We start from the raw sequence: 57,671 nt of genomic DNA, 5'->3' as shown, positions 1-57,671 counted from the left end.
CCAGCGACATACCAGCGCTATCAAAGCGCGGCAGCAGTTCTTCTACCGGCTCAACTTCATCCAGTGCCAGCGGCGTTTCAGCAGGCTTGAGCTTGAGCAAATCACGGATGGTAGCTACCGGGCGCTCATTCACCAGTTGTGCGAACTTCTTCCACTTGGTGTAGCTACCTTCCTGAACCGCCGCCTGCAGCGACATCACCACATCGGGGTTATAGGCGTGGTACTCGTGGCCGTGCACGTACTTGAACATGCCGCCCTGGGAGATGCCTTTGCGGGGAATCCAGGCATCTTTAGCGGCCAGCGCCTGCTGCATTTGCAACTCAGCGAAGCCGGTGCCCTGGATGCGCGACGCCATGCCCACAAAGCACATATCCATCACTTCGTCCGCCAGACCCACGGCTTCGAACAGCATCGAGCCACGGTAGGAGGCCAGCGTCGAGATGCCCATTTTGGATAGGATCTTGAACAAGCCTTTCTGTAGGCCTTTGCGATAGTTCTCACGGCCATCAGCCGGGTTGCCGGTCAATTCGCCGGTGCGGTGCATATCCGCCATGACCTGATAGGCCAGCCACGGATAAACCGCCGTAGCACCTACACCAAATAGTACCGCCATTTGATGCGCATCCCGCGCGTAGCCGGTTTCCACCACAATATTGGCATTGGGACGTAGCGCCAAACGGCCTAAGTGAGAGTGCACGGCTCCCACTGCCAGGGCGGCCTGAATAGGAATAAGCCCTTTCGCCAGCTCGGCATCGGTCAAAACCAAAATGACTTTACCGGCGCGCACCTGTGCTTCGGCCTCTTCACACAGCGCTTTGAGCGCCTGGTGCAGACTCTGTTGCTCAGGATCGTAGCCCAGCGACAGCGTATGGCTGGCAAATGCCGGGTCGTCCTGACTCACCAGCGCGGTAAATTTGCGCGGCGACAATACCGGCGTGGTCAAAATCAAACGGTGAGCGTGCTCAGGCGTGGCTTTAAAAACATTCAGCTCCGCGCCGCAGCAGGTTTCCAGGGACATTACGATCGCTTCGCGCAGCGGGTCAATCGCCGGGTTGGTAACCTGGGCGAATTTCTGGCGGAAGTAGTCGGTCAACAGACGCGGACGGCTCGACAGCACCGCCATGGGCGTATCGTCGCCCATTGAGCCAACGGCTTCCTGGCCGCTCTCTGCCAGCGGGCGTAGTACCTGGTCACGCTCTTCAAAGCTGACCTGGAACAGCTTCTGCTGAGCGTTAAGCGCATCGGTATCCATGGTTTGGAAACGCGCAAGCTCGGTCAACGCCGACTCCAAATAGCTCGCTTCCTGCTTCAACCAACGCTTATAGGGGTAGGCAGATTTCAGCCGCTCATCGATATCGGTAGTGTGCAGTACTTCACCGGTTTGGGTATCCACGGCGAGCATTTGACCTGGACCAACGCGGCCTTTGGCGACCACATCTTCAGGCTTATAGCCGTAGGTGCCGATTTCTGATGCCAGGGTGATATAGCCGTTTTTGGTAATCACCCAGCGCGCCGGACGCAGGCCGTTACGGTCAAGCATACATACCGCTTGGCGGCCATCGGTCATGACTACGCCCGCGGGGCCATCCCATGGCTCCATATGCATGGAGTTGTATTCGTAGAAGGCACGCAGCTCGGCGTCCATGGTTTCGACGTTCTGCCAGGCGGGCGGCACCATCATGCGCACCGCGCGGTGCAACTCCATCCCACCGGTGAGCAGCACTTCCAGCATGTTATCCATGCTGGAGGAGTCGGAACCGGTGGTGTTGACGATCTCGTCCAGCTCGGCGATATCCGGCAGGCGCTCGTTGACGAAATTCGCCTTACGCGAGTTCGCCCAGCCACGGTTGGCTTCAATGGTGTTGATCTCACCATTGTGTGCCAGCAGTCGGAACGGCTGCGCCAGCGGCCAACGGGGAGCGGTATTGGTCGAGAAACGCTGGTGGAAAACACAAATGGCGGTTTCCAGGCGCGGGTCGTTCAAGTCCTGATAGAACGCCGGTAGGTCTTCCGGCATCATCAAGCCTTTATAGGAGATGACTTCTGACGACAGCGAGGCGACGTAGAAATCCTCTTCGTCACGCAGCGCCTGCTCCGCACGACGGCGGGCCATAAACAGGTCAACATCGAAGTGTTCGCCCTGGCCTGGCTGCACAAACAGCTGACGAATGCGCGGCAGGCAGTCGAGTGCCATTGGGCCACAAACGCTCGGGTCTGTAGGCACATCGCGCCAGCCGAGTACATTAAGCCCGCGCGCTTCAAGTTCGCGGGTCAGGGTGTCACGGGCATGCGCTTCACGGGCGTCATCGTTGGGTAGAAATACCACGCCCACGGCAAAGCGGTCGCCCAGCTCGGTACCAAACACCTCTTTAGCCAGTTCCTGCATAAAGGGGGTAGGCATTTTAAGTAGCAAACCACAGCCGTCGCCGGTCTTGCCGTCGGCAGCGATACCGCCCCGGTGGGTCATGCAGGTCAAAGATTCAATGGCAGTTTTCAGCAAGTCGTGGCTAGCCTGGCCTTCCATATGGGCAATCAGGCCAAAACCACAGTTATCGCGAAACTCGCCAGGCTGGTGAAGACCTCTATTCATGGGCGTGCCTCTACTAGTCAGCGTATTTTTTTAGCAGCGTTCTTATGGTATAAAGGACGGTTTTGCTTTTTTTATAGTGCTAATAACCTGCCCAGGATGGGGTGCTTCCCACGTTCGCTGCCGCAACAAAATGGCCGGTCAGCATAGCGATTGGTGGCCACTTTGCGCAATCTCTTGGCACCTTCAACGTCAGAGAAACTCTTTTCAAATCCTGTATTTGCATTCTCATTCAAGAAAAAAAAGCATATACTTCAAACACTTGTAATTATATAAAACGCTATTTTAACGCTTTTTATTTTCCATTGAACTTTAGTCTAAATAGGGCTTACAAGCTCATGCCGATAGCGCATAAGGCATACGGATTATATAGAAACACTGTTCTACTACTTGGCTGAAAATAATGCTGCGCGCATGCAAAACGGCCCTCATTAGCGAGCCTGGTTTTACCAGGCGGCTAATGAGGGCCGGCGGGCTCTCTTAACTAGATCACGCTTAACTGAATCGCGAAAGTCGTTGCTCAGCGGCGCGGATAGTCATCCAGCAGCTTGCGCAGGACGCCTAGAGGTGTTGCATCGCTGATGCAGGCATCACCCAGGGCGTTAAGCAGCACCAAGCGCAGCCGAGTACCGGTATTTTTTTTATCCAGCCGCATACGGGTTAAGAAGTCATCGCTGGTCATATTCGCCGGTGCCGCCAGCGGCAGCTCGGCGCTCTCAATTACCGCCAGGGTTCGTTCCAGCGCTGCGCCGGTGATCCAGCCCAAGCGTCGAGAAAGCGTTGCCGCCATGGCCATGCCCGCGCCTACCGCCTCGCCGTGCAGCCAATTACCGTAGCCCTGGTGGGCCTCAATGGCGTGACCAAAAGTATGGCCCAGATTAAGTAGCGCCCGGACGCCCTGCTCGGTCTCATCCTCGGCAACAATGTCGGCTTTGATTTGGCAACTGCACGCAATCGCCTCGGCGACTAAGTCAGGCTCAACATTAAGTAGCGCGGCCATGTTGGCTTCCAGCCAGCCTAAAAACGCTTCGTCACGGATCAAGCCGTACTTAATCACCTCGGCCATACCGGCCGACAGCTCTCGGCGGGGCAGGCTCTTGAGCGTATCGATATCCACCAGCACGGCTTTGGGCTGCCAGAAAGCGCCGATCATGTTTTTACCCAGCGGATGGTTAACGCCGGTTTTGCCCCCCACCGACGAATCCACCTGGGAAAGCAGCGTGGTGGGCACCTGGATAAATGCCACACCGCGTTGATAAGAAGCGGCGGCATAGCCGACCATATCGCCAATTACCCCACCGCCCAAAGCGATCAGGGTGCAGCGGCGGTTAAAACCAGCCTCGAGCAGCGCGTCCCAGATCCGGCTGACCTGCTCGATGGTTTTATACTGCTCGCCATCGGGCAGCACCAGCGTGCGAACATCCAAGTGATTCGGCAGGCTGGCGCAGAGTTTTTCCAGATAGAGTGGCGCGATGGTCTCATTGGTCACCACCAATACTTGCTGCCCGGCCAAGTACGGGGTCAGCGTATCGGCTTTGCCAATCAGTCCAGTGCCAATATAAATCGGGTAGCTGCGCTCGTCTAAAGCAACGTTTAGCATACGTGGCGCGCTGGCTGTCGAGGTCATGGTGATACCTTATGGTTAAGCGTTCCAGCCGACGATGAGGAGGGTTCGAGGGGATCCACCAGCCGATGCACTCGGCGCAGGATTTCATTGACTACCGCTCGAGGGCTACGGCGGTCAGTGCGCACGGCAATATCTGAGGTGGCGCGATAGAGCGGGTCGCGCTGGGCGAACATGTCGTTGAGCACCTGTTCGCGGTTGGCGCACTGCAATAGTGGCCGGTTGCGATCTTTCGCTGTCCGCTTGAGCTGCTGGTCAACGGTGGTCAGCAGATAGACCACCGTGCCACGCTCGCGCAGGGCGCGGCGATTCTCTTCGCGCAGCACTGCACCGCCACCGGTGGCGACCACCACCGGAGAGAGCTGGGTTAACTCATCAATCATATGAATTTCCCGCAGCCGAAAACCCTGTTCGCCCTCCACATCAAAAATCCACGGGATATCAGCCCCGCAGCGGTCTTGGATGGCGTGGTCACTGTCGTAAAACGGACGCGCAAGCTCGGCCGCCAATAGGCGACCAATGGTGCTTTTGCCAGCCCCCATGGGGCCTATGAGAAATAAATTAGGTAAATCCTGCATCAGCGAACCGTTAAGCCATCGTCTAGGAGTCGTGGAGTAATAAAGACTAACAACTCTACCTTTTCATTGCTCTCTTCGGTATAGCGAAACAGTCTACCGAGCAAAGGAATATCACCCAACAGCGGTGTTTTGGCGATTTGGCGCAGCTCTTCGGTGGTCAAAATTCCGCCTAACACCACCGTTTGGCCGTTATCTACCAGCACTTGGGTTTCAATTGTATTGGTATCAATCGGCGGCTCACCGCCAAACTCCGATTCACGAAAACTGTCATTTTTAATCACCAGATCCATGATAATACGATTATCCGGGGTAATCTGCGGGGTGACTTCCAACGAAAGTACGGCCTCTTTGAACTCGGTATCCGGATTATCGTTGCCATCGACACTCTGGAAGGCACGCTCTTCACCCTGGCTAATTTTGGCGGTACGTTGATTGGCAGTAATAATCCTAGGCTGAGAAATGGTCTGGCTTTTCCCTTCGCTCTCCAGTGCGCGCAGCTCCAGATCCAGCAGGATATCGCCGGATAAATAGCCAAAGCTAAAGCCGGTGCCCGGCCCCGTGGCGGCGCCTAGATCCACCGCCAAGCCCCCCTGCGCCCGGTTAATGCCACCGGGATTGATATCGCGCCGACTGAAGGTGCCGTCTTCCCTCTCTTGAAAGCCACGGGTGCTCGACATACCCCAGTTAACCCCCAGTTCGCGGGAAGCGGTGTCCCGAGCGATGACAATGCGCGCCTCTATTTGTACCTGGCGGACGGCCACATCCAGGCGATCTATGGTGCGTACGATATCGCGCACCTGATCGGCGGTATCCTGAACCAGCAGCGTGTTGGTGCGGTTATCAATGCTGACACGACCACGCTCGGTGAGAAGCCCAAAGCCATCCTCATCGCCACCGCGTAACAGCTGGGCTAAATCATGGGCCCGGGCATACTTGATCTCGATAAATTCGGTGACCAGCGGTGAGAGCGTTTCGCGCTGGTTGCGGGCCTCTAGCTCCTGACGCTCTAAATCGGCCAGTTCACTGGCGGGCGCCACCACAATCACATTGCCCTGTTCACGGCTCGATAGTCCCTGGCTTTGCAGAATCAGCGCCAGCGCCTGATCCCAGGGCACGTCATTCAAGTTGAGCGTTACCCGCCCGGTTACGCTATCGCTGGCGACTAAGTTTAGCCCGGTGAACTGGGCCAGCGTGGCCAGCACCGAGCGTACTTCGATATCCTGAAAATTAAGACTCAAGCGCTCACCGGTGAAGCGCTCACCTGTTGCTTCAGAGGGTTGTGATTCCTGGCTGGCGGGCTGCACTTCCACGGTTAGCGTGCGACCACTTTGCGAGGAGATCATCGCATAAGCGCCCTGGGTGGCAACTGCTAATTGGGTATCACCTTGGCTGGCACGGGGCGTAACCCGGGTGACGGGGGTCGCAAAGTCGGTAACATCGTAGACCTGGTTTAGCGAGTCTGGAATCGCCACATCGCGCAGATTCACCATCACTTGATCGGGGCCGCCTTCCCGCACGTTGGCCTCGACGCCTTCGCGATCAAAGGTGACGATCAAGCGACCGGCGCCGTCCGGGCCGCGACGAAAATCAATATTTTCAATCTGCGGCCCTTCGTCAGTTTCAAGCCCCGCTGAAGAGACGCTGGGGAAAGAGCTAGGCGAGCGGCTGGCATCTGGAGCAAAGGTAATGCGTAGACGATCCCCCAGCACACGGGACGTGAATGTCTGGGGCTCGCTGAGATTGACCACCAAACGCGTACGGCCATTGCCCTCCAGCGCGGTAATTTGCTCGATACCGTGACGATTAACGTTAATGCGCCGATCAGCAAGCCCGCTCTGGGTTGCAGCCAGATCCAGCGACACCCGGGGTGGAGAGTCCAAGCGGTAGCTGCGCAGTTCGGGAACGCTGCCGGTAAAGCGCAGGTCAAGGTGGATGCCACCGTTCTCGGCGGGCTGAATGTCAATATCGGTCAGCACCGAGGCAGCCGCCAAAGAGGGCAATAGTGAAAATAGTGCGGCCACGGCCATGTAGAAAGTCGTTCGCCAAGCTGTAACTGCCATGAGCTATTATCCGCTTACTCGTTATTTTCATTGATAACTAGCGACACTTGCCGCTCCTGCCACCCTTCACGAGGGGTAAACACCCGCTCGGTAACGCGTATTTCCTGGGCGCTGATCTGAGCGATACGCCCATAGTCGGTGCCCAGATAGTTGCCCTCTTTCACGCTGGTCACATTGCCATCTGGAGATGCAATCAATGCCACCTGCCGCCCTCCCATACGCATCGTACCGACCAATCGCAGCTCTTGCAGTGAGAAGCGCTCCAGCGGCTCTGGCGTGCGCTGCGGGTCAGGTGCGAGAACGCCTTCGTTACGATCAGCACCACCCTGAGCAATCGCTTCGGGGGGCAAAAAGGGGCTGCGCCCGTCGCTATACAAATAGGATAAACCTCGGCTTTCGGGCAACGCCACAACCATAACCGGCGGCTGACCTCCTGGGGAGTGACGAATGGCCGCCAACGTATCCTCTAGCTGAGCTAAATCGGCATCCGCACAGCCTGTTAGCATCGCCGCTGAGAACGCCAGGGACATAGCCGAGGCTGCCCTTACCGCAGGTAGCGCTGTTTTTTGTTTAGCGGTCATGGCGCGCCCGCCCCCTCAGTGGAGGGCGCCTCGCTCTCCTCTACATAGCGGTAGATCCGCGCGAGCAACGAAAGGCGCAGCGTCTCGCCACGACCATCAACGGGCTCCAAGGTAAAATCGTGCTGGGTCACCATACGGGGCAGCGCGGCAATGTCAGCACTAAAGCGCGCCAATTGGTGATAGCCACCGCGCACCTGTATATCCAGCGGTTGCTCGACATAATGGGACTGGGTTTGCGTTGGGCGCAGCCGAATCGTTTCAATGGTCAGGCGGTTATCGACGGCGGCGTCGCTAATGCTATCCAGTAGCGAGGGGATTTCCGCATCGGTTGGTAGCATGGTACGCAAACGCCCCGCCTGCCCCTCCAGAGTCGCCAACTGCTGACGCATTTCCGGCAGAAAAGCCGCTTGGGAGGCTTTACTGCGGTATTCGCTCAGCAGCCTGACCTCCTGGCGCTGAGCCGCCGTAAAGGCATCACGCTGTTCACTCACCACGAACCACATCATCACACATAAGCCCACCAGCAGCGCCAAGCAGCAGCACAATACTTTTAATAGCCACGGCCAGCCGCCGGCCTCTTTGATATCCAGATCCCGCCAGTCAACCTCCCGCAGCCGCTGCCACTCAAGCGCCCACTGCTCGCGGTTTAGGGTCATGGAAGCGCCTCCTCATCACTTTGCGGCAGCGGGGCGGTGAGCTGTTCCACCTCAAAACGAAATACCCGGCCTGAGCCATTTGGCTCACTCTCTACCGCTGAGAGCGAGGGCACAGCCAACCCTGGCAGAGCGGCAATACGGCGCAGCTGTTCGGAAACCTGACGCTCGCTGCCCGCCACCGCGGTGACGCTAACGCTGTTACCATTTTTCGCTAAGCGTTGATAAATGACGCCATTGGCCACGCTCTCCGCCACGTCATTAAATAGCTGCACCGCATCCGTTCGTTCGGCCTGCAGTGCCTGAAAAACCGCGATCTGCTCGCCTAACCGTTCGGCGTCGCTGGCGTAGTGTGAGACGCCCTCAATATCGGCATTAAGACGCTCAATGTGGTCACTAATAGTGGCATTACGCTGCTGCTGGGCGGCCAGCTTGAGCTGATAAACATACGAGACAAGCAACCCCAGCACGATGCCAAGCACCAGCATGCCCGCCACCACGGCGTAGAATTTACGGGTGCGCCGTTCACGCTGCGCTTCCCGCCAGGGCAGCAGGTTAATCGTCATGCTCATTGGTTAATTCTCATTGACCAACCCTCATTGACTAACCCTCATGGCCAGCCCACCCGCGGTAAGCATTGCTGGGGCGTCATTGGTTAAGGCCTGAAGATTTAACCGCTGATTCACCCGCATGCGCTGGAAAGGGTTGGCAATGGTCACCGACATACCGCTATCCTCAGCAATGCGCTCGGCAAGCCCGGGAATCACGCTCGAACCACCCGCCAGTACAATGTGTTTCACCTCTTGCCGACGTCCGGCGGTGTAGTAGAGCTGCAGGGAGCGCCCCACCTGCTGCACCACGGTTTCCAGAAAAGGGTTGAGCACACGCTCATGGTAATCGTCGGGTAGCCCGCCGCGCTTTTTGGCGAAGCCCGCCTCCTCCATGCTTAAGTCATAATGGTCGCGAATCGCATCGGTGAGCTGGCGGCCGCCAAACACCGTGTCGCGGGTATAAACGATATGCCCATCACGTACGACGTGGAAGGCATTCATATTGGCGCCAATATCCACCAACCCAACGCAGGCAGTGGGATCCTTCTCTACGTTTAGCTGGCGACGCAACTCGGCGAGCGAACGCTCCATGGCAAAGGTTTCCACGTCCACTGCCACGGGTTCCAAACCCGCTCGCTCGAGCGTGTCGGTAAGCTGGGTCACATCCTGCTGTCGACAGGCGACCAGCACCACCTGCTGCTGCTCATCGTCAAATGGGGCGGGGCCAAGGCACTCAAAATCAAATGCCACTTCATTGAACGGAAACGGAATATGGCGGTCAGATTCGACCACGATGCGCTCTTCAATCTCCTCTTCACTTAGCCCGATAGGGAAGCTTAGCGTTTTGGTAATCGCGGCACTGGCGGGAACAGTCACCGCCGCTTTACGGGTAGAGGGTTTGGCGTGCTTCACGGCGCGGCTAAGCACACTGGCTACATCATCAATATCGCGGATTCGGCGCTCCACGACCGCCCCTTCACGCAGTGGCCGTACGGCATAGCTTTCTACTTGGTAATTATCATGGCACTGTTTAAGCTCAAGCAGCTTGACGTTTGCCGAGGTAATATCGACGCCGATCAACCCCTTACCCGGTTTTAGAAAGCGCATATTGGGTCTGGCTCCGCCTGCTTTTCGCCCGTTTTTCACATGTGGTTTGAGGTTACATGATTTTTTGTGACGTCACACGTGAAGCAACTTAGCGCATATCAACACTGGTGGCCGCCGCCTCAGGTTCCTATAATGGCTGCCAATTGCATGATACGGCCGTTTAGATGCCGATCTTTTCATTCTTCCCAGGGTGCTCTCCGTACATGACGTTTCTTAGAAACCTTATTGTGTCGCTGTTTTTTCTCATCGTGTCGTTGGTCGGTGCTAGTGTGTTAGCCGTAGTGGGAGCCGCCATTTACTTTGCGCCGGGTCTGCCAGACGTACGCCAACTGCAGGACTTTGAACTGCACACGCCGCTGCGTATTTTTACCCAGGACGGTAAGCTGATTGGCGAATTCGGTGAAGAGCGCCGCATGGCGATCAATTTTGACGAAATTCCACAAGATATGATCGACGCTTTGACCGCCGCCGAAGATGCCAGCTACTTCGACCACGCGGGGGTCGACCCGCGTGGCTTGGCGCGGGCCGTGGTTCAACTGGCGATGAGTGGCGATATTCAATCCGGCGGCTCGACGATCACCATGCAGGTCGCGCGTAACTATATGTTGACGCTTGATCAGACGTTTACGCGCAAAATTCGTGAAATTCTGCTGGCGCTGCAAATGGAGCAGATACTCGATAAAGAGCAAATCTTCGAGCTTTATGTGAACAAGATTTTCCTGGGTAATCGCGCCTATGGTATCGCCGCCGCCGCTGAAACCTATTACGACAAGCCGCTCGCCGAACTTAGCCTGGCGCAAACGGCCATGATTGCCGGTTTACCTAAGGCACCTTCTGCCTTTAACCCGCTGGCTAACTCCGAGCGTTCGCTGATTCGTCGCAACTGGATTCTATTCCGCATGCGCGAGCTGGGGCATATCGATGACGCCACCTACCAAGCGGCCGTTCAGGAGCCCGTCACAGCTCGTCGTCACTACACCCAAGCTGAAGTCGATGCCGCCTATGTTTCTGAGATGGCCCGTCAGTATGCGGTGGAGCGCTTTGGTGATGAGGCCTACACCGGCGGCTATCGGATTTACACCACCATTGATAGCGAGCTGCAACCCTTTGCCCGCCAAGCGCTCGCCAACGGGCTAACGGCCTACGACCTGCGCCATGGCTGGCGCGGGCCGGAGCAACGCGAGATTGCCGCGAGCCTTGTGGAAGCCCAGGAGCAAACCGCCACCCAAGGGCTTGAAGAGGAGCTTTCCGAGTCACCCGAGATTCGCGAGACCGCACGCCAAGCCGCCCAGCGCAGTCAGACAGAAGTCGAAGGCATTGAGGGCGACGTCAGCAACTGGGTGCAGGTGCTTGAACGCACCCCCAACTACGGGCTGCTCCAGCCTGCCATTGTGGTAGAGAGCAGTGGCCGCGAAATGCAGGTACTGACCCGCGACAATGGCCTACAGACCATTGACTGGGACGGCTTGAGCTGGGCACGCCCTTACCTGAGCCCACGTAGCCGTGGCGCCGAGCCCAGTTCGGCTGAAGAGATTGCCGTACGCGGTGATATGGTGCGCGTAATTGAGAATGAAGATGGCTCGCTACGCCTCTCTCAACAGCCAGACGCAGAAGGCTCGCTGGTCGCTCAAGACCCGCAAACGGGCGCTATCCTGGCTCTTCAGGGCGGCTTCGACTTTAACGCCAGTAAGTTTAACCGTGCGGTACAAGCGCGGCGCCAGTCAGGCTCAATCTTCAAACCGTTTATTTACTTAGCAGCTCTTGAAGATGGTGAGATGAACGCCGCCAGCGTCGTTAACGATTCGCCCGTGGTACTCGACGACGGCAGCAACTCGCTGTGGCGGCCGGTCAACTCCAGCCGCGATTTCCAGGGCCCAATGCGCTTACGTCCGGCCCTCGCCCGTTCGCGCAACCTGGTCACTATCCGCGTGCTGCAGACCATGGGCCTGGATTACACGATTAACTTTTTGGAAGGCTTCGGCTTCTCGCCCACCCAGCTACCCAATGGCTTATCGCTAGCATTAGGTAGCGCAAGCTTAACGCCCATGGAAATGACCAACGCTTATGCGGTACTCGCCAACGGCGGCTTTCAGGTGTCGCCCTGGTTTATTGAGCGGGTAACCCGTGACGATGATAACGAAGTCATCGATGAAGCCACGCCGCCGGTTGCCTGCCCTAGCTGTGCCGAAGGTCAGGAGACAGTGGAAATCGATGGCCGCGAATACCCGATCGCCAAACGGGTCGCCGACCCGGCGGCTGTCTATATCCTGCGTGATATGCTGCGTGACGTAATCACCTCGGGCACTGGCCGCGGCGCACTTAGCCTTAATCGTGAAGATATCGTCGGCAAAACCGGTACCACTAACAGCCAGCGTGACGCTTGGTTTGCGGGTTTCAACAGCAATCTCGTGACTACAGTATGGGTCGGCAAAGACAGCAACGAAACCATCTCCGAGTATGGCGCTCAGGCCGCACTACCCATATGGGTCGAGTTTATGGGTGATGCCTTGGAAGGAACCCCGAATGCCGTGCCCGAACGCCCCGCGACGATTGTTACTGCCCGCGTGGATCCAGATACCGGCCGGCGCTTAGCGGACGGCCAGTCTGGCGGAATTATCGAGCTGTTCCATCAGGATCACCTGCCGGATTACCAGCAGCGCCGCATTAGTCGCGAGCTGGAAGAGGCCAGTGGCTCCCAGGGTTCAGGCACTGCTGAGTCGATCTTCTAATTCAGCCATTCTTAGCCCAGCCATATCTTAGCTCAGCTATACCTTAGCCCAGCATGCAAAAGGCCCGGAGATTAGATCTCCGGGCCTTTTTGTCACTGGCTCTTTTTCACTCTAGCAGTCGGTTGTGCCTAACGACTACCCGCTAACGGACGTCGCACGCACTTCACGCTTGCTGGCCAGCCAGTTAGCAACAATGGCGACAACCATGACCGCCACACCGGCAATCTCAGTCATCAGGTTGGGATAGAACACGCCAAAGATCGCGGCGGTTATCGCGATGCGCGGTAGCCACGACATTTTGGTAAACAGATAGCCCTCCAGCGCCGCGGCAAAGGCACCCAGCGCCAAAATGGCAATCACCCCGTTCCAGATCACCACTGGCACCGGGCCACCAATAATGATTTCGGGGTTAAAGACCATAAACAGCGGAATCAGGTAGAGGCCTTTCGCAAACTTCCAAGCCTGGAAGCTGGTTTCCATCGGTTTACTGCCCGCAATCGCCGCTCCGGCAAAGCCTGCCAACGCGATGGGCGGCGTCACGTTGGAGTCCTGGGAGTACCAGAACACCACCAGGTGGGCGACCAGTAGCGGCACACCGAATTCAGCGGTCAATGCAGGCCCGACGAGTACAATGAGCACGATATAGCTGGCGGTAACCGGTAGCCCCATGCCCAGCACCAGGCTTGCCAACAGCACCATCACCAGCGCCAACACCAGGTTGCCGCCGGAGAAAGCCAGCATCATGGAAGAGAACTTAAGCCCTAAACCGGTCAACCCGACTACGCCAACAATAATCCCGGCCACCGCACAGGCCATGGAAACCGCTACCGCATTGCGAGCACCTAACTCCAAACCCTCGATTAGTTTGGCAAAACCCGCGCGCACCACGTCTTTAACGGCCGTCGCGGTCACCGGCTGCCCCTGCCTGGGCGCCACAAAGAAGAACCACAACACGTAGCGCAATACCGCTACCGCCAAAATGGTGATCACTGCGTAGTAGCCTACCCGCATCGGCGACATACTCATCGCCAGCAGCCAGACCAGCACGGCTAGCGGCAGCAGGAAGTGCCAGCCATCTTTCATGACTTGGCGCATCTGCGGCAACTCGTCTTTGGGCAGGCCCTGCATACCCTGCTTAAGCGCAATAATGTGGACGAACAGATAGACCGTGGCGAAATACATAATCGCCGGCAAAATACTGATTTTGACAATTTCCAAGTACGGCGTATTGGTGTACTCAGCGATCAAGAACGCCCCGGCACCCATCAGCGGCGGCATAATCTGTCCGCCGGTCGAGGCCGCGGCTTCGATACCCCCCGCCTGCTTGGCTTTGTAGCCAAGTTTTTTCATTAACGGAATGGTAAAGGCGCCGGTGGTGACCACATTGGCAATCGCACTACCGGAAATCGACCCCATGCCCGCCGAGGCTAATACCGCCGCCTTGGCGGGCCCGCCGCGCTGACGACCGGTCGCTGCATAGGCCATATCGATAAAGAACTTGCCCGCCCCGGTACACTCCAGAAAGGCGCCAAACAGCACAAAAATAAAGATATAGGTGGCCGCGACGCCTAGCGGCAGGCCAAAGATGCCCTCTTGGCCCAGGTAGAGCTGACCGGCGACTCGGTCAATAGTGTAGCCGCGGTGCTCCAGAATGCCCGGCATCCACTCGCCTAGCCACGGTAGCTCGCCCCGCGGCCCGGCAAAGGCGTAAACAATCGCCAATAGGCCGATCACGGTCATCCCAAAACCCACCGCGCGGCGGCTGGCTTCCAGTACCGTCACCGTGGCAATACAGGCAACCAGAATATCGGTGTCATTCCAGAAACCTGCACGGCTAAAAATCTCATCCAGATTGAGCACTAAGTAACCGCCGGTGAGGATGGCACCGGCAAAAAACACCAGATCAAGCCCCCAGCCCAATACACCACGCTTACGGGTGGGGCCGAAGGCTGGGAACATTAAAAACGCCAGTATCATGATCAATGCGAGGTGAATACTGCGCTGATAAAAAAGCCCTAAGGGCTGAATACCGGCTGAATAGAGTTGGAACAGGGAAAGACCCACCGCCACAATGGTGATCGACCACAGCACCATGCGGGGTTGAATCGCATTACCGCCCGGCACTACGCTTGACGGTTGCTTGGATTCGCTCATGAAGTCCTCGGAAGCGTTAACTAATGTCGTTTTTATTCACGCGGGGATGCGTGAGGATCTATCAGTTGAATGGTCACCCGCTGTCCAGCGGCGTGCTCACTCAGGCTTACTGATGCATGTTCGCCATCTGGCCACACCACGCGATGATTGACAGCAGGTGAACCCACCCTCAACACATACCGGTTATTTGCTACAGGTTCGTTAATGGCATTGATCCAGTAACCGCCCTCACCGTCTGATACCTGCTCACCGCGGCCATAGATATGCCCGAGCCCGGCGGCAAAATCGGGTTGATGGCTACGCTCCAATTGCATGACGCCCTCTGTATTACGATAGCAGTCCAATACCGTGAAGTGTTCAACGGAGTGCTGCCACTTGATACACCAGCGACCGCCAGCAGGCACCGCTTCATCCACCAGGGTATCGCCCTGTTCGGTCACCACGGCTAAGCGCATAAACGCAGACGCCGAAGCGGGGGAGGCCCCCACTTCGGCGAACGGACAACATGCAATGAGTAGCACCACCAGTCGTTGCTGCCACTGCATGGCAATATCCCTCAATGCACTTTAACGATTACGGACGTAGACGATCCGGGATATCAGCACCGACTTCTTCAAAGTAGCGTATTGCGCCCGGGTGCAACGGTACGGGGGTTGATTCCATGGTGAACTTCACGGTGGTGTCGTTAGCTGCCGGGTGAACCGCAATCAGTTCATCGGTGTTTTCGAACAGCAGTTGGGTTAACTGGTAAGCCAACTCTTCGTCCATCTCAGAGTTAACGACGAGAACGTTGGGAATACCTAGCGTCTGCACGGCTTCGTCCATACCGTCATACATACCGGCGGCAAGCTCGTAGGGTGCGAAGACTTCCTCTTCCGCCTGAGCATTGGCCACTTCTTCATCAGACAGGCCGATCAGGCGAATATCGCGGGTGGCGGCCAGGTTGAGAATTGAGCTGGTCGGTGGGCCTACGCTCCAGAAACCGGCGTCGATGTCGCCATCGCGGATAGCGTCAGCGGTTTCGTTGAAGTTCAGACGCTGAGGAGTGAAGTCGTCATAGCTGATGCCATTGGCTTCCAACAAGGCGCGAGCATTTAGCTCAGTACCGCTACCGGGTGCACCAACAGAGACCCGTTTGCCTGCCAAATCAGCAATCGTTTCAATATCCGACTCGGCAAGGGTAACCAGTTGAACCGCGTTAGGGTAAACCGAGGCAAGCGCGCGGATGTTTTCAACCTGACGACCTTCAAAGTCATCGGTGCCGTTATAGGCTTGATAGACCGTATCGGCCAGTGCCAGGGCGAGATCCGCGTCGCCGCGCATGATCAGCCCCATGTTTTCAACCGAGGCACCGGTGACTTCAGCGGTCGCCTGGGCACCTTCGATATGGTTGTTGATCATTTCGGCAAAGCCACCGCCGATAGGGTAGTAAACACCCCCGGTACCGCCAGTTGCGATTGAGAGCTGTTGAGCGCTTGCCGGAAGCGCGACCGCTAGCATAGAAGCGGCAGCGGCTGTGGCGTATAGAGAGCGTAGAGTTCGCATGAGCGTTTCCTCCGTCCTGCTTGGACTTATAGGTATGGTTGACGATAAAGGAAGTGTTGAATCCCCCTGCTTCTGCTCGCCATCAAAAGGCAACCAGAAGCGGTGATGGAGAAGTTAGCACGGCTACTGCGTTAGATGCTAATAGGAGGTTATCAGCGCTGCAGGAGCTTCGCCGGTACAACATTGAGCGTGCCAATAGGCGTAACCGTCCCGCCGTTGGGTCGGAAAGCGACGTATTAAAATCATGAAACTCTGCATAAATGTCTTACTCTATGCCAAATTGTTAATATTTACTGATAATGGCGATTAATTTCTCCCGCTCACTTTTTTATTGATTCAGGATAGGAGCCACACTGCTATGGAGCCCGGTTTTAAGCAGGAAAATAGTAGCGAGAAAGACGCACCGCGCCAGAACCTGGCCATCAGCGCTTACCGCCAGCTCAAGCATGACATTATTCGTGGCCGCTACGCCCCTGAACAGAAGCTGCTAATGAGCCGCCTGAAAGAGCAGTACGGCGCCAGCACCGGGCCGCTGCGGGAAGCACTCTCACAGCTTGTCGCTGACCGTTTAGTGGTGGCCGTTAGCCAGCGCGGCTACCGCGTAGCGCCGATGTCGCTGGCCGAACTTAACGATATCTACGACGCCCGGGCGCAGCTTGAAGGGTTGATTCTGCGCCTTGCCATAGAGCGCGGCGACGATGACTGGGAAGCCACGGTACTGGCCACTGCGCATCGGCTAGCCAAGGTTACCGACGTCAACACCCCCGACGACCTGCTCGACATCTGGGATCAGCGACACAAAGCGTTCCATACTGCCATTGCCAGTGGCTGCAACTCCCCTCACCTACTGCAAATGCGTAACACCCTGTTTGATCAGGTGGAGCGCTACCGCCATCTGTGGCTCCAGGAAACCGTGATGTCGCCTCAAGCGTTGGAGCTCAAGCGCCAGGAGCACGCTGCGTTAGTCGATGTCATTCTGGCGCGCGACACAGCCCAGGCCGACAGCTTAATGCGTGACCATTTGATGACCCCAGTACCGATTATCACGCGTGTCCTCGAAGCGCGGGGCATCAATTAAATTCTGCGTTTTAAAAAAATGTAGATATTTTAAAAAAACGGCGATACATTGGCTGCAAGCTATTTTGCATCTATTCCTGACCACTTTCCGAGGAATCTACGCCATGACACATTTCAACTGGGACGACCCGCTCCTTCTGGAACAGCAGCTCACCGATGAAGAGCGCCAGATTCGCGATGCGGCCTACGACTACTGCCAGGAAAATCTTCAGCCCCGCGTGCTGACCGCCTTCCGTGAAGAGCGTTTCGACCGCGAGATCATGACCGAGATGGGCGAGCTTGGCCTGCTGGGTGCCACTGTTTCTCCTGAGTACGGCGGTGCAGGCGTTAACCATGTCGCTTACGGTTTGATTGCCCGCGAAGTCGAGCGCGTGGATTCCGGCTATCGTTCCGCCATGAGCGTGCAGTCGTCGCTGGTGATGTACCCCATCGAGACCTACGGTTCTGAAGATCAGAAGCAGAAATTTCTGCCCAAGCTTGCCAGCGGCGAAATGGTTGGCTGCTTCGGTTTGACCGAGCCCGACCACGGCTCTGACCCCGGCAACATGATTACCCGTGCGGAAAAAGCTGACGGCGGCTATCGCCTGACCGGCGCCAAAATGTGGATTACCAACAGCCCGATTGCCGATATCGCAGTGGTTTGGGCGAAGTCAGCGGCTCACGATAACCAAATTAAAGGTTTTATTGTTGAGCGCGGCACCGAAGGTTTCACTACGCCCAAAATCGAAGGCAAGGTCTCGCTACGCGCATCGATTACCGGCGAAATCGTACTGGACAACGCCTTCGTTCCCGAAGAGAACCTGTTGCCCAACGTCAGCGGTCTGAAAGGCCCGTTCGGCTGTTTGAACAAGGCGCGTTATGGCATCGCCTGGGGCGTGATGGGCACCGCGGAGTTCTGCTGGCACGCCGCGCGTCAGTACACCTTAGACCGCAAGCAGTTTGGCCGCCCGCTGGCTGCCAATCAGTTGATCCAGAAAAAACTTGCCGATATGCAGACCGAGATCACCCTGGGCCTACAGGCTGCGTTGCAGGTGGGCCGCTTGATGGATAGCGGCAACTGGGCACCGGAAATGGTCTCTCTGATCAAGCGCAATAACTGCGGCAAAGCGCTGGATATCGCCCGTCAGTCCCGCGATATGCACGGTGGCAACGGTGTTTCCGACGAATACGGCGTTATTCGCCACATGGTCAACCTAGAGTCGGTGAATACCTACGAAGGCACCCATGATGTGCATGCGCTGATTCTAGGTCGCGCGCAAACGGGCATTCAGTCGTTCTTTTGATCGACACCTTTTAATGACGACCTTTTTAATCACTTACCACCTATTAAGGGAGCCTCTATGAGCGAGCTAACCAAACCACTGGCCGGTATTAAAGTACTCGATATCTCCCGGGTGCTGGCTGGGCCATGGTGTGGTCAGATGCTCGCAGATATGGGTGCGGATGTGATTAAGGTCGAGCGGCCCGGTAGCGGCGATGACACGCGCCACTGGGGGCCACCTTGGCTGGCGGGCAGCGAAGAGTCAGCGTATTACCTGTGCGCTAATCGGGGTAAACGCTCGGTGACCGTCGATATGGCCACGCCCGAAGGCCAGGCGGTGATTAAACAGCTCGTCGCTCAATCCGATGTGCTGATCGAAAACTTTAAGGTCGGCGGCTTAAAACGCTACGGTTTGGATTACGCCAGCTTAAAGGCGTTAAACCCCAAGCTGATTTACTGCTCGATCACCGGCTTTGGCCAGGAGAGCCCCTACGCCCACCGCGCCGGTTACGACTTTATGATCCAGGCCATGGGCGGGATCATGAGCCTAACCGGCAAGCCTGACGACGAACCTGGCGGCGGGCCGGTTAAGAGTGGCGTGGCGTTCACCGACATTTTCACCGGTTTGTATGCGGCCAATGCCGTACTGGCGGCACTATACCAGCGTCGCGATAGCGGCGTGGGCTGCCATATTGATATGGCGCTAATGGATGTCCAGGTCGGTGTGCTCGCCAATCAGGCGCTCAACTACCTCACCTCCGGCAATGTGCCCCAGCGGCTGGGTAATGCCCACCCCAACATCGTGCCCTACCAAGCGTTTGCTACCCAGGATGGCCATATGATTATGGCTGTCGGCAACGACGAGCAGTTCAAACGTTTTTGCGCGGTGCTTTCGCTACCGGCTCTGGCCGAAGATCCTCGCTTTGCCACCAACGGCGCTAGGGTAATTAACCGCGCGCTTCTCGTACCGCAGCTGGAAGCGGCGCTGGCCCAGCGCAGCACTGATGAGTGGCTAGCCGCCTTTGAAGCCGTTGGCGTGCCCTGTGGGCCAATCAATACGCTGGATCGGGTATTCGACGACCCTCACGTCAAAGCCCGCGGGCTCAGACAGACGCTGCCCCATGACCAAGCGGGTCAAGTGGATCTGGTCGCCAACCCAATCCGTTTTAACGGCGCCCAAATAAGCGCCACCACAGCGCCCCCCCACTTAGGCCAACACACTGAAAGCGTATTAGAAGAGCTCGGCATTACCCTCGAACAGCGCAAGGCGCTGCGCGATGCCGGGATTATTTAGCAGCAACAAGCGTTACGTTCCCCTCCTTAGCGCCTCACCCGGCGCTTTTTTTATGCCGTTAAGCGCCGACCAGCGCTGTGAGCCTAAAGGCGGATAGCCATTAGCTAGCGCCTCGCAATATATATCTATACAATACCTATACAAAAACTCACCAACATCTAAACCAATTAACGTTGAATGCTGCGATGTAGGCTTTAGGCATTATGCTTTCTAACGTTGTGGCATTAACAGCAACATACTATACCCATCTCCAGGAGCCGCTATGAGCCAGTGCGCACGCGTTAATGGCAGTTGCAAACGCTGTGAAGGCGACTTGCCCTTTGAGTTCACTATGGCCTTTCAGCCTATCGTGGATTTATCGCTGGCTCGCGTCGTCACCTACGAAGCGTTGGTACGCGGATCCCAAGGCGAATCCGCGTGGAGCGTTATTTCACAAGTCACGGATGATTTGCTTTACCGCTTTGACCAAGCCTGCCGGGTGAAAGCGATCGAAATGGCCAGCGCACTGGATATGCAAACCGATCTCTCGATCAACTTTTTGCCCAACGCCGTTTATGAACCGAAAGCGTGTATCCAAGCGACATTAGACGTTTCCAAGCGCGTAGGCTGGCCCACCCATCGGCTAATTTTTGAGATCACCGAAACCGAACGCGTCCGCGACCGGCAGCACCTGTGCAATATCATCGATGCTTACCGTTCCATGGGCTTCAAAACGGCGCTCGACGACTTTGGCAATGGCTATGCTAATTTGGACTTACTCACCGATTTAACGCCGGACAAGCTCAAAATCGACCGTGAGCTGGTGATGAACTGCGATAGCGATTGTCGCCGCCAAGCATTGTTAAACGCGATTATATTACTGGCGCAAGAACTGGGTACGACGCTGATTGCCGAAGGCGTAGAGACCCGCGCAGAAGCGCTTTGGCTGGCCCGCGCCGGAATTGTTCGTCAGCAGGGTTTCTATTTCGCCAAACCCGCGATTAACTCCTTGGGCGCCGACATCACTCCCCTATTATTGGGCTTAAAAAGTGAAGCAGAAAGCAGCTCAGGAGCGGTGAATGAAAGAGATTAGCCCCGATCAACTTTACAAGTTGTTTAATCGCTCAAAGCGCAATACCGAAAACGTTATCAAAGCGGCACCGATCGGGATCTGTATCACGACCCCTTCTGGCCACTTTGAAATGGTCAATCCCGCGTACTGTGAGTTTTATGGCTACCAGCAAGAAGAACTTTTAGGCCAGCACTTTACCCAAGTCGTCCCCAAAGAGAACCGGGCGATTTTATCGGCCCTGCATGACGAATTCATGCGAGGCAACGAGAACCAGGAACTGCGCCAAGAGTGGGACGTAGTCGTTAAAAGCGGCGAGATACGCACCATTATCGCTGAAGCTGCGCGTATTGAAGCCGAAGACGGCGAACCGCGTAAAGTCACTTTTATTATCGATATTACCCAGCGCAAGCAGCTCGAAGAGCGGTTGAAACAAGCCAACGAACTCCTAGATCATCTTGCCCACCACGATGAACTCACCGAGCTGCTCAATCGTCGTGCCGGCTTGCAGCGTCTGGATGAAGAAATTCAGCGCTTTAAACGTTATGGAACGCCCTTCAGTATCGCCATGTATGACCTGGATGACTTTAAGGCCCTAAACGATACCTATGGGCACAGCGCAGGCGATAGCGTTCTACAACAGATCACTATTTTGGTCAGCGAGAGACTGCGCGACACCGATTTGCATATCCGCCTGGGCGGCGAAGAGTTTTTGATCATTATGCCGGGCGTGAACGCCAAAGAGGCCTATCAGGGTATGGATCGTGTGCGCAAAAGCGTCGCGCAACAAACCTTTACCGAGCATCAATTAACGGTGACGCTCTCATCGGGGATCGCCAGCTACGCTGAAGGCTCGGGCTCAAGACTACTCGACCATGCCGACAAAGCGATGTACCAAGCTAAGCAGGCGGGGCGTAATCGTGTTGTCATTGCCTCGTCATCCATGTAATCAAAGCTAATAAGCACTATGCTGATAAGTACCGTGCTGATCAGTACTGTGCTGATAAGTACTATGCTAAAAGATCAATCCTCATCAATTAGGAAGTAAGCCATGAGCAGCAATGCCGAACTGAACGAGCTGAAACATAAATACGTCGCTGCCGGCGCCGCTAGCCCCGCAACGGCGTTCGCCGACCACGCTGAAAACGCTGAAATCTGGGACGCGGACGGCAACCGCTTTATCGACTTCGCGGGCGGCATTGGCGTACTCAACGTAGGTCACCGCCACCCCAAAGTGGTCGCCGCGGTAAAAGCCCAGCTCGATAAGCTGATGCATACCTGCCAAACGGTTATGCCCTATGAAGGCTATGTGAAAGTCGCCGAAAAGCTCAGTCAGATAGTACCCGTGCGTGGCCATGCCAAAGTCATGCTGGCCAACTCCGGTGCGGAAGCGCTGGAAAACGCGGTCAAGATCGCCCGCGCCGCCACCGGCCGTTCCAACGTTATCTGCTTTGATGGCGGCTACCATGGTCGTACCTTCTTCACCATGGCCATGAACGGCAAGGTTGCCCCTTACCAGAGCGACTTTGGCCCGATGCCAGGTACCGTTTTCCGCGCGCCTTACCCGGTTCCTTACCACGGCGTAAGCGAAGACGAAGCCATTCGTGGCTTGAAAATGGCGCTGAAAACCGATGCCAACCCCAAAGATACCGCGGCCATCGTGCTGGAACCGGTACTTGGTGAAGGCGGTTTCTACCCGGCCTCCACCAGCTTCCTGACCAAGGTGCGCGAAATCTGCGATGAGCACGGCATCTTAATGATCATCGACGAAGTGCAGTCAGGCTTTGGCCGTACCGGTAAAATGTTTGCCATCGAGCATAGCGGCGTTGAGCCGGACATCATGACCATGGCCAAGAGCATGGCCGACGGTATGCCGATTTCCGCCATTGTAGGCACCGACAAGGTAATGGACGCTTCAGGCCCTAACTCCCTGGGTGGCACCTACACCGGCAGCCCCACCGCCTGTGCGGCGGCGTTGGCGGTCATGGACGTATTTGAAGAAGAGAATATTCTGGAGAAGAGCCAGGCCCTGGGCGACAAGCTGGCCAAGCGCTTCAATGTGTGGGCCGACAAGTTCGATTGCATCGACCACGTGCGCAACATGGGCGCCATGGCGGCGTTTGAGCTGGTGTCGAATAAAGCCGACCACACGCCTAACGCCGAACTGGCCGCTGCGCTGTGCAAAAAAGCCCGCGAAGAGGGCTTGATCCTGCTCTCCTGCGGCATGTACGGCAACACTATCCGCTTCCTGATGCCCGTCACCATTCAGGACGACGTGCTCAATGAAGGCTTGGATATTATTGAGTCCTGCCTGGATTCATTGGTGTAAGAGACATTGCTATAAGCGCCATTTGAGCCAAAACAAACGCCGCCCAAAAAAATCGGGCGGCGTTTTGGTTTAACGAGGCCTGCGGTCGCCTTCTAGAAAGTTAGCCGTAAATACCGCTTTGCCATGGGTCTCAAACGACCACTTCATCACCTCGCTCAATGCCGCCATCACAGCATCGAACTCGCCAAATACCTGGGTGCTCATGCGATTCGGATGTACTTCCAGCCCTGTCGCCTCCAGCCGTTTCACCACTTCCTTGACCACCGGCTTGAAATCATCGGCCAGTGGATAGTAGCTAAGCTGTACGGAAAGATACATAACGCCTCCTTACGCTGTATTTGATGGCCTGCTAGCTGCAGACAATCGCTGCCAAGCGGCCAAAATAGCGGCACGGGTCTCATCCGGATGCTCCATGGGGAACATATGCGTGCCCGGGACTTCGCTTACCGTTAGGCCCTTGCGCTTCAAACGCTTGATGCGCGAAGCGGTCAGCAGATCAGATTCTGTACCCGCCACTAGTTCAAGCGGCACGCCCAAACGCTTTGGCAGGCGCGAAAGGTGATCAGGCAGATGACGGAAAATCTCCACCTCGATCTGTGTATCAAAGGTCAGCTCCGCACTGCCGTCATCTAATAAGCGCGTCCCTGCTTCAATGTAGTCGTTGAGTGCTGTCGGGGTAAAGCGACGAAAAAGCCCCCGTCGCCCCAGCGAAGTCGCCATTGCCTCCCGGCTAGGCCACACCGTGCGACGCCCCAAGGTTTTACCCGCGGGGGTGACCCGATCAACAAAGCCAAATCGCTTGGCGGCTTTCATCGCCCAGGCATCCGTTCCCAGCATCAAGGGAGGATCGAGCATGATCACCCCGCAAAAGCGCTCGGGCTGCCTATCAGCGGCCATGGCCATCAAGGTGCCCCCCAGCGAATGCCCTACCCCCAGTAGCGGTGTGTCGCTCTCGGGCAGGTAGCTCAGCAACTCATCCACCAGATTGCCCCAGTTGTGATTAACCGGATAATCAGGATGATGACCCAGGCGATCCACAGGGTGCAGGTCAAAGGTTTCAGCCAGTGGGTTCAGCAGGCTGCGATAGCTTAACCCTGGAAAACCATTGGCATGGGCAAACACTAAGCGGGGACGTGAAGCAGCATCGGCAGACATAGCGAGACTCGTGGGTGAGCAAACGGTAAAAGATCAATTCAAACTATCATACGTCTGTTTTAACTCGCGATTGAGTGAGCGTCAATCGGCATAAGGATTAACAGGCTAATTAAAACAGCGACAGCTGATGCTCCTGGCTGTTCTCCGCCAGCCGGTAGCCTACCCCCAGCAGGCGCACGGGGCGCTCGCCTCTGGCCCAGCCAACATTCAGCAGGGTTTCAAACTGTTCGAGGTTGGGGGCGGGGTCGGCGTGTTCCACGGTGGTTTGCGTGAAGTCGTTAAATTTCACTTTTACGATCAGCCCGCGCACCGCTAGAGGTGGGTCAAGCCGGGCGTAGCGGCGCTCTAAATCTTCGATTAGCGCGGGTAGCTCTTGGCGGCAGGCGTCGAGGTTGGGTAAATCCTGGGCATAGGTCTGCTCGGTGCTAATCGATTTACGCTCGCGGTGGGTTTTTACCGGGCACTCGTCGCGTCCCCAGCTTAGCTCATGCAACCGCCGTCCAAAGCGGCCAAAGCGTTCGACCAAGTCCGTCAGCGTGCGGGAGCGCAGATCGGCGCAGGTGTGGATATCCAGCCCCGCCAGTTTTTCAGCCGTGCGCGGGCCTACGCCGTGGATTTTTTTCACTGGCAGCTGCTGCACAAAGCTATCGACTTTATCCGGCGTGATCACGCACAGGCCGTTGGGCTTATTCCAGTCGCTGGCGATTTTGGCCAGAAACTTATTGGGTGCCACCCCCGCTGAAACGGTGATGCCCACTTCACGGCTCACCCGCTCACGAATCGCTTCAGCCATTAACGTGGCACTGCCGTGATGCAGGGTGACGTCCGAGACATCCAGAAACGCTTCATCCAATGACAGCGGCTCGATCAGCTCGGTGACCTCGCGATAAATCGCAAACACCTGGCGGGCAACCGTTTTATATTTGGCCATATCGCCGCGAATAACGGTGAGATGCGGGCAGCGCTTGAGCGCCTGGCCCATGGGCATAGCCGAGTGGATGCCGAACTCGCGGGCGGGATAATTACAGGTAGCGACCACCCCGCGCTGCTCGACACTGCCGCCAATGGCAATGGGGATATCCCGCAGCGCAGGGTTATCGCGCATCTCCACTGCGGCGAAAAAACAGTCACAGTCGCAGTGAATAATTTTGCGCACCGGCTACCCACCAAACTGTAAAAAAACACAGTCTAGCATAGGCATTATGTTCCGCAGAAGGTTCTCAATACCTGTTCGTTTTCTGTGGCAGGCGCCGCCAAACGACGCGCTTCAACGGACTCATCAAACGGTTTAGCCACCACCGCTAGAAGGGTATGGAAAGGCGCAAAATCCCCCTCGTAAGCGGCATCAATGACTTCCTGAACGCGATGGTTGCGGGGAATAATCACCGGGTTGGCATGACGCATGGCAGTAAAGCGCTCGTCATCTTGACTGACCACCTGTGCTTGCTGCCATTTATCCAGCCACGCGATTAGCTCATTGGGCTGCGTGGTCAGCGCCAGCAGCGCCTCACGGCTCTCATCATTCGGCGAGGCAGCGTATTGGGTGAGCGCATCAAAGGTAGCCGTCATATCCATCCGCCCCTGATGCATATGGCTTTCCAGCGCTTCCATCAGCGACATTGCCTGATCGCTATCTGCTGCAAGGCCGAGTTTATCGGCATGCAGGCGGCGCTGTTCGGCGCTGAACAATGGTTCAAAGTGACGAATGGCATCGGTGGCCTGCTCCACCAACGCATCGCCCTCTTCCTTCATTAACGGCAGCAGCGTTTCGGCAAAGCGCGCCAGGTTCCACTGGGCTATCGCCGGTTGGTTATCAAACGCGTAACGCTTGCCCTGGTCGATGGAGCTAAACACCTTCTTGGGATCAAACTGCTCCATAAAAGCGCAGGGGCCGTAATCGATGGTTTCACCGGCGATGCTGCAGTTATCGGTATTCATTACCCCATGGATAAAGCCAATGCTCATCCAGCGGGCAATCAGCACCGCTTGGAGAGCCACGACCGCTTCCAGCAGGGCTAAGTAAGGGTCTTCGGCGTTGGCGGCCTCCGGGTAGTGGCGCTCAATCACATGATCCGCCAGCGCTTTTAGCAGTGCCTCATCTCGGCGTGCGGCGGCAAACTGAAAGGTGCCAACGCGGATATGGCTGCTAGCCACGCGGGTAAACACTGCGCCGGGTTCGGGCAGTTGGCGCACCACCCGTTCGCCGCTAGTCACCGCTGCCAACGCGCGGGTAGTGGGAATTCCCATCGCCGCCATAAACTCACTAACCAAATATTCACGCAGCACCGGCCCGAGTGGCGAACGGCCATCGCCACCGCGGGAAAACGGCGTGCGACCGCTGCCCTTTAGTTGCACATCGCGGCGCACGCCGTTCTGGTCGATCACTTCACCCAGCAGCAGCGCCCGGCCGTCGCCCAACTGCGGCACAAAGTTGCCGAACTGATGACCTGCGTAACCCAGTGCGCCCGACTTAGCATGCGGAATGGGCTGATTGCCGCTGAACCATTGTGCAAGCGTTGCTGAGTCAGGAATCTCTTTTGCGCCCAGCGCTTCAGCAAGCGAGGCATTAAAAGCAATCAGCTCAGGCTGGGCCACGGGCGTTGCTTGGGTAGCGACCCAAAGGGGCTCCGGCAGTGTGGAGTAGAGATGTTCAAATTGCAGCACGATAGGCTCCGCTTTTAGTGGCAATGACTATCTAATACCCTAGCATTCTACTCAACTAAACGCCGAGGCGATGTTACCAAACATGCCAAATGTTAAAGACAGCATGCTACCTCCCCTCTCACGAGATTTTTATAATCGCGACACCCTTGAGGTAGCTAGAGACATGCTCGGCTGCTGGTTGGTGCGCGAACATAACGGTGAGCAGATGGCGGCAAGGATTGTTGAGACAGAGGCCTATTGCGGCGCTGAAGACTCCGCTTGCCATGCCCACCGCCGCCGCTCTCCGCGAACAGAAGCAATGTTCGGGCCTGCGGGCCACGCCTATGTCTATCTCGTTTACGGCATGCACTGGCTATTGAACGTAGTCACCGAGCCAGAGGGTTCGCCCTGCGCGGTGCTGATTCGTGCGGTTGAGCCCACCGCCAACGAAGCCGCCATGCGTGCCACCCGTCAAGCCGCGGGTAAACAACTCAGCAATGGCCCCGGCAAGCTCACGCGTGCTTTAACCATTGATAAAGCGCTGTATGGCCATGATATGACCCAGGCCGACAAGCTGTGGATTAGCGCAGCAACGCACGACGCCAAGATCGCCCGTGGCCCACGCGTGGGTATCGATTACGCCCAGCCAGAGCACCGCGACGCGCCATGGCGACTCTGGCTAGAAGATAATCCGTGGGTATCCAAAGCCCGCTAACGCGGGAGAATTGGCTAAGCGCCCTTTAAGCTACGAACAGCCTGCTCAAGTACCGGCGTTAGCGGCGCCCGCCACTGGTGGGTCAATAGTGCATCCGCCCGAGTCACGCCGAGGGAGAGCGACGCCAGCGGGATTCCCCGATCATGGGCGGCGCGACAGAAACGGTAGCCGGAAAACACCATTAACGAAGTGCCCACTGCCAGCACCGCATCGGACTCGGCCAAGGCGACTTGCGCCGCCAGCCGCCGTTCGGCGGGCACTACATCGCCGTAAAATACTACGTCAGGCTTTAGAATGCCGCTGCAGCGCGGGCAATCGAAAATGCGGAAGCTGCTGAAATCAGTCTCTAAATCGGCATCACCGTCCGGGGCGTGACCCGCCTGCAAACCTGCAAACGCTGGGTTCATCCACGCCATTTCGGCATGCATGGCGTGGCGCATCATTTGATAGTCGCACACCATGCACTTCACCATATCGGCACGGCCATGCAGGTCGATCACCCGGCGGGAACCGGCGCGCTGATGTAAGCGGTCTACGTTTTGGGTCACCAACTGCTGGATATAGCCCTGTGACTCTAATGCCGCTAACGCTCGGTGTGCACCACTGGCCTGGGCTTCACGCATAGCGCTGAAACCGATCAGCGCACGTGCCCAGTAGCGCTGGCGAACGTGATGAGAGCTCATAAAATCGCCATGCTGCACCGGCGGTGGCCGCTTCCACTGGCCATCCGCATCGCGGTAGTCGGGGATGCCGCTGTCGGTACTCACCCCGGCACCGGTAATCACCCACAGTTTGCGGTGCTGCTGAATAAAATCAGCCAGCTCCTCGCCCGCCTGGGCAACGCTTTCTGCTATTTCCACGGCCTGCGTCAATCGTTCACCTCTAGGCAATGTGGTTCAAACTCAACGATACTGTAATGCAACAGAGGGCCATGCAACGCGCCCTTCAACGGTTATTGTGCACCCAGGAGATACTCTTATGCAGCACGATCATGACATTATTATTGTCGGTGGCGGCATGGTGGGCGCTGCCCTGGCAGCTCGTGTGGGTCATGCAGGCTTCTCTGTCGGGCTGGTAGAGAAAGGCGGCGAGCCAAGCGAACCCTGCGGCGACTATGATCTGCGGATCTCGTCACTAAACGCGCGTTCACTTGCTTTTGTGAAGGCCAGCGGCACAGCGCTCCCTGAAGAGCGCAGTTGCCCGTTCCGGCATATCGATGTCGCCAACCAGGACGGCACCGGCCACGCGCTGTTCTCCGCCGCCGATAGCGGCATGGATGACTTCGGCATCTTTATCGAAAACCGTACTCTACAGTACGCCCTCTGGCAGCGCTTGGCGCAATTACCCAGCGTCACCTGTTACACCCACTGCGCGCCGCTGAGCACCATCGCGGCCACCTCTGCACGCCAGCTTGAACTGGATAACGGTCAGACACTGAGCGCGCCGCTGGTGGTTGGGGCTGATGGTGCCCGCTCGGCCCTGCGCGAGCTAGCCCAGATTCCAGTGGAGAGCTACGATTACCACCAGCGCGCCATGATCATTAACGTGGAAACAGAGCTGCCCCAGCAGGATGTCAGCTGGCAGGTTTTCACCCCCACCGGCCCAATTGCCATGCTGCCGCTACCCGGCCACCGCGCATCGCTGGTGTGGTATGACCACGAAGACGCTACCCGCGCCCGCGAGGCAATGGATAACGCGACGCTAAAAACCGCTATTGAGGGTGCCTTCCCCCGCCGCCTGGGAAATATCACCCGGGTGGTCGCGCGCGCCAGCTTCCCCATCAAGCGCCAGCACGCCAAGCGCTATATCGGCAAGCGTTTAGCGCTAATAGGCGACGCGGCCCACGTAGTACACCCGCTGGCAGGCCAAGGGTTAAATATCGGTCTGCACGACGCCGACACCCTTGCTGAGATTATCATTCAAGGCCGCGACCCCGGCGACTACCTCAACCTACTCCGCTTTGAGTGCCAGCGCCGCGCGGCTAACCAGGCGATGATTGCCGCCACCGACAGCTTCCACCACCTGTTTACCGGTGCCAAACCGCTGCGCCAGTTAGGCGATTTGAGCCTGCAGCTCGCCGAGCGCTTCCCGTTCGCCAAGCGCATGATGATGCAGCAAGCTAATGGCTTGAATCCGTTTAAAATGCGCTAGAAACGACTACGCTGAAGGGGCAGCTGCTCGATGCAGCCAATAACAAGCACAACTAGCCCTTTATAAGGAAAGCGTATGGCGCTCTCACAACGTTACTGTTTACTGACGGTGTCGGCATTTGCCGGGGCCACTCTGTTTGCCTCCTCATCGCTCATGGCCTGGGATGGCCTGGTAGAAAAGCAGACCTTCGAGATGGAAAACTTCACCACCCAAGGGGGAGAGACCATTCCCGAGCTGGTGGTGGGTTGGGAGGCCTACGGTGAATTAAATGACGCCCGCGATAACGTTATTTTGATCACCCACTTTTTCTCCGGCACCAGCCACGCCGCAGGCCGCTATGAAGCAGAGGGCGAGCCGACCGGCTACTGGAACGCGATCATTGGGCCCGGCAAACCTCTCGATACCGATGAGTACTACATTATCTCCTCGGATACGCTGGTCAATCTCGGCGCCAACGATCCCAATGTCACCACTACTGGGCCTGCCTCGATCAACCCGGACACCGGCGAACCCTGGGGCATGGACTTCCCAGTGGTGACAATCCGTGACTTTGTCGAAGTGCAGCGCGAACTGTTAGAGAGCCAAGGCATTGAATCGCTGCACGCGGTGATGGGTGCCTCCATGGGCGCGTTACAGGCCATCGAGTGGGCCAGCGCCTACCCTGACCGAGTAGAGCGGCTAATTTCTGTGATTGGCGGCGGCGTTGCCGACCCATGGCTGCTGGCAACCCTCAGCGCCTGGGCAGCGCCGATTCGGCTAGATGCCAACTGGAACGAGGGAAACTATTACGACGGCGAACCACCCACCGACGGTTTAAAAGAAGCGCTTAAGCTGGTCACGCTCAACGCCAACCACTGGCAGTGGGCCAACGAAACCTTCAACCGCGACTGGGCCGATGAAGAGCGCGACCCGGCCCAGGACATCAACGCCCGCTACGCGATTGAAAAAACGCTGGATGATATCGCCGCCGGACGTGCCGAAACGTCCGATGCGAACCATTTTCTATATCTAGTGCGCGCCAACCAAACCTTTATGGCAGGCCACGGCGACTCGTTAGAGGAAGGACTTGCGGCTATCGAGGCGCCCACGCTAATGCTCTACAGCGAAGACGACCTCGTCTTCGCCCCTGAAGGCGTGCGCCATACCGCCGAGCTGATTGAAGCAGACGGCACTGAAGTGACGCTTGAAACCCTGGAAGGCAATCGCGGCCATTTAGATGGCGTCTTATCCATTGACCAAGCCAGCGATACGTTGCGGGCATTTTTGCATTAAAGAGTGGAAGCGCTGGCCTCCCTGGGAGCCAGCGTGCTCACTCAATATATAGGCGGGTTAGCTACCAATCCTCATGTAAGCGACCTTCTACATATTTATGAAGGATACTGGCAACAAGCGTTTGGTAGGGAATGCCTTCCGCCAGGGCTTTTTTCTGTAGACCGCGAAGATCTTTGGAAGAAAGCCTGATATTGATGCGGGCATCTTTCTTGAACATCGCATCAGCATACTGCTGATGCTTCGTCCTCCGATTCCACAAAGGGCACCAAATAGGCATATCCCTCCATCTCAATCACATGAATTTGCTGGCCCGGATACCTGTCCTGATTTAGATGCTCGAACGTGTCCAGAATACCCCCAACCGAGATATGCAAAACTACATCCTCAAGCCAGTAGATGAATATTGTCTAGGTTAACTGCGTAGCCGTACCGGTAGCAGCAGGTTGTTGAGTGCGGGCCGGTAGCGCGCTTGGCGTTGCGAACATTGCCCATATTGCCTTCTCACCCTTGGCGCTGAACACAATGACCCGGGAATTCTTCGCTCGCTTTGCCCAGCCAAGCGCTTCTATACGGTTGAGAAACGCGGCACCGAGGGCCCCCGCCAGATGGTCTTTGCGCTCACTCCAGTCGAGACATCCCCTACAAAATGAGCGCTTTGAAGACGCAACTTCATCTGTATCGATGCCTAATTGCTGAAACCAAACGCGCCCATACTCGGTGAGCTGCAACCCTCCCAAGTGCAGTTGAAAAATACCGGCCTGGAGCATCTGCTCATATACCCATACACCCAACTCTCCAGCAAGGTGGTCGTAACAGACACGAGCCTTACGCAGGGCGGGGTCACGGGGCCCGGTAACAAGATTGACACCTTCGCCTCTGACAGCGAGGCCCATCAGCGTCTCCAGGAGTTCAGCAACCTGCGGGCCTGCAAGCCTAAAATAGCGGTGGCGGCCCTGCTGCTCAACAGCCACAAGCGCTTCGTCTAGCAGCTTTCCCAGATGAAAACTCATGGTCTGTTTGGTAACGCCAGCCATATTGGCCAGTTCAGTTGCGGTCAGCGCACGACCGGACATTAAGGCGCAAAGCACCTCCGCCCGAGCGTTATCGGCGATAAGTGCGGCGACACGCACGATGTTAGGGCTTTCACTCATCGTTCGATCCTCGTCGAACCACTCGGGGCGGTAATTCCTTATCTTTCATATTCGCCTTCCACGTTAGCCCTTCACGGTAGCCCTTCACATTAGCTTTCCACGTTAACCTTCCAAGGAGATAACCATATGAGTATAACCTGCGTCATCCGCTACGAGATCGATCCTTTCCAGCTCCGCACCTTCAAGAAGTACGCCGAGAACTGGGGGAAAATCATACCGCGCTGCGGTGGCCACCTCATCGGCTACTTCCTTCCTCATGAGGGCACAAACAATGTTGCCTGGGGCCTGATCGCATTTGAGAGTTTGGCTGCCTATGAAGCCTACCGAGCGCGACTGAAGAGTGACGATGAAGGCCACGCGAACTTCACTATGGCTCAAGAGCGCAGGTTTATCCTCAAGGAAGAGCGCAGCTTCGTCGAAGTGGTGGACGGCACGCTGGGAATTGAACCCATCAACATGGGGGTTGCTTTATGATCGCCGTGATATTTGAGGTGCTTCCCAATACGAACCGAAAACAAGACTACCTGGATGCCGCGAACGCTTTGCGCCGACACCTGGAAGAGATCGACGGTTTTATATCGATAGAGCGCTTCGAGAGCCTTACGCATCCTGGAAAAATTCTTTCGCTCTCCTTCTGGCGGGATGAAGAAGCCATAAGACAGTGGCGAACACTCGAACCTCACCGATCTGCCCAGAAAGAGGGTCGGCAGGCGATCTTTGCCGACTACCGGCTCCGCGTCGCCACCGTTATCCGAGACTACGGGATGAACGACCGGCGCGAGGTGCCTGAGGATTCGCTTCAAGCACACCCATCGTAGAGCGGAGCGAACTTTCCTTTAGCCGCCGATTGTCCAACGCTTTAACGTTCATCATCCTAGAGCCCAATTTTTCTCAATCAACAAGCGTGACGCGGCTATGGTTCAGGAGCTCTTCAAGCTCAAATAAAATGCCTATCAGTTTATTTTTCACACCCCTCTTGACCTCAACCTAAGTTGAGGTTTCAGAATAGCCCTACGTCAAAGCCAACTCAAGCTCATCGCTTCAGATAACATTTTTATTAAAAACGTGTAACTAAAACCAAACCAACACCCTTGAAAAAATCAACCCAGAGGATTTTAAAATGAAAGTACTTGCCTTCGGCGCTAGCAACAGCAAAAACTCCATTAACAAAAAGCTGGCTCTTTATGCAGCACAACAGATCAACAACGCAGATATTTCGTTAATCGACCTTAACGACTTTGAAATGCCAATATTTAGCGAAGACAGAGAGAAGGAGTCTGGCATCCCTGAATTGGCGCATGCTTTTTACAATGCTATCGGTGAGGCAGATGTCATTGTCATATCATTCGCGGAACACAACGGATCCTATACGTCAGCCTATAAAAATCTATTTGACTGGACATCACGAATAGATATGAAAGTATTTCAAAATAAACCCGTTCTTATGCTCTCTACCTCCCCTGGCCAAAGTGGGGCACAAAGTGTCTTAGCTTCCGCACAAGCGTCAGCGCCCTATTTTTCAGCAACCGTTATAGGTGCGCTTTCCTTACCAAGCTTTTTCGACAACTTTGATTTAGAGCAGGGCGTCGTCATTAATCAGCCATTTAACCGAGACTTAATTGGCATGTTGAGTAACTTTTGATTTTATCTATTTTGGGAAAAACCGTTTACAGTTTGGCACCCTCAGGCGCTATTGATACTTATAGCGCCTGCCATCACCGGCTACAAAACCGGCATGAAGCGGAGATTGTGCACCCGCTGCGAGGCTGGGTTCTGAACAGCTAGCACTAACCTCATTCCAGGTTGGCGCCTATAGGGCTAGCGGTTGGCGTTTTCCTCGACCACCTGGCGAAGCGCATCGACCAATACGTCGGCGGGCTGAGCGCCAGAAATCAGGTAACGTCCATCGAGGATGAGTCCTGGCACGGCGTTTACCCCTGCCTCCATGAACCGCTGTTCCGCTGCTCGAACTTCTTCCGCATACTGATCCGACCGGGCGATGGCCTCGGCAGTATCGCCGTCCAGCCCCACTTTAATGGCCTTCTCGCGCAGAACCGCTGGGTCGGCAGGATTTTTCGCTTCACCGAAGTAGGCATCAAACAGGGCCAACTGCAGGGGCGTTTCAAGGTTTTGCGTTCCGGCCCACGCAAGCACGCGATGGGCAGCGAAGGTATTGTTCGCCCGGCGCTCCAGGGCACCACGGAAATTTAGCCCAAGCTCCTCGGCCACCGCCATAATCTCGCGCTGGGACTGCGCCATGCTGGCAGCATCCTTGCCGTACTTGCGGCATAGGTGCTCCAAGATCGGCTCGCCCTCGGGCGGCATATCCGGGTTAAGCTCAAAGGGCTGCCAGACAAGCTCAACGTCGATTTCGCCATCCACTATCTCTAACGCTTGCTCCAGGCGAAGATAGCCAATCGCGCACCACGGGCAGGCGACATCGGACACTAAGTCGATTCTTACCTTTTGCATTTTGTTTACCCCTTCGACATATCCCAAAATTCGATCAAACTAAAGAAAGCATGTTACGTGTATATAGTGCGTAACGGCAGTAGTGATAAGGAGACAACCATGGAAAAAACAGCGTTAGCGTTAAGTACCCTATTACTTATCAGCGGGTGTGCTCAAAACAGCAATCCCTCATCAGCAGGCGCGGCCTACTCAGGTGCGTCAACCGAGCAAAGCGAGCCCCACCACCAGATAACCGATCAATGGGTTGGCCGATGGACTGGCGTAGAAGGGTTATTCCTGGAAATCAGCAAGGACGATTCTGCAGCCCCCGGCCATTATCTCCTTCACATGCGCTACGGCCTGGATGCTGATCAACGCGGGACATTCGAAGGCCAAGCAACCGCCGAGGGCATTCGCTTCAACCGCGGGGACGGCCCACAACTGCTCCGCGCGGGCGACGGCGAAGCCACCGGCATGAAGTGGCTATTGGAAAAGGAAGACTGCCTAATAGTGGAAACTGGTGAGGGTTATTGCCGCGACTGACCTGCCTCAGCGAGCTCCTATAGAGCTTTCACTAAGGCTTATAACGCGTCAACGCAATGCCGCAAGCGATCAGCCCTGAAGACACGAACCGCCATACGCCGAAGCCTTCTTTTAAAATGATAGTGGAAATCAGCGCGGCGAATAGCACGCTGGTTTCTCTTAGTGCCGATACCATGCCCAGTGGGGCGTAGGCCATCGCCCAGATAACGATCCAATACGCACCAACCTGCATGCCACCGCCCGCAATGGCGGGAGCCAAATTGCTGCCTATCACTTTTTTTATTTCCTTCGCTTTCCATGTCAGGGCAATCACAAACGTCAGCAAGCCGTTACCTAGCGTCAGCAAGACTGCAAAGCCGAGTACCGAGCCAGCTTGCCTTGCCCCCAGGCCACCTACCAGCGTGTAGGAGGCAATCAGAGCCCCCGTCCCCAGGGCCAGAACAATTGCGCGGGGGTTTCTGGTGATACCGGTACGAGTATCGAATGAAAGTGACATCACACCAACGCCGAGGAACAGCACACCAAACAGCGGTAGCATCCCCAACATTTCGCCAGCAAGTGCGGCAGCGCCTAGGGTGACGAGTAACGGCGCCGACCCACGCGCGATGGGATAGACCTGACCGAAATCACCATGCTGATAAGCCATGGGTAGGCAAAAGTGATAGGCGGTATGGATCAAGATGGCGAAGCCAAGAAGCGGCCAACTGGCCGGATCGGGGAGCGTTACGAAAGGCAAGGCTAACGCAGAAACGAGACTGCCTAATAACGTGATCACCGCCATCACGGCGATCCTGTCGCCACTCACTTTAACGATGGCGTTCCAGCTGGCGTTGAAGATGGCCGCGAGTAGTACGATCATGGTTATTTCTGGACTCATGCCACTGTCTCCTTGGAGCGTTAGGACGTACCGTTAAGCAAAACTCGTTTTTCCAGCCTATTTTCCAGCTTAGCCTAAACTAATATAGCTGCTTTAGTGTCCACCGCTTTCCTAATAGGAGCGTTAGGCAGTCATATAGGACAACAGACGAAAAGCTACTCGCCCAACACTTCAGCAAAGTGGCCCGCTTTATCCAGGGTGTATTCGCAAAAATCCCGCGCCAAATAAAGCGAGCCTGAATAGGCGCTCTGGGCCTCTTTGCGGATGTCTTCGATGGAGGGCGACGCATGGGGGTTGAGCTGGTAGCGGGGGCTAAAGTGCGTCAGCACCAGATTGGGAAGGTGTACCGATTCGGCAAATTCGGCGACAAGCTTGGCGTAGCTATGCCCAACATCACCGGCCTTCTCGGCCATCTCTTCGGTGTAAGTGGCTTCATGCACCAGCACCTGTGCCCCTGCGCAGGCATCCATTAACAAATCAGGCTGGTCATTATCCCCGGCGATCACCACTTTCCTGGGCGTGTTCTTGGAGATTAAGAAGTCACGGCTTTTTAACTGCTCGCCCGCGAACACAATATCAAACCCTTGCTTCAACTGCCCCCACAACGGCCCTCTCGGAATGCCCTGTTGGGTCAGCTTTTCAATGTTTAAATCAGCATCGACCTTTTGCTCCGTAAATCCATAAGCATAGGACGGCGCTCGGTGTGAAAGCCTGTGAGTGATAATCGCCATGCTTTCAAACTTAACGCTTGGCAGGTCTTCTGAGGCGATAAACTCCAGGGCAAAGGGCAAGCAAAGGTGTGTGGCGTCACAGGTGGCCTCCAGCCATGCCTTGATGCCTGCGGGCGCCACAATGGTAAGCGGCGCTTTCCGGCCACCCATTCCCGCACTCGCCAGGATGCCCGGCAGCCCATAGCAGTGGTCGCCGTGCACGTGGGTAATCAAGATGGCTTTAAGTGAATGGAACGATAGCTTGGTATGCAAGACCTGATGCTGGGTGCCCTCTCCGCAATCGATCAGGTACCAGCCCTTCCCCTTGCTCTCGCGCAAAGCGATGCCGGAGACGTTTCTGCTTTTTGTTGGCACACCGGCGGAGGTGCCGAGGAAAAGTAGATTCATAGATTTTTTTGATCTCGCTTATGCACTCGCTTTAGGTCTAAGGCATCTAATTGTCAGTTAGATAAATTTAAACAGTAGTGCCTTTACAATTTTTATCAGGCTTACATTAATACATTTGAGGTCTATATATACTGCAAGCTTGGCAGATACAGCCAGTGATTATAGCATTTAGTATCAAAACAATAACGGCCGCCGGCAGAGGCGCAGCTTAGCTGCGTCTTACTGACTGGCTTTGTTAGCCGAATAACTACCATTGTATTACACGAAACTGCTTACCTCTGGAGATAGATACTCTGTTAATTATTGATGTATACTCATCTTTGAAATTTTGAGTTTGAAGCAATGCAATAGCGTAATTCTTCATTTCTTCAAAGGTATTTATTGGAATTTGTGCAATCAGCTCGATTACGTCCTTTATATAACCATAAATGGTTTCGCTGGCCGTACTAGACTGCTCACTCAACTCATAAAATTCCTTTCCTCCATGAACCAGCTTGTTTCTTACATCAGTGTATAGCCGATCATATTCTTCTAGTTTCCGACCAAATAAATTAGCATCACCATTAGAAAGTAGTGATGCGATATAAGTTCTATGCTTCCAACCTGTCCACTCAGGGTCAGTCAATCCATCTAGCACGAAGATCAAATTTAAGAATTGAGATTCATCACCTATAGAGTAAAAAGATTGACGACAAGATCTTAATGCAGAAATTACAGCTTTCGCCATTTCATTTTCAACGTCGTTACTATATATAAAAGACAGATAATCAATTCCAGGCACAAAAAAATCATCAACTTGGGGGCCTAGCCAGTTATTACTAACTGAGAAAGGCTTAGATATACCTCCTAGTTCTAGAGGTTTTAGATGAGTTTTACCCAATGGAATAATATTTACAGAATAAAATCCATTATCCATCTGCCCTGCCGGGTTTGGTGTAAACTCTCGCGATACAAAAGAGCTGTGAGCGAATCTCACAATATCCATAGCATGCTCTGCAAGCGACAAACACTTATTTATAACGTAGTCGTTATGGTCTATGCTCTGATTGAGCTTTAGCAGATCTCTGTAGTTTAGGCTCACTTCAAACTGGAGATATTCTCCCTCAAAATTAGTTAACCTTTCATAAGGTTCTTCATCAAAATCTTTTCTACAGTAAAAAGTATATTTCCCCAACACGAGAGTCTTTTGAATAAATATTTTTTCAAGAGGAATAATGACTATGCAATCTAGCATTCTGTCTTCATCCTCCAATTCAGCTAACTCTAGGTTAGAATTTTTTGATTTCGAGTTTTCAATATCAACCCAATCAAAGGCTGCTCGAAAGTCGTCGAGCATTTCTTTGTTGCTTTTTTTAATGGCTTCATCATAGATATAAAATATTATACCGTCCCCTTCAGCGAAGGGGCTTACCCAATATCCTATCTCTCTTAGTTTCTCTAAAGAGATTTCAATTCTCGATTTTACATTATTAAATTCGCTTTTATTCCAAAGCAAATTGCCCAAGTAGTTCTCTCTTGGAGGCAAAAACCTTGCTTTCATTCATCATCCTCTTACGGCTAACACCGAAACTCAGTTGACGGCCGAAACGCGCCAACGCTTTGGGAGGTCAACTGCATTGTCATGTTAGGTTTCTTCACGATTGAGCTCATCAACTACTCTTTGTGAAATTTTCGTTGACGCTTCCGTTTTCAGGATGTTCGCAGCAGTAGTAATAAATGCGAACTGCGCGTACGTTACGATTGAAATTAAAAGGAAAAATGGCTGCACCCATGCCAAAGCATGAATCTTTTGATCAGAGGTAACGGCGAATGAACATAGCACTGCTGATGGCAATACTCCCAAGCAAATAACCAGCGCGGCAACTCCAGACATAATTTCAGTTCCCCTCATAATAAACATATCCGTCGGGAACTGAAAAACCTTTATTATCGATTGACTAAAAATAAAAGTTGCTAAAAGTGACATCTCGGAACGAGTAAAAAAATCGAAAGCAGATATATTCCCGGTGACTACGAGCAAGAGTGCTATCAGAAATAATGGCATCAATAAAAAAAGCAACTCTGTGAGCATAGACCAAACAGCCCTACGCCCAACTTCACTATCGTGAAAAATGTCCTTCAGGTTTATTTTAAGTGAAACTTTTTCAAAAACTTTTTGGACGTCTTCTTCATTATTCATCATACAGATTCTCGGTGCGGATTTTTATTCGAGACCTAACTCCCGGCTCACGCGCCGGTTTGGAGCGGCGGAGAATCGGTCGCTGTGCAGCCGATTGTTAGATTTCAGTGGCCAAGCACATCTTTACGGCTTGGCTTTGTTGCAAGCCGAGTCTTGTTCCACATATTAAATTCAGTAACACCCGGCGTGAACACGCGAGACAATTGATAAGCTTTCTCTTTGTCTCGTCCATCTATCAGGTTGTGTGATAAATAGGATTGATAAAATAATGCGGCATTCGAAACATGGATAGATCCACTTGGCCCAATAAATGTCTTACAAGAAGGACTAGCTGACACGTTTTTTCCGAAAAGTCCATTTCCCGAATTACAACAAAGAGAAATAATTACTGGTGCTTGCCCCTGTGTTTCTTGAATCGCAAATGCGCCAAGGAAATCCTTTGCACTAACTTTGTCATTCCCAAACAATAAATTCGATTTATCTCCATGACCTATCAATACAAGATGGCTTACCGCCCCAGCCTTTTGCTTCCATAAAAATCTAAACTCTTCTAGAGACCTCACTCTGTACTTCCAGACAAACTCTGGCATCAATACGAGTTTCGTAAGATCGGTTATTGCTGAATGCAGAGGTTCCAGAAGTTCGATCTCACTTGAGAAATCGCCAATCTGTAAAATGAAGAAACCTAGTTTTGGTGATATGAGCCATAGGTCTATTTCTTTTGTATCTTGAATCCTAGGAATATCACTCAGAACTCCTTTCTTACCATTTTTCCGAAGGTATTTGCACTCCACCATCGCTGAAGGATAATCCGAGCCTAACCCCACGCTTTTTGCTGGTACGTGAACCCTTGAACCCTCAATCAGGTCTGCCATTTATTCTCCAAAATCTAAAAGTGGTTATACGGAAAGCTGCATAACCTTAATAAACGTGCCCACTCATTCATTGAGGTCATGTAGGCAGCTCATTTGACTCTATCCCAATTATTCTTCTGGAGGCAAAGAAAAATTGGCGGCATATCCAAAAGTCGCGTGTTGGCTCATTTTGCTCTGCCTAATCATACAGCCTAGAAAAGCACTACTACGCGATAAGCATTAGGCTTATGACGCTAATGAACTCAATCAAGGCCAAGCAGGAAATACCACCTAAAATTGTTTCTAACTAAGCCCCACACACCCCATCTCCCCACCAAACCACTGCTGTTTTAGTCCCTTCTGCTTTTCCAACAACAGCATTAGGTACTCACGCAACGGATGAGCATATGGCAGCGAAGCTAGGTGCTTGCGAAGCCTACGCTGATAAGGAAACTGTTCAGCGGGCACGTGCAGCGGCGTGGCGCTTTGGGTGAGCCATTCGATATTCGGCAGAAGCAAATGAGTGGCGCTGCTATCGAGCGCTAGCGTGACGCCCTTTACATCAAAATCACCGGCGTAGATATGCGGCCGATGGGTTTTGCGCCACGCCTCGGCAAGTAACGCAAAACCGCCGCCGTAGTGGCTGTCGCCGCGATAGACGACCAGCGGGTTGATGTAGCCGCTTAGCGCAGGAATATCCGGCGAAAAATCATAGAAGCTGTCCAGGTTTTCGACCTGAATTAGGGCGCCAAACGCGCTCAGTTTTAGCGCCTGTACATCCACATCACGAATAGTCCGCGGCTCGCTGGCAAGCCCCGTTATGGGCTGCGGCGGAAAGCTGACGAGTACCCGGCGTGCGCGGGGGCTTTCGCGGGATGCTTTGTCTTCTTCCACACCCTCTTTTGCCTGGCCGATGCTGCTCAGGCCGCTGAGGGAGCGGCCTAGCGGGGCTATTCGGGCGCTTTCTAGTACGTCATCAATTTGCGCCAGCAGGGCGGCGTCAAAGCGTAGCGTTTTGCCGTTGATGCGCGTGGCCAGGTCAATATCGTGCTGGTGGCACCAGGCCACTACGTCGTCTACCCACTGGCGGCGCGGCTTCTCTACCGATGGCTGGCGGAGTAGTTCGCGGGCGACGCCGTTGAGCCCATTGCGGGCGCGACCGGGTAGGTTCATACGGCCAGCTGCAGTTCAACGTCGTGGATCAGGCGCAGGTGGTTGAAGCGGCTGGCCTGGCTTTCCTGCTGTTTGAGCCTAAACGCACTCTGGTCGCTGCGCGGCAGACCTTGGTACTCGGCAATTACCTGGAACAGCCATATCTCATCCGGCCATTCCAGCGGGCTTTCGTGCAGGTACTCAAGGGCGCTGACCGGCTCTGCCTGGGGCTGGTCGATCACACTCAAATAGAAGTGCTCTACATCCTGCTTGAGCGCCTGCTGGCGGGCGGCGGCCAGGCTGCTTTCCTGTGCTTGGGCTGGTGCTGCGGCTTCCACCGTTTGGGTGGTGTGGCGCGGCTGGGGAAGCTGGTGAAGCAGTTCGGCGAGCACTTGGCTGTCCAGATTACGATCCAGCGCTGGGGCGGCGGCGGCGCTTAGCGGGGCGGCTTGATTGACCAGCATGGGTACCTCGCTGCGGCGGGCGTAGTTGCCGGGCACAAAGCCGGGGTGTTCGCGCATAAAGGCGGCCATGCCGCTCATCAGGCGGCTGCGCGCCTGCTGCTTGCGAAAGCGCGCCATCAGCTCGATCAAGCGCCGCTGTACTTCGCGCAGGCCGGTGTAGTGGTTACTTAACTGCTGTTGAAGCTGGCTGATCAACAGCTTGCGTAGGCTGCCGTCGCTGCCCACCAGCTCGATCAGCTCATCGAAGTCGATCAGCGCCAGGCCATCCAGCAGGCGGGCGATCTGCTTTTGGGCGCGGTCGTTTTCGCGGATTTTGTCGTTGAGCTGGCTGACGAAACCGAAGTCGCTATTGAGCCGCTGCCACAGGCTATCGATGGCATCGGCAAAGCGCCCGTTCAGGTCGTCGACCTCCTGGCGCAGGCGCATCAGCTGCTGCTCCAGCCGCCAGTGTTCGCCGCGGCTGCGCGCTTCCCGGTAGCTGTGCACCAGGGCGCGAATCAGCTCCAGGGTTTCCGCGACGTCGGCGTTGACGTGGCGGCGGGTCTCGTCGGCGAGCATTTCGGCGATCAGTTCGCGCACCTTGGGCGCCAGCTTGACGCCGCTCTGCTCATCCGGCCGCCATAGAATACGCGCCGCCAGCAGCTTGCGAAGGGCGCTATCGCTGAGTGATTCCAGCGGCACTTCATCGCGGGTGTAGGCCTGCATCAGCGCTTCAGAATGCTTGCCCAGCAGCGCCAGCCGTTCGCTGCCGGTTTTCAGCAGGCGGTTTTCCAGCTCGCTCACGCTAGTGCTCACGCTCTTATTCACAGAAGGGCCTCCTGTGAACCGGAGCCTTCCTCGCTATCTGCTTCGATGGGCAGGTTCTCTTCATCGCGGATAAAGCGCACCAAGTCCACCAGGTAATCGATCTTGCCGGTGACCACGAACACCTGCCGCTCTGAGTGTGGTTGGAGCAGGTAGCCATGCTCCTTCAGGCGCTTGAAGACCTGTTTTACCTGGGCATCCAGCTGATCACTTTGCGAGCCGAAAAAGCTATCGGTGGCCAGGCGCTCCAGGCGCTCGCGCAGGCTTTGGTTATCTTCACACTTGGCGCTGAACTCCGCTGGTTTGAGCACATCGCCGGGGGCGGCCAGGGTGTCGCGGCCTAATGCTTCTTGCACCAGCTGCAGCCACTCCAGCAGCGGCAGCAGGCTATTGAGCGTATCGCCCAGCTGGCGCGAGAGCTGATCCCGAGCGCTGTCATTAAGCTGACGCCAGGCCAGAAAGTAGACGCTGCCGTCTTCGTTGCTGGCCAGGCGGCGATTGAGGGGTCGAAGATAGGCGTCAATTGCCTCGCGGGTCTCTTCATCGCTGAGGTGGCGATAGCCGCTCTCATCGCTGATCGGGCAGATAAAATCCCCCGCCAGCAGACGCTCAAGCAGTGGGCCGTGCTCGATCATGCTGTCACCTCCTGCTGGCGTTCCTGGAGCCGCTCGGCCAGGCGGCTTAGCCGCGGCTCAATGCGTTTTAACACCCGCTTGTTGGGGTTGGCGTCATCGCGGTCAATGAGATAGCGGTTGGCGAACAACAGCAGTACGTCGGATTCCGGGTTGGGGAAGGCGCCGACGATATGAATGCGGTTGCTGTCGCAGGCGTCGAACAGTTTTTCGACGTTGTGGTAGGCCAGGGTGCCGATCTCATCAATCGGCCAGTGGATGGCGATTTCCGCATCGCCGCGCAGCAGACGGGTAAAAGCCAGCAGGAACTTGCACAGAATCAAATACGCCATACCGTGGCTGGAGGACTCCAGCAGCTGACGGTCGTTCTTGATTACCAGATCGGTGCCGCCTTCGTTAAGGTGCAGCTCCAGGCGCAGCAGGCTTTCGAAGCTGTACTGCTGGTCGCTGCGCAGCAAATCGACCACGTCCGCCAGGGTGTTCAAGTAGTCATCGCTGGGCAGCGTCTGGCCAGATTCCCGCCACTCTTTGTAGCGCTGGGCGAACAGCTTCAGCGGCTCCCAGAAGCCCAGCTCATCGATGGTGGACTGGATACGCACTTCGGCCTTGCTGATACCCTCCAGGCGCAGGTCGTCGGCAACCTCTTCCGAAAGCCGACGGCTTTGGGCGCTGATGCGGCGGTTCAGATCGCGGAACACGGTAAAGAATTTATCCAGGTCGTCGCTGAGGTTGCGCCCTTCCTGAATCAGCTGCTGCTGTTGATCTTCGAGCAGTTTGAGCATGTCGCGCAGCAGCGGCAGCTGTAGCCGTGGGTTGTCGCTTTGCAGCTTGCTGCGTTCGCTCTCCAGCGCTTCGGCGAAGCCGCTGCTGGCGTCCTTGATCAGTTGGCTTTCCACTTCCAGGCAGCCACGGCGCAGTTGCTCGATGAGCTGGTGGCGATTGCCCAGGGCCTGGCGGGCGCGCTCGATGCGCTCGTCCACATCGCCCAGGGGCGCGCTGGGGGCTTGGCCGTCGGGCTCGATGGCCAGCGTTTCCAGCTGGGTGAGCAGTGGCTTCAAGGCTTCCAGGCAGGCGTGTTCGCTCTCGCGCTGGGTTTTCAGCGTGCTGACCGTGCTTTGGTGGGCTTTGCGCGCCGCCTGGAAATCGTTTTTCAGATGTTCTTTATCGCGCTGCAGCTTTTGCTCCGCCTGCTCCAGCTCGGCCTCCTGGGCGACCAGCTGCGGTTTCTGCTGGCCCCACTCCACGCGCATAAAGCGGGTGTATTCGGTGAGCTCATCCTGGCGGGCGGCGGTGACGCGGATGCGTTCGTCCTGGCTCGCCAGGCGCGCCTTGGTATCTTTTAGCTTGGCGGGGTCGACGCCCTGCTCGGCCAGCTCCTGGCTAAAGGCTTCTTCCAGCTCTTCCCGCTGGCGCTGGTGCTCGGCGTTGGCGTCGCTTAGCTGCTGTTTATACTGGCGCAGCTGGGCATCCAGGCTATCGACCTGGCTCTGACCGTCGGCTTTGAGCTCTAGCAGTTGGCTTTGATGGGTTTCGCTAAGCGCGGCGAGGGCCTGCTGCTTCTCTTCGCGCAGCTCTTTCTGCGCCTGCTCCTGGCTGGCTAACGCGGCCTGATGGGCGGCGCGGCGCTCCTGCTGGCGCTTGGCGTGGCGCTCCTGCTGCTGGCGGCGCGCTTCTATCGCAAACTCGACTTCCTGCTCGGCGCGCTTGTGGGCCATACGGCCCTGATCCTGGGCTTCATCCGCCTGCTGCACGCGCTCGTTGTGCTGTTTAAGCGCTTTCTCGGCGGCCTGGCACTCTGTCTGAACGCGGCGCTTGGCGCTATCCGCTTCTTCGATGGCGGCCAGCAGGGTGGCTTCGTCCTGGGCGTAATCCGGCAGGGCGATGGCGGAGAGATCCAGCGCCAGCCCGAACAGATCATCGCTGGCGCCTTCGGCCAGCTGCGGGGCGAGATCGCGGCGCTCCAGCAGCTCCGGGGCAATTACCTTGCCCAGCTGCTGCTCCCAGCCGGGGCGGTGGTAACGTAGGAAGTGACGCAGGCTGCCCTGCTCCGGGTCGCGCTGCTGATAGAGCGCGTAACAGCGCTGCTCGGCCCGCTCAAGCTGCTGGCGAAGCTGCACCAGCTGCTGCTCGGCTTCGTCCCGGGCGCGGCGGCAGCTTTCAAACTCCCGGCGCAGGCCGTCTAAGGTGGCCGCCGAGGCGTTGCGCTCTTGCTGGGCTTGATCCAGGCGCGCCTGGGCAAGCTCTGCTTCATTGGCTTCTTCGGCGGTTTGAGTGGAGAGCGAGAGCTGCGCTTTGAGTTCAGCGAGTTGCTCAACACCTAGCTCCAGTTGGGCTTGATACTCGCCTTCAAGGCGTTGGCGCTCCTGCTGGTAGCGCTCGTTAAGCTGCTGCTCGGCTTCCCACTGCTGCTCCCGGCGCAGGGCTTTCTCTTCGACCAGGGCGTCGATCAGTTCCTGGGCCTCACCGGTCTGGCGGGCCAGCGCTTCAGAAAGCTCGCGCAGGCGACCATCTAAGCGCGCCTGGCTCTCCTTGACGGCATCCTGCATCACATTCAGATGGGCGCGCAGCTGGTCGCGCTGTTCCCGCCACTGGGGCAGCGCATTGATATCCCGCTCCAGGGCGGGCATATCCGCCTCCGCATAGCGCTCGTACTGGGCTTGCAGGTCATTCAAGCGGCGCTGGGTCTGCTGCAGATCGCTGACCACTTCGCTGTGGCGGTCGTTTAGCGCGTCCCGGGCCTCACCGTAGTCACTCTCCCGCTGCTGAAACTCACGCTGATGGCGGGCCAGTTCGGCATCCACATCGGCCATTTTGCGCTCGGCGCGCTGGCGGTCGTCTTCGAGCTGGGGCTTCAGTTGCCAGAGTGTGGCATCAAGATCGGCCAGTTCGCGGTCGATCCCGGCGAGGCGAGCAAGCGACGCCTGCAGCGGCTCCAGACGCATGGACTGGCGCATCTGGGCGATCCACTCCCGCGCCTTGGTGTTGCGAATCCGCGTCACCGGCAGTTCGACGCCGTCCTCTTCAAAAATCGCCGCCAGCATGGTTTTGAGGGTGTCCATCTTGCCCTCTTTGGCGTGTACCGCCGAAACCAGCTTTTCGATATGGCGGATACGCCGCTCGGGTTTGACCAGGCTGAATTGCGCGGCGATCTGGCGCAGCTTAAGGCCGTCGCGGCTGTTGCCGTGTAGTTGGGTAAAGTCGTTCTGGATCACCGAGCGAAATTCAGAAGTCGCGCCGAGCTTGGGAGAAACGGGCGTGCCGCTGCGGCGCAGACCGCTGGCCCACTGGGTGTAGTCCAGCGCGGCTACGCCTGCCTCGCTCTCCACCAGATAATCTTCCGGCTGGTAAGGCCCGCCAACAAAGCGGTACTCCACCCCGCCTTCGGCCTTACGGGTCAGCACCGCCTGGCAGATATTGCCCGCCTCGCGGCGGTATTCGTACACCAGGTAGCTGTTGCGGTTGGGCAGATAAAACGCATCAAACTTCATTCGGGTTTTGGGCACGACCTTATTGGGTAGCTCGCCGTAAAACACCGGCACCAGCCGCTGAAGCGTGGTTTTACCGGAGGCGTTGGTGCCGCAAATATTGGTGTGGCCGTCCACACTCAGTTCCACCACCCCTTCCAGGTGGCCGTGAATCATCACGATGCGTAGCAGGTGGGCCATGCCGTGTCCTTTCGATGACGATTTCAATGACTATCCAGATCGTTTGCTGATCGCTGAAAACGACTATATTGCCAGACACTGATCAACGCAGCCATGCGGCTAAAAAAAGGGTGTGCAAGTGTAGCACTTAGTGCTATATATTATATCATGGAAGAAAAGGTATCTGATGCGAGTATTTAAGAACAAAGTGTTCAATAAATGGGCTGCAAAGGAAGGTCTAAATGATGCTGCCTTGCTGGCCGCCATTGATGAAATTGAACGCGGCCTTATTGATGCCGATCTAGGTGGCCATGTGTTGAAAAAGCGCGTGGCGATCAGTGGTCGTGGTAAGAGTGGCGGAGTCAGAACTCTGTTAGCTTACAAGGTCGGTGATAAGGCGTTCTTTGTGTATGGTTTTGCCAAAAATGCTCGCGCTAACATCAGCGCCGATGAACTAAAAGCGTTAAAGCATTTGGCAAAAGAACTACTTGGTTACAGTGACAAAGCATTAACCGATGCCATTAAACATGGCGTGTTAATTGAGGTAGAAAACGATGGATAAATCCATTTTAGATATGGTGCATGAAACAGCTCAAGACCTGCACACGGCTGGTGTGATGAAAGAAACCACGCTGCGTGAGTTTGATGCCCTCTGCCTGCCACCCGTAAAAGAGTACACAGCAATACAGATCAAGCGTATTCGCACTAAAAATCACGCCAGCCAAGGTGTGTTCGCAGCCTACCTGAACACCAGTGTGTCCACGGTTCAGAAGTGGGAGCAAGGCCAGAAGAAACCCAATGGCCCTTCGCTAAAGTTGCTGAACTTGGTGGCGGAAAAAGGCTTGGAAATACTGGCTTAAACGTCAGGACTGCTCCTGCCCAACAACCCCTCAAAAAAACTCACCGCATTGGCTTCCAACCCTTCCAGGTAGTAACCGCCTTCTTGTACCACCAGTGTAGGCACGTTCAGGTTCGCTATCCGGCGGCCCAACTCACCAAATCCCGCTGTTGAAACGGCGACCTTGGCCTGGGGATCGAGTTCGTAGATATCAAACCCCAGCGCCAGCACAACGGCGTCCGGTTCAAACAGGCGAATGGCTTGGCAGGCTTGCTCCAGGCGGTCAAAAAACACCGACTCTTCGGAGTTATGGGGCATCGGAAGGTTGATGTTGTAGCCCAAACCCGCGCCCTGACCGCGTTCGTCTTCGAAGCCGGTCACCGCCGGGTAGAAGTTGGTGGTATCGCCGTGGATCGAGATATACAGCACATCGTCGCGCTGGTAGAAAATCTCCTGGATGCCCTGACCATGGTGCATATCAGGGTCGAGCACCACGATTCGAGGGTAGCGGGTTTTCAGATGCTGCGCGGCAATGGCGGCGTTGTTGAGAAAGCAGAAGCCACCCGCAGAGTCGATGCCCGCGTGGTGGCCCGGCGGGCGCGATAGCGCATAGGCAAACCGATCACCGGCCAGCAGGGCCTCAGCTCCGGCCACCGCGCTTTGCGCTGACCAGTAGGCCGACCGCCAGGTATGCTGGCCCACCGGGGCGCTGCCGTCGGCCATATAGCGCCCGGCTTCTGCCAATATGCCGCGCAGGGCGTTGGGCGAGCGCACGAAGATATTGGAGATCACTTCTTCGCCCCAGTCCTCGTCAAGGGTATGCCAGCGCCGATGGGCACTTTGGAGAAAGCGCAGGTAGGGCAGCGAATGCACCGCCCTCAATGGCGCTACGCCGTAATCGTCGGGTGGTTGAACATCAAAGCCAAGCCGCTTAGCCGCCGCCAACAGGTGCGTGGCGCGTTCAGGCACTTCCTGAGGCGTGCGCATTTTCCCACGAGAGAAATAGGTTTGCGGCCGATGAAGTAACTGATCAGCGTGGAAGAATGTCTTCATCGCTATGCTCTCCAGTTTCGCCCACACCCTTGACCACAAATTTACGGGCAACGCCTATGTGGTAATCGATCGCCTCATGGCAGGCGTCAGGGCTGCCGCTATCCAGTGCCTCTAAAAGCTTGAAGTGGCTTGTGGCGATGGTATCGGGGGCTTCATGGGTTTTGGTGATGAGGGTGATGCACAGGCGCAGTTCGTGGGTCAGATCATCAAAGGCACGCAATAGTCGCTCATTGCCCGCGTAGTGCAGCATCAGCCGGTGAAACTGCAGATCCTCCTCAATACGCCGGGTGCCATCATTGCTTTCCGCTGCCTCACATAGCACATCCACCTGCTGTTCCAGCGCGCGCTTGGCCTCGGGCGTATAGCGTTCCACCAAGCGGTGAATGGCGTGGCGCTCAAGACACAACCGCAAATCAAAGACATCTTCGAGTTCAACGGCATTCAACGCGCGAACAAAGAAGCCCCGCCGGGGTTTTGAGATCAGCAAACCACGGCTTTCGAGCAGCCGAGCGGCCTCACGCACCGGCGCACGGCTAACGCCCAAATCCCGGGAGAGCTGCACTTCAGAAAGCCGCTCGCCGGGTAAAAAGTGTTGTTGAATAATCGCTTGGGTCAAATAGTCAGCAACTTGCTCGACCAAGTTTTGCTGCTGAATAAAGGCCCTGGGAGCCGACGCTGTGAAGGCCATAAGTTTACTCATTAGGTCTGACACGTCACTTCAGTATGACGAAAATATGCTGCTTGTCGACGAACGATTGCCGACTGTCGACAGTTTTACCAGCTACTGCTATGGTCAAAACAGGCTCCCAACAACCAACACAACTGGGCCTAACCACGCCTCGCTCGCCTAACGACTACGTAAACCCATTACGTGCTAATAAACCGAGGAGCAGGAAACATGAAGAAACCTTTAGCTTTGGCTATTTCCGCTGCAGCACTCGCTTTTACCTCCGCCGCTTTGGCCGATGACCCCAAGTCGGGAGGAACGGTTAATACCATTATCCAGCCCGAGCCCCCAGGTCTGGTGCTTGGCATGGTTCAAAACGCGCCTACCCGCACCGTGGCAGGTAATATCTACGAAGGCCTGATGCGTTACACCACCGATCTTGAACCCATGCCGCAACTGGCAGAATCCTGGGACGTCAGTGAGGATGGCCGCACCTACACCTTTCACCTACGTGACGACGTGACCTGGCACGACGGCGAACCCTTTACCGCTGAAGACGTGGTGTTCTCGGCCGATGTGTTCCATCGCGAGCTGAACCCCAGCGCCAGGGCAGTCTTGCAACATGTAGAAAGCATTGAAGCCACCGACGACCACACCGTGGTGTTTACCCTCACTCAACCCTTCGGCCCGTTCCTGCTCTCTTTTGAAGCGGGCACCTTCACCATGGTGCCCGAGCACTTATACGCAGGCACTGATTTCCGCGATAACGAGCACAATGACCACCCGATTGGCACCGGCCCGTTCAAGTTTGCCAACTGGGAGCGCGGTACCGTTATCGAGCTGGTTAAAAACGACGATTACTACGAAGAGGGCCTACCCTACCTCGACGGCGTTAACTGGCACATCATTCCTGACGGCGCTTCCCGCGCAGTCTCGTTCGAAAATGAAACCATTGATGTGCTGCCCAGCGGCACCGTCGAGAACTTCGACATTCCCCGCTTGGCGGCGATGGATAACGTCTGCATGACCGAAGAAGGTCACGAGTACTTCAGCCCCTTCGCCATGCTGTGGATGAACAATCGCGAAGGCCCCACCGCCGATAAACGCTTCCGCCAGGCGGTGATGTACGCCATGGATCGGGAGTTCGCCAAAGATGTGCTGTGGAATGGCCTGGGTAACGTGCCGCTTTCCGCCTTTGGCTCTAATGCGCGCTTCCAGAATGAAGACCTGGAGCCCTACGACCACGATCCAGATCGCGCCCGGGAACTGCTCGATGAAATGGGCTACGACGGTGAAGAGATCACCATTCTACCGCTGCCCTATGGCGAAACCTGGACGCGCTGGGCCGAAGCCGTGCAGCAGAACCTGCGTGAAGTAGGCATTAACGTCAGCACTCAAGCCACCGATGTGGGCGGCTGGAACCAGCGCCTGGGTGACTGGGACTACGATCTCGCCTTTACCTACCTGTTCCAGTACGGCGACCCGGCTCTGGGTATTTCACGCACCTACCTTTCCGACAACATTGCCAAGGGCTCGCCCTGGAATAACGTCGAAGGCTACGAAAACGAGCGCGTTGACGAGCTGTTTAACGAGGCCGCCACTGCCTTCCCGGATGCAGAGCGCGAAGCGCTTTACCATGAAGTCCAGGAAATTCTCCACGAAGATGTCCCCGTTGGCTGGCTGATGGAACTGGGCTTCCCGACACTCTACCGCTGTGACGTGAAAAACCTGGTCACCTCCGGCGTGGGTGTTAACGACGGCTTTAAGGATGCCTGGCTAGACCGCTAAGTCTCAGAATACCCAGGTAGCGCGAGCTGCCTGGGTGGTTTAGCCATGTCATGAAGGTATCCGTCAGGAAAGTATCTGCCAGGAAAGTGCCCGTCAGGAAGGTGTCTATGGTCTACGCTCGCCTCATTCTCATGCGGCTGTTTAAAGCCGTGATTGTGCTGTTTTTAATCGTTATTTTTAATTTCCTGCTGATTCAATTGGCCCCCGGCGATCCGGCCGCCATTCTGGCGGGACAAGCGGGCGCCGCTGACCAGGAATTTCTTAATCAGCTGCGCGAGCGCTTCGGCCTTGATCAGCCGATGTACGTGCAGCTGTGGCGCTATGTATCGGGCATTGCGATGCTCGATTTTGGCTATTCCTACCGGCTGGGCGTGCCTGTCTTTGATCTGATTATGGCGCGCCTACCCGCTACCCTGCTGCTCACCGGCACCGCCTTTGTGCTTTCGCTGGTACTGGGCATTGTGGCGGGCTCCATGGCCGCGGCGCGGGTCAAGAAGCCCTCCGGTTCGCTGATCATGGCGCTGGCACTGGTGTTCTACGCCACCCCGCTGTTCTGGGTGGCGCTAATGTCGGTGGTGGTGTTTTCGGTGTATCTAGGCTGGCTACCCGCCTACGGCCTTTACACCGTGGGCGCGGGTCACACGGGGTTTGCCCTGGTGCTCGATATTGCCAAGCACTTGGTGCTACCGGCGACCACCCTGGCGCTGTTTTTTATGGCGATTTATACCCGCATGACGCGCACCTCCATGCTCGATGCCGCCCAGCAGGATTACGTTAAAACCGCCCGCGCCAAAGGTTTGAAACCCAGCATTATTCAGCGCCGCCATGTACTGCGTAACGCACTTCTACCCATTATTACTCTTGCTGGCCTACAGGCGGGGCAGATGGTCGGCGGGGCGATCCTGACCGAAACCGTGTTTGCCTGGCCCGGTATCGGCCGCTTGATGTTTGAAGCCCTTGAGCAGCGCGACTACAACCTGCTGCTAGGGATTTTCTTCTTCTCGGCAGCCCTGGTCATCGTCTTCAACATCATCACCGACTTGGTCTACAGCCTGGCTGATCCACGCATCAAGAAGGGGGCCGCATGAGTTTTTTCGCACGCTTCGCGCAAAACCGTGGCGCCCTGGTGGGGCTGATTATCCTGCTGGTAATTATCGCCATGGCGATACTCGCACCGCTGCTGTTCCCTGAATCCCCCTGGCGGATGGTGCAGCGGCCCTTTTTGCCGCCGCTTTCACAGGATGGCTTTCCCCTGGGCACCGACACCATGGGCCGCAACGTGGCATCAGGCTTAATGCACGGCGCCTGGGTGTCGCTGCTGATTGGGCTGGTATCCACCAGTGTGGCGCTGCTGATTGGCGTACCGCTGGGCGCCATTGCCGGTTACTACGGCGGGTGGATTGACGACCTCCTGATGCGCTTTACCGAGTTCTTTCAGACCATTCCCAACTTCGCGCTGGCAATCGTGCTGGTGGCGATTATGCAGCCCAGCATCAGCTCGATTGTGTTGGCGATTGCGATTGTCAGTTGGCCGCCGGTGGCCCGCCTGGTGCGCGCCGAGTTTATGTCGCTGCGTAACCGCGAGTATGTGGAAGCCGCGCGCTTGGTGGGCCAGTCCAACACCACGATTATTCTGCGCCAGATTCTGCCCAATACCCTGTCGCCGATTATCGTGCTGGCCTCGTTAATGGTCGCCACCGCCATTCTGCTGGAATCGGCGCTGTCGTTTCTGGGCTTGGGCGACCCCAACGTGATGTCCTGGGGCTATATGATTGGCGCGGCGCGCACGGTAATTCGTCAGGCGTGGTGGCTAAGTTTCTTCCCTGGGGTGGCGATTCTGCTCACCGTGCTGGCTCTAAATCTGGTCGGTGAAGGTTTAGACGATGCTTTGAACCCGAAACTTTCCCGCGAGCGCTAGGCGTTTGTTATGACTGGAGTGCTTGTTATGAATGAAGCATCAACAGAAACCGTCCTCAGCATTCGCAACCTGAATATTGCGCTGCCCAAAGGGGCGGATCGCGCTCTAGCGGTGGAGGAGGTTAGCTACGACGTGAAGCGCGGCGAGATCATGTGCGTGGTGGGTGAGTCGGGTTCGGGCAAGTCGATGGCTGCCAACGCCGTGATGGGGCTACTGCCCAAGGGCGTGCGCGCCACCCAGGGCGAGATACTGTTTGAAGGGCAGAACCTGCTCGCCATGACCGAGAAGCAGCACCGCACCCTGCGTGGGCTAAAAATCGGCATGATATTTCAGGAGCCGATGACCGCCCTTAACCCGCTGATGCGGGTAGGCGCACAGATCGCTGAGGTATTTGAGGCCCATGGCCAGTTCAATGCCAAAGAGCGCCAAGCCCGAGCCCTGGAGCTGTTGATTGAAGTGGGTATCCCGCAGCCGGAGAAGGCCATTCGCGCCTACCCTTTCGAGCTTTCCGGCGGCCAGCGTCAGCGGGTCATGATCGCCATGGCGCTGGCACTGGAACCTATCCTGCTGATAGCGGATGAGCCCACCACCGCGCTGGATGTGACCACCCAGGCGCAAATTCTTGAGCTGATCCGCGATCTACAGCAGCGCCGCGGTATGTCAGTGATGTTTATCACCCACGACTTTGGCGTGGTGGCCGAAATCGCCAGCCGTGTCTGCGTGATGCGCCACGGCAAGATTGTCGAACTGGGTGACGCCAAATCGGTGCTTGAAAACCCTCAAGATGCTTATACCCAAGCGCTAATCGCGGCGATTCCCAGCAATGCGGTGCCGCCCCACCGTGAGACCAGTCAGGTGGCGCCGCTGCTGGAAATTAAGCAGCTCAATAAGGTGTTTCGCTCAAAGGGTGGATTGTTTAAGCCTGCCAGGGAAGTACGCGCTCTTGATGATGTGTCACTTACCCTCGCCCGTGGCGAAACGGTGGGGATTGTGGGAGAGTCCGGTTCGGGGAAATCTACCTTGGGCCGCTGCGTAGTGCGCTTGGAGCATCCGGACAGCGGCGAACTGCTGCTGGATGGCGTCAATCTTTCGCAATTAACGGGCGCTGCGCTGCGCCGTGAGCGCCACCGTGTGCAGATGATCTTTCAAGACCCTTACGCCTCACTCAACCCTCGCACCAAGGTGGGCATGGCGATAGCCCAGGGGCCGATTGCCAACGGCACGCCCAAAGCCGCGGCGCTTAAGCAGGCAGGTGAGCTGCTCGATATGGTCGGTTTAGGCGCCAGCGCCGTGGAGCGTTTCCCGCATGAATTTTCTGGCGGCCAGCGTCAGCGTATTGGTATTGCCAGAGCCTTGGCGCTTAATCCCGAGCTGATTGTCGCGGACGAAGCCGTATCAGCACTGGATGTATCGATTCAGGCCCAGGTATTGGAGCTGCTGGAGGAGCTTAAACAGCGGCTTTCGCTGTCGCTGCTGTTTATCACCCACGACCTACGCGTCGCCGCGCAGATTTGCGACCGTATTGTGGTGATGCAGCATGGGCGAATTGTCGAGCAAGGCAGCGCCGAACAGATTTTCCTCGCCCCAAAAGAGGCGTATACCCAGGATCTGCTCAAGGCGATTCCCGGCCGCGAAGCGCCCGTGGCGGCGACGGCATAATTGATCGAATGGACAAGATACGTTAAGGAACATACATGCAAATAACCCTGGAGGCGCTACGCGCCATTGTCGGCCCTGCCCACGTATTAACGGGCGACGATGTCAGTAGCCGTAGCGTTGATTGGATGACCGGCGCGCCCTGCCAGGCTGGCGCCATTGTGCGCCCGGCGGATACCGAGCAGGTCGCCGCAGTAATGAAGGCCTGTCACGACGCTCAACAGCCTGTGGTCACCCACGGCGGATTAACCGGCTTGGTGCATGGCGCGGAAGCAAGCCCTGCGGAGTTAGTGATCTCCCTGGAGCGCATGAGCGCCATTGAAGAGATTGATCAGGTCGGCGGTACGCTTACCGTGCAGGCTGGGGCACCGCTGCAGCGGGTTCAAGAGGCGGCTAAAGAGGTCGGCCTGCAGTTTCCGCTGGATCTGGGCGCCCGGGGCAGTTGCACCATTGGCGGCAATATCGCCACCAACGCCGGGGGCGTTCGGGTCATACGCTACGGCATGATGCGCCAGCAAGTCTTGGGGTTAGAAGCCGTCATGGCCGATGGCCGCGTGGTCAGCTCCATGAACCGTATGCTGAAGAACAACGCCGGTTTCGATTTAAAGCAGCTGTTTATCGGCAGCGAAGGCACCCTGGGCATTGTGACCAGGGCGGTGCTGCGCCTTCAGCCCCCCACGCCCAGCGAGCAAACGGCGATGGTTGCCTGCCCTTCATTCGAGGCCCTGACCGGGCTGCTTAGCCATATGGGCAAAGCACTCGGCGGCAGCCTGGGTGCTTTTGAGGTGATGTGGCAAAACCACTACCGCCTACTGACCGCAACTCTGGGCCGCCATACGCCACCGATTGCCACCGAACACCCATTCTATGTGATCATTGAGTCGCTGGGCAGCGACGCCGAACGCAATGCCACCCAGTTCAGCGAAGCATTGGAAAGCGCGTTAGAGAAAGAGCTGATTGTCGATGCGGTGATTGCCCAATCAAGCACCCAGCGGGATGGGCTATGGGCGATTCGAGAAGATATTGAGGGCTTGGTCAAAGGTTTGGCGCCAGTGCTCACCTTCGATGTCAGCCTGCCGATTGCCGATATGCAGCGCTATACCGATGCCTTGGAAGCGCAGCTAACCCAGCGCTGGAGGGAGGCGCGCCTGGTAGTGTTTGGCCATCTGGGCGATGGCAACCTGCATATTTCTGTTTGCGCAGGGAGTGCCGAGCCTGAAATACGGCGTGAAGTGGAGGCGATGGTTTACCAGCCGCTGGCGGCACTGGGCGGTTCGGTCTCCGCCGAGCATGGAATCGGTTTAGAAAAGCGCCCCTGGCTAGGCACCTGCCGCTCCAGCGCCGAGATCGAGCTAATGCATACGCTCAAGCAGGCCCTCGATCCGCTTAATCTGCTCAACCCCGGTAAAGTACTTCAAGAAACGTTTTAAGTTAAACATTCACTGTATCGTTAGGAATCACCATGCCCCGCTACCCCAATCACTTACTGAGTGAAGGCCCTGTTAATCCGTTCCCAGGCATCAAGGTGTTGGAGCGCCGCATTGGCAAGGAGATCCCCCACCGGCTGGGCTCTAATGAAGGCCTGGACATGCCCCACCGCGCCCTGCGCGAGCACTTTGGCGATGCGCTGGCCGAACACGTTTACTGCTACGGCGATGCAGAAGCGCTCGGTGTTCGCCAACGCTTGAGTGCGCAGCAAGGTATTCCGCTGGAAACGCTGCTGGTGGATGCCGGTGCCGATAGCTTAATCGCCCTGGCGCTGCGCACCACCTGCGAACCTGGCGAGACCGTGGTGAGCACCGCAGGCACCTACCCCACCTTGGGTTATTTTGCCAAAGGCCAGGGCTGTCGTTTGGTGGAGCCCAGCTATTATGAAGCGCCCGGCGTGCTGGCGCCTAATATGGAAGCCTTAGCAGCGGCGGCCCATCAGGAAAACGCCCGCCTGGTGTATCTGGCCAACCCGGACAACCCCAGCGGCCATTTACATAGCGATAGCGCCATCCTCAAGCTGCGTGAAGCGCTGCCCGATACCTGCTGGCTGTTGTTAGACGAGGCGTACGGAGACTTCCGCGACGACGCCAACAGCGAGTTCGCCGCTAAAGCCATACCGGGAGTGATTCGCCTGCGCACGCTCTCAAAAGCCCACGGCTTGGCGGGGCTGCGCATTGGCTACGCGATTGCCGACCCAGACGTACTGGCGATGATGATGAAAGTGCGGATTCACTACGCGGTATCGTCGCTGACCCTGGCCGCCGCCGAAGTGGTGCTCGATCATCCTGACGAAGTGCACCAGCACGTTGCTGATGTAAAAGCACGCCGGGAGCAGTTGGCGGAGCACTTTCGCGCACTGGGTGCCGATGTGTTGCCCAGCGCCACTAACTTTATCGGCATTCGCCTACCCAGCGCCGACCTCGCCGCCGAGGTACACCAGCAACTGCTAGACAAAGGGGTGTTAGTCGCTCGCTTGGCGCATCCCGAGCTTGCTAATGTAATTCGTATTACCGCGGTGGAAGCCGCGCTGGAGCCTGGAAGATTGGCCGCTCTCGAACAGGCTATTAAAGAGCACGCCTGATTCAGTTGGTAAAATTGAGCAAGCAGATGGCAAGGTGCATCGAGGGCAGGTTTCCGCGAGGGCGCTGTGAACCCATATATGGTCTCCTCCCTGCTTGCAAGGCTTCGGTCATCGATGCAGGAACAGGTTGCTGCCATATATCCGGCCTGTGCATGAGGCGTCGTCTCCTGGCGCCTCTGGCCCCGATGAGTATCCG

Annotated in this window: 52 protein-coding genes (1 of these 52 running past the window's edge); 22 read left to right on the top strand and 30 right to left on the bottom strand. The window is 56.2% G+C overall.

From position 1 onward, the window contains the following. The 8 genes from gltB to pilM all read right to left on the bottom strand — a co-directional run. Positions 1 to 2,590: the 5' portion of a glutamate synthase large subunit gene (gltB, locus tag QT231_RS09475; protein WP_308336657.1), read on the bottom strand. The gene continues 1,853 nt to the left of window position 1, outside the view; only the first 2,590 of its 4,443 coding nucleotides appear in the window; the start codon lies at positions 2,588 to 2,590; the stop codon falls past the left edge of the window. A gap of 517 nt (positions 2,591 to 3,107) precedes the next feature. Next, the gene (aroB, locus tag QT231_RS09470) at positions 3,108 to 4,214 is read right to left on the bottom strand and encodes a 3-dehydroquinate synthase (protein ID WP_308336656.1); all 1,107 of its coding nucleotides are present in this window, start codon (positions 4,212 to 4,214) and stop codon (positions 3,108 to 3,110) included. Continuing rightward, positions 4,211 to 4,789: a shikimate kinase AroK gene (gene aroK / locus QT231_RS09465; protein ID WP_308336655.1), complete on the bottom strand. Its 579-nt coding sequence runs from the start codon at positions 4,787 to 4,789 to the stop codon at positions 4,211 to 4,213. The genes aroB and aroK overlap by 4 nt, the downstream gene beginning before the upstream one ends. Further along, positions 4,789 to 6,849 (bottom strand): type IV pilus secretin PilQ, encoded by a 2,061-nt coding sequence (pilQ, locus tag QT231_RS09460; protein WP_308336654.1) that lies wholly within the window; start codon positions 6,847 to 6,849, stop codon positions 4,789 to 4,791. Before pilQ ends, aroK begins: the two co-directional genes overlap by 1 nt. A 14-nt stretch (positions 6,850 to 6,863) precedes the next feature. Beyond that, positions 6,864 to 7,430: a pilus assembly protein PilP gene (locus QT231_RS09455; RefSeq protein WP_308336653.1), complete on the bottom strand. Its 567-nt coding sequence runs from the start codon at positions 7,428 to 7,430 to the stop codon at positions 6,864 to 6,866. Beyond that, positions 7,427 to 8,086, bottom strand: a complete 660-nt coding sequence (locus tag QT231_RS09450; protein ID WP_308336652.1) for a type 4a pilus biogenesis protein PilO — start codon at positions 8,084 to 8,086, stop codon at positions 7,427 to 7,429. Before QT231_RS09450 ends, QT231_RS09455 begins: the two co-directional genes overlap by 4 nt. Further along, complete coding sequence (locus QT231_RS09445) at positions 8,083 to 8,655, bottom strand: PilN domain-containing protein (RefSeq protein WP_308336651.1); 573 nt, start codon at positions 8,653 to 8,655, stop codon at positions 8,083 to 8,085. Before QT231_RS09445 ends, QT231_RS09450 begins: the two co-directional genes overlap by 4 nt. Before the next feature lie 24 nt (positions 8,656 to 8,679). Continuing rightward, positions 8,680 to 9,741 carry a type IV pilus assembly protein PilM gene (pilM, locus tag QT231_RS09440; protein WP_308336650.1) on the bottom strand — a complete coding sequence of 354 codons (1,062 nt, stop codon included), beginning with the start codon at positions 9,739 to 9,741 and terminating at the stop codon, positions 8,680 to 8,682. Positions 9,742 to 9,944: 203 nt separating this feature from the next. Between pilM and QT231_RS09435 the strand changes: the two genes are divergently transcribed. Beyond that, the gene (locus QT231_RS09435) at positions 9,945 to 12,470 is read left to right on the top strand and encodes a penicillin-binding protein 1A (protein WP_308336649.1); all 2,526 of its coding nucleotides are present in this window, start codon (positions 9,945 to 9,947) and stop codon (positions 12,468 to 12,470) included. Between the two features lie 135 nt (positions 12,471 to 12,605). On the opposite strand, the gene QT231_RS09430 is transcribed toward QT231_RS09435, so the two are convergent. From QT231_RS09430 to QT231_RS09420, 3 genes are read right to left on the bottom strand one after another with little or no spacing between them, the layout of a single operon-like run. After that, positions 12,606 to 14,624, bottom strand: coding sequence for a TRAP transporter permease (locus tag QT231_RS09430; protein WP_308336648.1), 2,019 nt, complete (start codon positions 14,622 to 14,624; stop codon positions 12,606 to 12,608). A 32-nt stretch (positions 14,625 to 14,656) separates the two neighbouring features. Then, entirely contained in the window at positions 14,657 to 15,169 is a 513-nt protein-coding gene (locus tag QT231_RS09425; RefSeq protein WP_308336647.1) for a DUF1850 domain-containing protein, read from the bottom strand. Between the two features lie 28 nt (positions 15,170 to 15,197). Beyond that, on the bottom strand, positions 15,198 to 16,169 hold the full coding sequence (locus tag QT231_RS09420) for a TAXI family TRAP transporter solute-binding subunit (protein ID WP_308336646.1): 972 nt from the start codon (positions 16,167 to 16,169) through the stop codon (positions 15,198 to 15,200). 358 nt (positions 16,170 to 16,527) lie between these two features. Here QT231_RS09420 and csiR point away from each other — a divergent pair, with 358 nt between their 5' ends. The 6 genes from csiR to gabT all read left to right on the top strand — a co-directional run bounded on the left by csiR (position 16,528) and on the right by gabT (position 23,178). Then, positions 16,528 to 17,247, top strand: coding sequence for a DNA-binding transcriptional regulator CsiR (gene csiR, locus QT231_RS09415; RefSeq protein ID WP_308336645.1), 720 nt, complete (start codon positions 16,528 to 16,530; stop codon positions 17,245 to 17,247). 103 nt (positions 17,248 to 17,350) lie between these two features. Beyond that, entirely contained in the window at positions 17,351 to 18,529 is a 1,179-nt protein-coding gene (locus tag QT231_RS09410; RefSeq protein WP_308336644.1) for an acyl-CoA dehydrogenase, read from the top strand. A 57-nt stretch (positions 18,530 to 18,586) separates the two neighbouring features. After that, entirely contained in the window at positions 18,587 to 19,801 is a 1,215-nt protein-coding gene (locus tag QT231_RS09405; RefSeq protein WP_308336643.1) for a CaiB/BaiF CoA-transferase family protein, read from the top strand. A gap of 262 nt (positions 19,802 to 20,063) precedes the next feature. Further along, positions 20,064 to 20,873, top strand: a complete 810-nt coding sequence (locus tag QT231_RS09400; protein WP_308336642.1) for an EAL domain-containing protein — start codon at positions 20,064 to 20,066, stop codon at positions 20,871 to 20,873. Next, positions 20,860 to 21,798 carry a sensor domain-containing diguanylate cyclase gene (locus tag QT231_RS09395; protein WP_308336641.1) on the top strand — a complete coding sequence of 313 codons (939 nt, stop codon included), beginning with the start codon at positions 20,860 to 20,862 and terminating at the stop codon, positions 21,796 to 21,798. Before QT231_RS09400 ends, QT231_RS09395 begins: the two co-directional genes overlap by 14 nt. A gap of 102 nt (positions 21,799 to 21,900) precedes the next feature. After that, positions 21,901 to 23,178 carry a 4-aminobutyrate--2-oxoglutarate transaminase gene (gene gabT, locus QT231_RS09390; protein WP_308336640.1) on the top strand — a complete coding sequence of 426 codons (1,278 nt, stop codon included), beginning with the start codon at positions 21,901 to 21,903 and terminating at the stop codon, positions 23,176 to 23,178. 69 nt (positions 23,179 to 23,247) lie between these two features. Here the strand turns inward: gabT and QT231_RS09385 are convergent, their stop codons facing one another. From QT231_RS09385 to QT231_RS09370, 4 genes are all read right to left on the bottom strand, one after another. Further along, entirely contained in the window at positions 23,248 to 23,496 is a 249-nt protein-coding gene (locus QT231_RS09385; RefSeq protein WP_113268657.1) for a YkoF family thiamine/hydroxymethylpyrimidine-binding protein, read from the bottom strand. A 9-nt stretch (positions 23,497 to 23,505) separates the two neighbouring features. Continuing rightward, positions 23,506 to 24,333, bottom strand: a complete 828-nt coding sequence (locus tag QT231_RS09380; RefSeq protein ID WP_308336639.1) for an alpha/beta hydrolase — start codon at positions 24,331 to 24,333, stop codon at positions 23,506 to 23,508. Positions 24,334 to 24,442: 109 nt separating this feature from the next. Continuing rightward, on the bottom strand, positions 24,443 to 25,489 hold the full coding sequence (dinB, locus tag QT231_RS09375; protein WP_308336638.1) for a DNA polymerase IV: 1,047 nt from the start codon (positions 25,487 to 25,489) through the stop codon (positions 24,443 to 24,445). Positions 25,490 to 25,533: 44 nt separating this feature from the next. Further along, entirely contained in the window at positions 25,534 to 26,997 is a 1,464-nt protein-coding gene (locus tag QT231_RS09370) for a protein adenylyltransferase SelO family protein (RefSeq protein ID WP_308336637.1), read from the bottom strand. An 82-nt stretch (positions 26,998 to 27,079) separates the two neighbouring features. Here QT231_RS09370 and QT231_RS09365 point away from each other — a divergent pair, with 82 nt between their 5' ends. After that, positions 27,080 to 27,691, top strand: a complete 612-nt coding sequence (locus tag QT231_RS09365) for a DNA-3-methyladenine glycosylase (RefSeq protein ID WP_215117365.1) — start codon at positions 27,080 to 27,082, stop codon at positions 27,689 to 27,691. Between the two features lie 14 nt (positions 27,692 to 27,705). Here QT231_RS09365 and QT231_RS09360 read toward each other — a convergent pair whose 3' ends face one another. Beyond that, positions 27,706 to 28,563 carry an NAD-dependent protein deacetylase gene (locus QT231_RS09360; RefSeq protein WP_308336636.1) on the bottom strand — a complete coding sequence of 286 codons (858 nt, stop codon included), beginning with the start codon at positions 28,561 to 28,563 and terminating at the stop codon, positions 27,706 to 27,708. 106 nt (positions 28,564 to 28,669) lie between these two features. On the opposite strand from QT231_RS09360, the gene QT231_RS09355 reads away from it, so the two are divergent. Further along, a complete protein-coding gene (locus QT231_RS09355; RefSeq protein WP_308336635.1) occupies positions 28,670 to 29,842 on the top strand; it encodes a UbiH/UbiF/VisC/COQ6 family ubiquinone biosynthesis hydroxylase in 1,173 nt (390 codons plus the stop codon). Positions 29,843 to 29,917: 75 nt separating this feature from the next. Further along, positions 29,918 to 31,114 carry a homoserine O-acetyltransferase gene (locus QT231_RS09350; RefSeq protein WP_308336634.1) on the top strand — a complete coding sequence of 399 codons (1,197 nt, stop codon included), beginning with the start codon at positions 29,918 to 29,920 and terminating at the stop codon, positions 31,112 to 31,114. Positions 31,115 to 31,175: 61 nt separating this feature from the next. On the opposite strand, the gene QT231_RS09345 is transcribed toward QT231_RS09350, so the two are convergent. Then, entirely contained in the window at positions 31,176 to 31,391 is a 216-nt protein-coding gene (locus QT231_RS09345; protein ID WP_308336633.1) for a hypothetical protein, read from the bottom strand. A gap of 130 nt (positions 31,392 to 31,521) precedes the next feature. Further along, positions 31,522 to 32,265, bottom strand: a complete 744-nt coding sequence (locus QT231_RS09340; RefSeq protein ID WP_308336632.1) for a helix-turn-helix transcriptional regulator — start codon at positions 32,263 to 32,265, stop codon at positions 31,522 to 31,524. A 126-nt stretch (positions 32,266 to 32,391) separates the two neighbouring features. Here QT231_RS09340 and QT231_RS09335 point away from each other — a divergent pair, with 126 nt between their 5' ends. From QT231_RS09335 to QT231_RS09325, 3 genes are all read left to right on the top strand, one after another. Then, complete coding sequence (locus QT231_RS09335) at positions 32,392 to 32,739, top strand: NIPSNAP family protein (protein WP_215117376.1); 348 nt, start codon at positions 32,392 to 32,394, stop codon at positions 32,737 to 32,739. After that, positions 32,736 to 33,083: an antibiotic biosynthesis monooxygenase gene (locus tag QT231_RS09330; protein WP_308336631.1), complete on the top strand. Its 348-nt coding sequence runs from the start codon at positions 32,736 to 32,738 to the stop codon at positions 33,081 to 33,083. The genes QT231_RS09335 and QT231_RS09330 overlap by 4 nt, the downstream gene beginning before the upstream one ends. A gap of 302 nt (positions 33,084 to 33,385) precedes the next feature. Further along, positions 33,386 to 33,907, top strand: a complete 522-nt coding sequence (locus QT231_RS09325) for an NAD(P)H-dependent oxidoreductase (protein ID WP_308336630.1) — start codon at positions 33,386 to 33,388, stop codon at positions 33,905 to 33,907. A gap of 176 nt (positions 33,908 to 34,083) precedes the next feature. Here the strand turns inward: QT231_RS09325 and QT231_RS09320 are convergent, their stop codons facing one another. After that, positions 34,084 to 34,737: a DsbA family oxidoreductase gene (locus QT231_RS09320; protein ID WP_308336629.1), complete on the bottom strand. Its 654-nt coding sequence runs from the start codon at positions 34,735 to 34,737 to the stop codon at positions 34,084 to 34,086. Between the two features lie 99 nt (positions 34,738 to 34,836). Between QT231_RS09320 and QT231_RS09315 the strand changes: the two genes are divergently transcribed. Further along, positions 34,837 to 35,259 (top strand): hypothetical protein, encoded by a 423-nt coding sequence (locus QT231_RS09315; RefSeq protein WP_308336628.1) that lies wholly within the window; start codon positions 34,837 to 34,839, stop codon positions 35,257 to 35,259. A gap of 31 nt (positions 35,260 to 35,290) precedes the next feature. Here QT231_RS09315 and QT231_RS09310 read toward each other — a convergent pair whose 3' ends face one another. From QT231_RS09310 to QT231_RS09270, 9 genes are all read right to left on the bottom strand, one after another. Further along, a complete protein-coding gene (locus QT231_RS09310) occupies positions 35,291 to 36,136 on the bottom strand; it encodes an EamA family transporter (RefSeq protein WP_308336627.1) in 846 nt (281 codons plus the stop codon). 155 nt (positions 36,137 to 36,291) lie between these two features. Continuing rightward, entirely contained in the window at positions 36,292 to 37,254 is a 963-nt protein-coding gene (locus QT231_RS09305; RefSeq protein WP_308336626.1) for a ribonuclease Z, read from the bottom strand. Between the two features lie 247 nt (positions 37,255 to 37,501). Continuing rightward, positions 37,502 to 38,794 (bottom strand): hypothetical protein, encoded by a 1,293-nt coding sequence (locus tag QT231_RS09300; RefSeq protein WP_308336625.1) that lies wholly within the window; start codon positions 38,792 to 38,794, stop codon positions 37,502 to 37,504. A gap of 84 nt (positions 38,795 to 38,878) precedes the next feature. Then, positions 38,879 to 39,436: a hypothetical protein gene (locus QT231_RS09295; RefSeq protein WP_308336624.1), complete on the bottom strand. Its 558-nt coding sequence runs from the start codon at positions 39,434 to 39,436 to the stop codon at positions 38,879 to 38,881. Between the two features lie 101 nt (positions 39,437 to 39,537). After that, positions 39,538 to 40,308 carry a hypothetical protein gene (locus tag QT231_RS09290; protein ID WP_308336623.1) on the bottom strand — a complete coding sequence of 257 codons (771 nt, stop codon included), beginning with the start codon at positions 40,306 to 40,308 and terminating at the stop codon, positions 39,538 to 39,540. Between the two features lie 282 nt (positions 40,309 to 40,590). Then, complete coding sequence (locus QT231_RS09285; protein WP_308336622.1) at positions 40,591 to 41,460, bottom strand: hypothetical protein; 870 nt, start codon at positions 41,458 to 41,460, stop codon at positions 40,591 to 40,593. Then, positions 41,457 to 42,710 carry a hypothetical protein gene (locus tag QT231_RS09280; protein ID WP_308336621.1) on the bottom strand — a complete coding sequence of 418 codons (1,254 nt, stop codon included), beginning with the start codon at positions 42,708 to 42,710 and terminating at the stop codon, positions 41,457 to 41,459. Before QT231_RS09280 ends, QT231_RS09285 begins: the two co-directional genes overlap by 4 nt. Continuing rightward, entirely contained in the window at positions 42,707 to 43,342 is a 636-nt protein-coding gene (locus QT231_RS09275) for a hypothetical protein (RefSeq protein WP_308336620.1), read from the bottom strand. Before QT231_RS09275 ends, QT231_RS09280 begins: the two co-directional genes overlap by 4 nt. Further along, positions 43,339 to 47,004, bottom strand: coding sequence for an ATP-binding protein (locus QT231_RS09270; RefSeq protein ID WP_308336619.1), 3,666 nt, complete (start codon positions 47,002 to 47,004; stop codon positions 43,339 to 43,341). Before QT231_RS09270 ends, QT231_RS09275 begins: the two co-directional genes overlap by 4 nt. Before the next feature lie 166 nt (positions 47,005 to 47,170). Here QT231_RS09270 and QT231_RS09265 point away from each other — a divergent pair, with 166 nt between their 5' ends. Together QT231_RS09265 and QT231_RS09260 are read left to right on the top strand one after the other, a co-directional pair. Beyond that, entirely contained in the window at positions 47,171 to 47,545 is a 375-nt protein-coding gene (locus tag QT231_RS09265) for a type II toxin-antitoxin system RelE/ParE family toxin (RefSeq protein WP_308336618.1), read from the top strand. Continuing rightward, entirely contained in the window at positions 47,538 to 47,843 is a 306-nt protein-coding gene (locus QT231_RS09260; RefSeq protein WP_179929776.1) for a DNA-binding transcriptional regulator, read from the top strand. Before QT231_RS09265 ends, QT231_RS09260 begins: the two co-directional genes overlap by 8 nt. Here QT231_RS09260 and QT231_RS09255 read toward each other — a convergent pair. Further along, on the bottom strand, positions 47,840 to 48,874 hold the full coding sequence (locus tag QT231_RS09255) for a histone deacetylase family protein (protein ID WP_308336617.1): 1,035 nt from the start codon (positions 48,872 to 48,874) through the stop codon (positions 47,840 to 47,842). The genes QT231_RS09260 and QT231_RS09255 overlap by 4 nt on opposite strands. After that, positions 48,852 to 49,562, bottom strand: coding sequence for a GntR family transcriptional regulator (locus QT231_RS09250; protein ID WP_308336616.1), 711 nt, complete (start codon positions 49,560 to 49,562; stop codon positions 48,852 to 48,854). Before QT231_RS09250 ends, QT231_RS09255 begins: the two co-directional genes overlap by 23 nt. Positions 49,563 to 49,772: 210 nt before the next feature. On the opposite strand from QT231_RS09250, the gene QT231_RS09245 reads away from it, so the two are divergent. From QT231_RS09245 to QT231_RS09220, 6 genes are all read left to right on the top strand, one after another. Next, the gene (locus QT231_RS09245) at positions 49,773 to 51,329 is read left to right on the top strand and encodes an ABC transporter substrate-binding protein (RefSeq protein WP_308336615.1); all 1,557 of its coding nucleotides are present in this window, start codon (positions 49,773 to 49,775) and stop codon (positions 51,327 to 51,329) included. 107 nt (positions 51,330 to 51,436) lie between these two features. Further along, the gene (locus QT231_RS09240; protein ID WP_064235845.1) at positions 51,437 to 52,417 is read left to right on the top strand and encodes an ABC transporter permease; all 981 of its coding nucleotides are present in this window, start codon (positions 51,437 to 51,439) and stop codon (positions 52,415 to 52,417) included. Next, positions 52,414 to 53,247, top strand: a complete 834-nt coding sequence (locus QT231_RS09235) for an ABC transporter permease (RefSeq protein WP_007111564.1) — start codon at positions 52,414 to 52,416, stop codon at positions 53,245 to 53,247. Before QT231_RS09240 ends, QT231_RS09235 begins: the two co-directional genes overlap by 4 nt. Before the next feature lie 27 nt (positions 53,248 to 53,274). Beyond that, on the top strand, positions 53,275 to 54,906 hold the full coding sequence (locus tag QT231_RS09230) for an ABC transporter ATP-binding protein (RefSeq protein WP_308320523.1): 1,632 nt from the start codon (positions 53,275 to 53,277) through the stop codon (positions 54,904 to 54,906). A gap of 35 nt (positions 54,907 to 54,941) precedes the next feature. Beyond that, a complete protein-coding gene (locus QT231_RS09225) occupies positions 54,942 to 56,333 on the top strand; it encodes an FAD-binding oxidoreductase (RefSeq protein ID WP_308336614.1) in 1,392 nt (463 codons plus the stop codon). 32 nt (positions 56,334 to 56,365) lie between these two features. Beyond that, positions 56,366 to 57,475, top strand: a complete 1,110-nt coding sequence (locus QT231_RS09220) for a histidinol-phosphate transaminase (RefSeq protein WP_308336613.1) — start codon at positions 56,366 to 56,368, stop codon at positions 57,473 to 57,475. Positions 57,476 to 57,671 lie beyond the last annotated feature (196 nt).

The sequence above is a fragment of the Halomonas sp. SpR1 genome, from assembly GCF_031010175.1.
Taxonomy (GTDB): domain Bacteria; phylum Pseudomonadota; class Gammaproteobacteria; order Pseudomonadales; family Halomonadaceae; genus Vreelandella.
Note: the sequence above shows the minus strand (reverse complement) of the source record. Positions and strands in the feature narration are given on the sequence as shown.

Coding starts and splice junctions, on each gene's coding strand:
- QT231_RS09310 (WP_308336627.1), bottom strand. CDS start 36,136: ATGAGTCCAGAAATAACCATGATCGTACTACTCGCGGCCATCTTCAAC.
- QT231_RS09365 (WP_215117365.1), top strand. CDS start 27,080: ATGCCAAATGTTAAAGACAGCATGCTACCTCCCCTCTCACGAGATTTT.
- QT231_RS09275 (WP_308336620.1), bottom strand. CDS start 43,342: ATGATCGAGCACGGCCCACTGCTTGAGCGTCTGCTGGCGGGGGATTTT.
- gabT (WP_308336640.1), top strand. CDS start 21,901: ATGAGCAGCAATGCCGAACTGAACGAGCTGAAACATAAATACGTCGCT.
- QT231_RS09255 (WP_308336617.1), bottom strand. CDS start 48,874: ATGAAGACATTCTTCCACGCTGATCAGTTACTTCATCGGCCGCAAACC.
- QT231_RS09325 (WP_308336630.1), top strand. CDS start 33,386: ATGAAAGTACTTGCCTTCGGCGCTAGCAACAGCAAAAACTCCATTAAC.
- aroB (WP_308336656.1), bottom strand. CDS start 4,214: ATGACCTCGACAGCCAGCGCGCCACGTATGCTAAACGTTGCTTTAGAC.
- QT231_RS09405 (WP_308336643.1), top strand. CDS start 18,587: ATGAGCGAGCTAACCAAACCACTGGCCGGTATTAAAGTACTCGATATC.
- aroK (WP_308336655.1), bottom strand. CDS start 4,789: ATGCAGGATTTACCTAATTTATTTCTCATAGGCCCCATGGGGGCTGGC.
- QT231_RS09315 (WP_308336628.1), top strand. CDS start 34,837: ATGGAAAAAACAGCGTTAGCGTTAAGTACCCTATTACTTATCAGCGGG.
- QT231_RS09455 (WP_308336653.1), bottom strand. CDS start 7,430: ATGACCGCTAAACAAAAAACAGCGCTACCTGCGGTAAGGGCAGCCTCG.
- QT231_RS09410 (WP_308336644.1), top strand. CDS start 17,351: ATGACACATTTCAACTGGGACGACCCGCTCCTTCTGGAACAGCAGCTC.
- QT231_RS09250 (WP_308336616.1), bottom strand. CDS start 49,562: ATGGCCTTCACAGCGTCGGCTCCCAGGGCCTTTATTCAGCAGCAAAAC.
- QT231_RS09295 (WP_308336624.1), bottom strand. CDS start 39,436: ATGATGAATAATGAAGAAGACGTCCAAAAAGTTTTTGAAAAAGTTTCA.
- QT231_RS09305 (WP_308336626.1), bottom strand. CDS start 37,254: ATGAATCTACTTTTCCTCGGCACCTCCGCCGGTGTGCCAACAAAAAGC.
- QT231_RS09300 (WP_308336625.1), bottom strand. CDS start 38,794: ATGAAAGCAAGGTTTTTGCCTCCAAGAGAGAACTACTTGGGCAATTTG.
- QT231_RS09220 (WP_308336613.1), top strand. CDS start 56,366: ATGCCCCGCTACCCCAATCACTTACTGAGTGAAGGCCCTGTTAATCCG.
- QT231_RS09235 (WP_007111564.1), top strand. CDS start 52,414: ATGAGTTTTTTCGCACGCTTCGCGCAAAACCGTGGCGCCCTGGTGGGG.
- pilM (WP_308336650.1), bottom strand. CDS start 9,741: ATGCGCTTTCTAAAACCGGGTAAGGGGTTGATCGGCGTCGATATTACC.
- QT231_RS09340 (WP_308336632.1), bottom strand. CDS start 32,265: ATGAGTGAAAGCCCTAACATCGTGCGTGTCGCCGCACTTATCGCCGAT.
- QT231_RS09445 (WP_308336651.1), bottom strand. CDS start 8,655: ATGAGCATGACGATTAACCTGCTGCCCTGGCGGGAAGCGCAGCGTGAA.
- QT231_RS09345 (WP_308336633.1), bottom strand. CDS start 31,391: ATGCCTATTTGGTGCCCTTTGTGGAATCGGAGGACGAAGCATCAGCAG.
- QT231_RS09330 (WP_308336631.1), top strand. CDS start 32,736: ATGATCGCCGTGATATTTGAGGTGCTTCCCAATACGAACCGAAAACAA.
- QT231_RS09270 (WP_308336619.1), bottom strand. CDS start 47,004: ATGGCCCACCTGCTACGCATCGTGATGATTCACGGCCACCTGGAAGGG.
- QT231_RS09385 (WP_113268657.1), bottom strand. CDS start 23,496: ATGTATCTTTCCGTACAGCTTAGCTACTATCCACTGGCCGATGATTTC.
- QT231_RS09285 (WP_308336622.1), bottom strand. CDS start 41,460: ATGAACCTACCCGGTCGCGCCCGCAATGGGCTCAACGGCGTCGCCCGC.
- QT231_RS09225 (WP_308336614.1), top strand. CDS start 54,942: ATGCAAATAACCCTGGAGGCGCTACGCGCCATTGTCGGCCCTGCCCAC.
- QT231_RS09265 (WP_308336618.1), top strand. CDS start 47,171: ATGCGAGTATTTAAGAACAAAGTGTTCAATAAATGGGCTGCAAAGGAA.
- QT231_RS09380 (WP_308336639.1), bottom strand. CDS start 24,333: ATGTCTGCCGATGCTGCTTCACGTCCCCGCTTAGTGTTTGCCCATGCC.
- QT231_RS09350 (WP_308336634.1), top strand. CDS start 29,918: ATGGCGCTCTCACAACGTTACTGTTTACTGACGGTGTCGGCATTTGCC.
- QT231_RS09420 (WP_308336646.1), bottom strand. CDS start 16,169: ATGCGAACTCTACGCTCTCTATACGCCACAGCCGCTGCCGCTTCTATG.
- QT231_RS09435 (WP_308336649.1), top strand. CDS start 9,945: ATGACGTTTCTTAGAAACCTTATTGTGTCGCTGTTTTTTCTCATCGTG.
- QT231_RS09400 (WP_308336642.1), top strand. CDS start 20,064: ATGAGCCAGTGCGCACGCGTTAATGGCAGTTGCAAACGCTGTGAAGGC.
- QT231_RS09240 (WP_064235845.1), top strand. CDS start 51,437: ATGGTCTACGCTCGCCTCATTCTCATGCGGCTGTTTAAAGCCGTGATT.
- QT231_RS09395 (WP_308336641.1), top strand. CDS start 20,860: ATGAAAGAGATTAGCCCCGATCAACTTTACAAGTTGTTTAATCGCTCA.
- QT231_RS09290 (WP_308336623.1), bottom strand. CDS start 40,308: ATGGCAGACCTGATTGAGGGTTCAAGGGTTCACGTACCAGCAAAAAGC.
- csiR (WP_308336645.1), top strand. CDS start 16,528: ATGGAGCCCGGTTTTAAGCAGGAAAATAGTAGCGAGAAAGACGCACCG.
- pilQ (WP_308336654.1), bottom strand. CDS start 6,849: ATGGCAGTTACAGCTTGGCGAACGACTTTCTACATGGCCGTGGCCGCA.
- QT231_RS09245 (WP_308336615.1), top strand. CDS start 49,773: ATGAAGAAACCTTTAGCTTTGGCTATTTCCGCTGCAGCACTCGCTTTT.
- QT231_RS09355 (WP_308336635.1), top strand. CDS start 28,670: ATGCAGCACGATCATGACATTATTATTGTCGGTGGCGGCATGGTGGGC.
- QT231_RS09425 (WP_308336647.1), bottom strand. CDS start 15,169: ATGCAGTGGCAGCAACGACTGGTGGTGCTACTCATTGCATGTTGTCCG.
- QT231_RS09230 (WP_308320523.1), top strand. CDS start 53,275: ATGAATGAAGCATCAACAGAAACCGTCCTCAGCATTCGCAACCTGAAT.
- QT231_RS09260 (WP_179929776.1), top strand. CDS start 47,538: ATGGATAAATCCATTTTAGATATGGTGCATGAAACAGCTCAAGACCTG.
- QT231_RS09430 (WP_308336648.1), bottom strand. CDS start 14,624: ATGAGCGAATCCAAGCAACCGTCAAGCGTAGTGCCGGGCGGTAATGCG.
- QT231_RS09450 (WP_308336652.1), bottom strand. CDS start 8,086: ATGACCCTAAACCGCGAGCAGTGGGCGCTTGAGTGGCAGCGGCTGCGG.
- QT231_RS09320 (WP_308336629.1), bottom strand. CDS start 34,737: ATGCAAAAGGTAAGAATCGACTTAGTGTCCGATGTCGCCTGCCCGTGG.
- QT231_RS09335 (WP_215117376.1), top strand. CDS start 32,392: ATGAGTATAACCTGCGTCATCCGCTACGAGATCGATCCTTTCCAGCTC.